Genomic DNA, 57,671 nt, shown 5'->3' on the forward strand with positions numbered 1-57,671 from the left:
GCAAGTAAAAAGCAATGGGGTACGATGGCACATCACTGCCGCCGCGCCAAAATCTGCGACCGAAAGGGCGATCTCACGTGCTTTATGGCTCTGAATCAAGGTTTGCTCGAAGTAGGGTGTCGCCAACTCTTTGTCGTGAATGCCAATGTGTTGGAATGACAGGTAATCCTCGATGGTAAAGTCGGTTTGCTGCGCCGGATGTGCCTTATTCATTAAGCAGATCATCTCGTCGCGTTTGATTGTATGCCAAATCAACTCACGGTTCATGGTTGGAGGCTGGCTAATGTCGTGGGGCAACAGAATAAAATCAACCTGGCCGCGTAGCAAAGCCTCAAAGCCATGCTGCTCCTTAGCGTATATATGAAGATGCGCTTTGGGGGTTTGTTGGAGGATCTGGCTGAACGTGTCAGCAAACACTTCAAAGGTACTTTCACGCATGGAGAGTGAGAAGGTCCCAGTGTATGAGTTTGCGTCAAATGTGCCTTGGTGAATCACCCCGTTCATACTGGAAAGAATGCCGTGAATGGCAGGACCGATGCTCAGTGCATAAGAGGTGGGGATCAGTTGGGTTCCATCGCGATAAAAGAGTTCATCGTTTAGCACACTGCGTAACTGAGACAAAATCTTGCTTACACAAGAGGGGGTGACGCAAAGTTGCTCCGCCGCGCTTGTCACGCTGTGAGTGGTTAACAAAACGTGCAAAACGGTTAAATGCTTAAGGCTAATTCGAGAAAGAGAAATGTAATCCATAAAATGTGTTTCAACTCAGCGTTTCATGGATTACACCACATTTTCATGGGGAAACAAGCGTTGTTGGTGGGAGATGTTGCCAACAAAAAGAAAAACCGTGACTTATTCGCACTAAGTCACGGTTAATTCAGCAATGATCCGGTTTATGGGGCTGGTACAAAGTCAATTGTGCCATTTTCTCCTGCTGCTAACGTGATGGTGCCGACTTGCCCTGTGGGTAATGGAATTGCGGTACCATCATATTGAATGGGGTTGTCATCCCCAGCGTTACAACTGAATGCAACGGTATAAGTCCCTGCATTTAGGAAACCAAATGCGTAGTTATTGTTTTCATCCAAACCTGCCGATGCAATGGGTTTTACCGCGTTTTCTGGGACAGGATTCTGACTGTCGAATTCCGGGTCATCTTCATCCACCAAATCGATGAGATTGGCGCTATCGTGTCCCTCACCTTCATAGAGATAGATAAATGCTTGGCTGTCAGCCGTGCAACTTTCGTCCCCTGTCAGAAGGTTATCATCGACATTCACTGAGATACTCACTGCGGAAGCATTAGAAACAATAGAGACACCATGAGGCTTAAGAATGTAGCCATTGTTGCTGCCTAAATTGCCGCGCATCACTAAAGACTGGCGAAGGTCAAACTCAATAGTGTAGAGCTGTACGGCCTCAGAAGTGACATCGAAACTGCCTAACTTCAACTTGTTGCTCGGTTGTTTCAAAGGTTGTTGGCCATTTTCATCAATCACGTAATTGACCCCATTTTCATTCGTCACATGCAGTATCAGCTCTTTATAGCTGCCTACAGGGACCGGTTGCGTGCTGACCATCAATACGGAGTCGGTGCCTTGGTAATCAAGCAAGTCAATTTTTTGGTAATCCGCGCCAGTAGAAGGTACGACGTCAAGGAAAACAGAGTTGCCTTCGTTATCCACTAACTCAACCTGAGTGAAGCCCACGGAGACGGACTGAGCACTGTCAACGGGTGCATCAGACACATAAAAAGAGACATTGGCGGTTTTGCCTCCGTCACTACCACCGCAGCCAGCTAAGAGTAGCGCTGCCGCGACAGAAGAAATTGCAGATTTAGTTAGTCCATTCATTACACATATCTCATTACAACTGATGATACTATCAATTATAGTCGTTATTTTTGAACGCGAATGTTCACTGCGTTAGGCGTGTGCAAGCATTTTGTCAATTTGTATCTTCGAAAATTATTAATTCATTTAATCAATACGATAAAGATATTTGTCTGTCTTCTTCCGCGGTTCACCGTTATAAAGCCGAGCGCAAAAATGCGTTTTGAATTGTGCGGAATGAGCTGAATGGAAAAGTTGATAGATGCGCTAATTACCCATGGTTATTACATTTGGGATGATTTTTTAGACTCGCAGTCCGTCGCGGATTTACGAGAAGCGATACCAGAAAACTGGAAGCAGGCGAGAATTGGCCGCAACGACGACTTGCTGAAAGCGACGAAGATTCGCAGCGACAAAATTCAATGGTTGCAAAGTCATCAGGGTGAGGCGGTTAATCATTATCTGGCACTCATGGATCACATACGGTTGCAGGTGAATCGCCATCTGTATTTAGGTTTATTTGAGTATGAAGCTCACTTTGCCAAATATGAGCCCGGAGATTTCTATCAAAAGCACTTAGACAGCTTTCAAGGGCAAGAAAACCGAAAACTTACGACCGTGTTTTACATGAATGAGGATTGGCAGCCGGGAGATGGCGGTGAATTACATCTGTACGATCTTCAGGACAATTTGTTAGAAATCATCGCGCCGAAGAGTGGGAGACTGGTTGTTTTTCTCTCGGAGTTGTTCCCCCACGAAGTGCTCACCAGCCATATAAATCGTTACAGTATTGCAGGGTGGTTTCGCATCAATGGCGTGCGGGACAATCTATTGGATATCTCCAAATAGGACATCGGTTACGCTCTGCACTGTGATGTGACCCAGTGTGCAACCCTGCCTATTTAAAATGAAAACCGCCTTTTGGCGGTTTTTTGTCAAACGATTTTGCTGAAGAGAGCCGAGAAAACTACTCACTGTCTTGAATGGACATTTGATAGCAGCCATCTAAGTGACGCTTTAACGTACCAAAAACGGTTGGACACAGTTTGCCTTCATCCACCATTGCCGTCATCAAGGCTTCAATTTCATGTTGGGGCATTCTTGGACGATAGGGGCGATCTTGTGACAGTGCTTGAAAGACGTCGGCGACGGCAATAATTCTCGACGGCAGATCCAGATCGGTAGCCGTTTTGTGGTATGGATAACCAGAGCCGTCCAACCTTTCGTGGTGGTTGGATGCCCACTCAGCAATTTTTGAGTTGGGGAAGACTTTATGCAGAGCAAGCTCGGTATCGATGGTATGCCGTTTGATTCTTGTGTACTCCTGATCATTGAGTTTTCCTTGCTTATGAAGAATGTCATCAGGGGTTTTTAACTTGCCAATGTCGTGCACTAAGCCGGCAATAAAAATCATCTCTTGGTCATGTTCGCAAAGCGACATTTTTCCAGCGAGGAAGCGTGAGATTTCGGCGACTTTCTGTGAATGCTGATAAGTAAACGGGCTTTTGGCATCGACAATGCGAGCGAGAAAAAGCCCCAAGCTCATTAAGTCACCGATAGTGAGCTGTTTTTGCAGCCAATCGATATGTGAGAAGCCGAGTCCAATGGTTTCGATGTTTTCCGATTCCATTGCAAACCAGAAGCCGTCAGTCATGATAAGTTTTACCATCACGTCGCACATTCCAGGATGGAAGAGGCTACCCGCATTGGCCATGATGGTGTCGGCGATGGCTTGTTCATACAGCGTCACCATATCGCTATGACATTCATCGGTGAATTGAGCCCTTAGAAAATCTAGGCGATCAGAAAGATACAAAAGTGCCGCGATGTCTTTGTTAAACGGGGAGACTTCTAAGGTTTCAAGCTCATCCCAACGAGTGTGGTGATACAAAATTGACTCAGCAAACTGGGCCAGAATATTACACTGTTGCAAAGATTGATAACCACGAATGCAGTGGGCTTGCGCGTCTTGTGGCATCAGCGTCTCTAGCAGCATTAAATGCTCTTTCGTTTCTGAGACGCCACAATCGTGCACCATTCCAGCAAAATAGCTGAACTCCGCTTTTTTTAAATCCCAACCCAGAGCAAGCGCACATTGGTAAGCGATGTAGGCGACACGGTGATTATGGTGAGTGTCATCGACTCCGACATAATCCAACGCACGTGCCACCCAAATCAGAGCCTGTTTGAGGTCTACTTCAAAATGAAGCGAGTCTGACTCACATGTATTGTTCATTGATGTTCCGACATTACGTTATCCCCTTCCTACTTGAAGCGGCGGCAGTGTTGGCTACGTTCATGGGGATTCATTCACTTGCCGACTACCTTAAACTCCAAGTGGTTTGGGTATATTGTTATTAAGTGTTGTTGACTTATTTGTAATAGTTTTCATTTATGATACTTGCTTTATATGTAAATTATCATCTTTGAAACAAGCTATTGTTGAGTAATTTGAAGTTGGTGACACTTTTGTTACGTGGTCGGATCTCGTTGCGCGAAAAATGTCCGTTTTAAACGCAAAAAGGGCAGTTTTCGCGTGTCAGCCCATCAGTGCCGGCCAACCTTGCTAAATGCTGTTTTCCCTGCGTAATACCCATTTGATAGCCTTGATGAAGTTTGCTTTGATTCATCGTTAACCGTTTCACCTTAAAACCTTCTTCTGGCGCAATCACTCGGATAGTGGCATCGGCTGGTGGGAAGCGAATAAACGCCAATGCCGCATTGTAATTTTGGGCTCGTTGACGCAGCGCTTTAGCGATAGCGGGTTGACGTGACAACAAGGTGTTGGTGAGCCAAGTGTGGCGACTTTCTGGCATCTCGTAGCTCAATGGGTGCGACAACACCACCGTTATGTCACGAGCGCCTTGGCGATACGCTTCTTTCACAGGAATGGAATCCGAGACCCCGCCATCGGTAAAACAACTGCCTGCAAAGCAAGGTGGTTGGCGATAAGCAATAGGCAAGGCGCAGCTCGCTTCCAATAATTGATTCACATTCTGCTTAGTTAGCTGTTGATAGTGTGGCAACCCTGTTGCTATGTCAGTGGTGGTGGCCAGCAAACGCGTGTTTGTAAAGAGACGTTCTGCCTCAATGGGGTAGCGACGCATGGATTCGTCAACCAACCATTTTACGTCCACCAAATCGCCCCCTTTGATAAAGCGTTTTGGGTTATAAAAACGCTGAGATGTGGCCAATTTAGTGATGACATTAAAACTACGCCCTTGAGCGTTCGCCAAATAGCCAACCAAATTGGATGCGCCTGCCGACACCCCAATAGCCAGATCAAAAGGTTGATAATTTTTCTGCAAAAATGCGTCCAATACGCCGCTGGCAAATACGCCGCGCATTGCGCCCCCTTCCACGACCAGTGCTTTCATCTCTCTTTACCGTTTAGATTCACTCTAGTCTGCAAGGCTAAAACAACCGGGCGGGATGTCGTAGTCGGTTGTGTTTATCGTTGAAATAGGAGGCGTCTATTAATGGCTGAGTGAATGGTGGGGCTTGGGCTTAGAGGCTTCGATTTGAGCGCTACGGACACTCTTGGTCATCGAGCATTTTCTCATAGCAACCATTGGCAATGAGCTTTTTCATACCGTCTTCATAGGCATCGAGCAGCGCTTTGCCACGCGGTGTTTTTTGAAACAACAGGAACATAGGCTCACTGAGAAGCGGCTTGGGATCCGTCATGATCACGCGTTCGTCATACCCCGTCACTTGGTTGATGAGTAAGCGTCCGACGCGTTTTTCCGCGGGCACGGCGTCAATTCTTCCCCGATGAAGTTTGTGGAAATTCTCTTTTTGATTGGAACTGATGAGAGGAAATACTTTGTGCTGTCGCAACAGCAACGTCGAGGAAAAACCTTCTACACCGCCAATACGGTAGTTAGCCAAATCAGAAATAGCACCCCAGCGAATGGGCATCGACTCACGGTAAAAAATCACCGTTTCTGCAAAGACGATTGGCGTAGGAGATTGGTAAAAAATCTGTCGGCGTGCTTGATTGCTATACCAAGGGAAAGTGGCGTCTGCTTTTTCATGCTCGACAAGTTTAGTGCTACGAACCCAAGGATGGTATGAGTAGCGCACTTCGTAACCTTGACTGGTGTAGATCTGGCTGATGATTTTCTCCAGTGTACCTTGATGCTCACTGGTATAAGGTGCCCATTCGCCAATCGCAAAATGGACGACGTCCGGCTGGTTAGGCGGCGCTGCGGCGACAACACCGTTAGCGGTCATAACGAACAGACAAAGTGACAAGATCGGTTTATGTATCAATGTGCTCTACTCGGTTTTATGTCGAACGAGGTGACCGTCGTTAAGCGTCGCTTTGACGAACGGGTTATTAGAGTGTAGCAAAGCGAACTGACTTGTCGTGACATTCGCCCTAGGTTGAAAGGCTAGGTTCTCACTTTGCTAAGTGGGTTGAACTCGCAGAAATGACATTGCTTGGTGCAAAACGCCGTGGTTGATCACAACAAATTAACAATTGATTTTTTCCCAACGAGCGACAAGTTAAAATAGCGCCATAAATCATTGAAGTTAATCGGTATGATCTGGAATTTTATTCTCAACCCGCAAGCTGGCGGAGGAAAAGCACTTCGCTTTTGGCAGCAACTCAAGCCTTTACTTTCTCAACACAATATCAAGCATCATTTCCATCAAACTCAATACCAAGGGCATGCCAAAGTTCTCAGCAAAGAGTTGGCAGAGCAAGGCGAACGCGCGTTTGTAGCGATCGGGGGAGATGGAAGCGTTAACGAACTGCTTCAAGGGATCTTTGAATCTGATTGCGATTTACAAGAATTTGTTCTTACCGTCGCGCCGCAAGGGACGGGCAATGATTGGGCGCGCTATCACCACATTCCCAAAAGTCCAAATGCGTGGCTTGAATTTCTTCAAGCAGCCAATGTGGTCGAACATGATGTGGGTGTGGTGGAGTATGGTGACGATTTTTTACAGCAGCATGTGTTCATCAATATGGCGGGTTGTGGGCTTGATTGCCACATATTGCAGCAAATGGGATGCGCGGGTGGTAAGTCACTGCGTTACTACTCTACGCTGCTGAGTTCTCTTTATGGTTATCAAGGTCGCACGTTGCACTTCAAACGTTTGGATGACTCTTCTTCGCAAGATGTTGCCAGAACGGTCCTACTCAGCATGTTTTGCATCGGCCGTTATGGTGGTGCCGGGATGGATTTTTCCCCGAAAGCGCACCATCAATCGGGTGTATTACACTCCGTTTGTGTGGAAGATATGCCGTTTTTGAAGCGTCTTTTCAGTTTGCCGTATTTACTCAATGGAAAAATCGAACAGCACAGCCGAGTGCAAGCGGAAACAATGCGCGCACTGTTAGTGGCAGGTGAAGATACTGCCTTGTTCCAATGCGATGGTGAATTGATTGGAGAGTTGCCAGCTCGGCTGACGCTTCGCCCTTGCGCTATACGAGTACTAACAAGGCGTTAGAACTGGGTGTATTATTAAGTTTACACTTTTGGATAAAATGCATTACATTTTGCTTGATCTAAAAATGAAGATGCTACAAAATCGCCATCAACCTAGTTAATTTGGTGGTGATGATTCTCTTTTCTACCATTTGTCTCTAGGCCTATACTCTATTCCGTAAATATAAGAATACACTATGAGCCGTTCAAAGATTTTTGGTAGTACTTTGATTATTGCAGGCACCACTATTGGTGCTGGAATGCTTGCATTGCCCCTTGCTTCAGCAGGGATTGGTTTTTCCACCTCCGTCATGATTATGATCGGCTTTTGGGTTTTGATGTCGTATACCGCGTTGTTGATGGTGGAGCTCCATCAAGAGGCAGATAGAAGTGCGACGCTGCACACGCTGGCAAAACAAATTCTAGGCACGAAAGGAAAATGGGTTGCCAGTTTCGCTATGCTGTTTCTGTTTTACGCGCTTTGCGCGGCTTACATTGCTGGTGGTGGTGCGCAGTTTGGTGAACGCGTTGCTGCTTGGTTTTCCATCGAAATGGATGCCTCTGTGGCAACGGTCATTTTTACCGTGATTGTGGCTGCGGTGGTGACCAGTGGCACGGCGACCGTCGATAAAGTAAACCGCGTTTTATTTGGTTTGAAAATGGTTGCCATGGTCGCGGTGCTTTTCTTTCTTGCTCCTAACGTGACGGAATCTTACTTGCTCAGTATGCCGATTCAACAAGGGTTGATTGTCGCTGCTCTGCCAGTCATTTTTACGTCGTTTGGTTTCCACAGCAGCATTCCTGCTATTGTGAATTACCTTGATGGGGACACCAAAGCGCTGCGCAAAGCGATTGTCATTGGCTCGTCCATCCCTCTGGTTATTTATGTGTTCTGGCAACTGGTCACGCTTGGCGTGGTGAATCAAGAGGTACTGCTTAATAACTCAGGGTTGACGGCGTTGATTGCCCAGTTGGCCGCGAAAGTTCAGCAATCTTACTTAAGCCAATTGGTAGGCGTGTTCGCGGACTTGGCACTGTTAACCTCATTTTTAGGGGTGAGCCTAGGTTTGTTTGAGTTTCTTGGCGATGTCATCAAGAAGAGTGGTCAGAAACAAAATCGCGTCATTCCTGCTGTGGTGACATTTACACCGCCGCTGATGTTTGCGCTTTTCTACCCACAGGGCTTCATTATGGCGCTTGGTTACGCCGCAATTGCATTGGCTGTTTTGGCGATTTTCTTGCCGGTGGTGATGGTAAACAAAGTACGTAAATCACCAGAGAAGCAGGGGAGTTACCAAGTGGCTGGTGGACAATTAGCGCTAACGCTCACAGGTGTGACCGGGGTTGTGATTGTTGCTGCTCAGATCCTGATAACCGTTGGGGTTCTGCCTGCGTTAGGGTAATAATGGTGATGATGTTGGGCTGGTTAACACAACCAGCCCTTTTTGTATCAACTGTTCAGAGGTGCAACATGATAGCGATGACTCAGCTCGATCACCTAGTCTTAACCGTTAAAGACATTCCGACCTCTGTGGCGTTTTACACCCACTGTTTGGGGATGGAGAAGCAGGAATTCGCTGGTGGACGCATCGCACTCAACTTTGGGCAACAGAAGATCAACCTTCATCAGTGGCAGCACGAATTTGAACCTAAGGCGGGTCATGTGCAACCTGGCAGTGCCGATCTCTGTTTTATCACCAATACGCCTATCCAAGAGGTCGCTACGTGGTTTACACAATGTGGTATTGAGATTGAAGAGGGGCCGGTTCAAAGAACGGGCGCTACCGGGCCGATTCTCTCGGTTTACATTCGCGATCCGGACATGAACTTGATTGAAGTGGCCAACCGCTTCTAGCTTTATAACAGTGATAAGACCAGTCAGAAAAATGTCGTCCGTTTTGATTACTTCATCAAAATAAATGGCTTATTTTTAGTCAAAAAAATGGATGTTAATGTAGATCAAACAATCTGCATTTTGCAGCTCTTCCGTCAGGCGAGTGCTCTTTTTTGTTCCTACAATTAGGAGTGTTGGGAGACAAAATAGACGGAGCAATAGGCAAGCGTGAAGGCTGGCCCTCTTTTGCTGCGTGTAAAGGAGCTGGGAATGGAACTGCTAAGTGAAGTCAACAATTGTGCTTATTTTCATCACGCTAATTCATTGAATGAGCAACTGGAAAGCATTCGTGATCGCATGCGTATCCATGAGCCTAGTATCGATAGGATTTCGTTTGCACTGTTTGATGAAGATGACAACCAATTGAAAACCTATGCTGACAGCAGTGGTTTGTATCCTGAACTGGCTCACTTTAGTGCCTATTTGGATGAACTGCCTATGTTACAGCGTTGTGTCGAAGAGCAGAGCCACCGTATTGTTGCGGATTTAAACAGCTTGGCATGCAGCAAGCATGTGGTATCGCTTCTTCAAGCAGGCTATCGTTCATCGGCTGCCATTCCATGCTTTGAAAAAGACAAGTTTGTGGGTTTTCTCTTCCTGAACTCGCGAGAAGTGGACGCGTTTGATGAAGGGCTGATCGACAAACTTCAGCCTTACATTGATATGGTGAAATTCACCATTGTCTCTGAATATCAGATTGTGCACGCCATTGCGGATTGTGCAGAACGAACTCAAGCGTTGTTTCCTGTTTACCATAAAGATTCTTGTGCGCACAAAGAGCGCATGAGCCATTACACCCGTATTATTGCCCATGACATGGCGGCGGAGTGGTCGCTAGACGACGAAACCATAGAGCACCTCTCTCTTTTCGCCCGCTTCCACGATTTGGGTAAAGTGAGACTCGACATCGAACTGGTGTGCAAAACCGATACGCTGGATGCGCAAGAACGCAATACGATGCGTAATCACGTGGAAAATGGCATTGAAATCATGGACCGTATTCTTGAATCTCTGGGCAATCCTCATCACCCAAGTATCACGCTGTTGCAGCAAATCATGGCCTATCACCATGAGTTTTTAGATGGCTCAGGTTATCCATTTGGTTTGAAAGGGGAGGAAATCCCTCCTGCTGCAAGAATTGTCTCGGTGGCGAATGTGTTTGATGCACTCACCACACACAGACCTTATCGCCAAGCTTGGTCGGTGACGCATGCCTTGCTAGAGCTTGAAAAAATGGTGATTGCAGGAAAACTGGATCGCTGCTGTGTGAATGCGCTGCGTGAACACCAAGAAGAGCTGCGTGATGTTGTGGCGCGTTTTCCAGAGCACGACCCCAAAGATGGTTTCTACTAAAGACCTTACTTTTAATAGGTAAAGACAATTAAATCTATAGATTCAATCGTTTTTACCTCTAATCTTCGTTCGCATAGACTACACCCATTGAGAGAAGAAAGGCTTCTCTAGCAAAAATAAATAAGGGTGATGCTATGTCTAATACAAATTATATCGGTCTCGATCAGCAGCTAGCTCAAGCGTTGGCAGAACAACTCAATCAACTTCTTGCAAACTATCAAGTGCTTTACATGAACACTCGTGGTTACCACTGGAACATCAAAGGTCAGCAGTTTTTCGAATTGCACGTAAAATTTGAAGAAATCTATACCGATCTGCAGGTGAAGGTGGATGAATTGGCAGAGCGTATTTTAACGCTTGGTTTTACACCAAAACACAGCTTTAGCACCTACTTACTAAACAGTGAGATTGCTGAACATCAAGATGTGTTCAGTGGCGAGGAGTCTGTTTCTGGTTTGGTGGATGGCTTTAGTAAGTTGTTGGTTAAGCAACGTGCCATTCTTAAGCAGGCAGGCGAAGCAGAAGATGAAGGTACCGCTGCGCTGATGGGAGATTACATCCGCGAGCAAGAAAAACTGTTGTGGATGCTTAACGCTTACCTCCAATAACGTGCCATTAGCAAACAGTCAATGACAAGTCGTGCTACGCGATTAGTTATTGACTGTATAAATGAACAGTATTTTGTTGACCAATGGAGTAAATTGACTATACTGAGTATACATACAGTTTCTTTGCGGAGGTGCAGTTATGTTTTGGGATACTCTAGAACGTGTTAACCGACTCAGGCAGGAAGCCATGGCGAATCCTGAGTTTATTCAGTCAGCCAAAGAACACGAAAAAGCGCTTAGTGAGCAGGAAGTTGTCTATTGTCCACGGACAAAGCGCAGAGTGAAAAAGCCAAAATCTTTGGCCGACATTTATCAGCAATCAGAATTTGGGACAAGACCCGATGTCCACCAACATTAAAAATCAATAAAGCCGCTATCGAAAGATAGCGGCTTCTTTGTATGGGGTCGATTGGGGGCACAAATCACATCGTATCGAGTTAAAAATCGGCTTTTTTAACAAAGTAAGGATTTTTGTATTTCTTCTCTGGACCAAATTCCTTGAACACCAATCGATTCCACAATTGCTTGTCGAAATTTTCTTTGGGAATCGCAGGATAAAGCGTTTCTAACTCTTCCCAAGCGTAGTTCATAAACTCTTTTTTCTTAATTTGGTTGTATTGACGCGCAATTTTGTTGTGTTTAGTGATCCATTCTTTCTTAAATAAAGCGAGCGCTTTCTCGGCTTCTTCCTGTGGCATACGAGAGAGGAAGACTCGCTTATAGGAGACTTTTCGGTCCACCATGGTACGCATGGCGGTTTGAATATATTTCCCATGATGTGTGATGGAACTTTCGCTCTCATCGACCAATGGAATACACCAACCTTTCGGAAAAAAGTCGTGCTTTTGGTACTGTTTATTACGTACCGTGAGGGCTTGATGCAAAACAAGATCAGACGTGCCGCGAAAGGTTTGTTGCCATTTGGCAATACGAATCTGCAGTGATCCTGGTAAACGATATATATTCGTAAATTTGTCTTCGTTCATGGACATATTACACAGTAGTTAAAGGTGATAGATATGACGAATAACAACCAGTCTTTCTGTTGGAGTAGTTATTTAAAGATGAAAGACACTGACAGTCTCACTCAAGTATAGGTATTTAACGGCTTCACAAGCAGTCAAAATCGTGAGACGACAAAATTGTACAATAAATATCTCATGAAATGCGAGTGGTTTATCGCTTCTAACCTAGGGGTAAATTGTAAATTTATTAAGAAATCACGTGGAATTAACGTAAGGATAAGCCGTGCCTTAGATTCTGGCACGGCTTATGTGTGCATCAAGTGTAAAAAGCGGGGTTAGCTGGCTTGTTCCAGTTCTTGCTCCTCCTGCTGTTCAATTTCCTTGATATGCTGGCCTGCTTGTTGCAACTGGTACATCTGTGCGTAGCGCCCTTGCTGGGCAAGCAGTTGTTTGTGACTGCCCATTTCAACCAAATCTCCGTGGTGTAAAACCACAATTTTGTCGGCCTCCATAATGGTGGAAAGGCGGTGTGCAATCACCACTAGCGTCATATCATGGCGTAGGGCATTCAAACTGCGCTGTATCAGCGCCTCAGTCCCTGAATCGATGTTTGCCGTCGCTTCGTCGAGGATTAAAATTTTCGGCTTAGCGATAAGCACTCGGGCCATGGCCAACAACTGTTTTTGTCCAGCAGAGAGGTTGGTTTCTCCTTGGCCCAGTTGGGTGTCCAGCAATTGAGGGTAGCGTTTGATCTGCTCAGCCAAACCTACTTGTTCTAAAGATTGCCAAATGATGTCGTCTGAGACTTCTCTTCCCAAGGCAATATTTTCTCTGACCGAGGTTGGCAGAATATGTGGATCTTGTTGAACCATCGCCACGTCTTTTCGCAGCACCGATTTTGCCAATGAAGCAATAGGGCGTCCATCCAGTTTCAGTTTGCCTTGGCTTACTGGGTAAAAGCCCATCAATAGCGAAGCGAGGGTACTTTTTCCGCTACCCGTGTGGCCGACCAAAGCGACGAACTGCTGGTGTTCCACGTCAATGTCGATCTTTTTCAATACCTGCTGCTTACCATCGTAGCTAAAGCTCAGTTGCTCTATGGCGATGGAACCACTTTTAAGTGGCTGCTGATCATGACCATAGCTTTGCTCCGGTGCATCCATCATTTCAAAAATACGCTCGCTGGCCACTAAAGCTTGTTGCAGTAGCGCTAGCTGTTGCGTCATTTCAATTAATGGTTCGGTAATACGGCCAAGGTAGCTGATAAACGCGTACAGTACACCAACACCAATGAGCTCGGTACCACTGAAACCAAAAATGGCAACGAGGGTGAGTAAAGCGATGCCCGCCAATAAATCCATCAAGGGTCGAAGTAAAATACCATTCAGCTTGATGACTTTACGACCCGCTTTGAAATGCTGCTCAGTCAGTTGATTAAACTGCTGGTTGAAGCGTTTTTCTTGGCGCATCAGTTGGATCACGCTCATCCCTTGGATCGATTCGCTCATATTGCCATTGATGTCAGTGAGCAAATCACGCATAACGCGATAGGCGTGAGTGCTCAACTTTTGGAACAAGGCCATAAAAGCCACCACCACAGGCAAGAGAATCAGTACAACTAAGGTCAGTTGCCAGCTTAAGATCAACATCACTCCCAGCATGACTAAAATCATCACAAGATTCTTAACCACCGACGCAATAAGAAGCTCGTAGAACTGCTGCAGAGATTCCGTGTCGTTGGTGAGTCTTGAGACCAGCTTGCCAGTAGGGGTGTAATCGAAAGCCGACAAAGGTTGCTTGATCACACGATTAAATGCCTGCTTGCGAATGGTTTTAATGATGCCTGTCGCGACAATGTTAAATTGCAAACCTTGGAGATATTGAAACAAAGCTGAGCAAAGCAGCAGGCCAATATAGCCACTAGCAAGTAAGATAAGTGTCTGTTGAGTGTAATCGTCTTTGGTAATGTGCTCGTCAATAAAGTGTTGGATGAGCCAAGGGCCACCCGCATTGCTGACAGCCGCAATCAACAAAAAGACTAAACCCGTTATCATGGGTTTTGGTTGCGCCAATGGATAAGCAAATAAACGTTTCAACGTGGTCTTTTTCATTAGTTTGCCTCCTCCATTGCTTGTTCGAGTTGTTGATATTGATACATTTCTGCATACCAACCTTGTGCGCCAATTAAACTGGCATGATTTCCGCGCTCGGCAATGTGCCCGTGATTAAACACCACAATTTCATTGGCTTGCTCTAACGCTGTCAGTCGGTGGGCAATCACAATCAATGATTGGTGGCGATAGTACTGCTCAAGGTTACGCAAAATTTCGTGCTCGGTTCGTCCGTCCACTGCTGAAAGGGCATCGTCGAGAATAAGAATTTCTGCGTTGAGCAACATCGCTCGGGCAATGGCAATTCGCTGTTTTTGCCCGCCGGATAACGTAATCCCTTTCTCTCCGACTTCGGTGTCGTAGCCGTCTGGGAATTTCAAAATGTCATCGTGAATACAGGCCAATTTGGCCGCTTGATACACCTCTTGTTGGCTTGCGTCCGGCCTTCCTAACGCGATGTTGTCATAGATAGAGCACGAAAACAGAAAGGGTGTTTGACTCACAACGGCAAATTTCTCGCGCCACTGCTCAAGGTTTGCTTGTTTGAGCGAGATATCACCGTAGCGAATATCGCCCTGTTTCAGCTCTTGTTGACGAAGCAGCAAGGCAATCAAGGTTGATTTACCGCTGCCAACGGGCCCCGCGATACCAAGCATTGCGCCTGGCTGCAAGGTAATGTGGCACTGAGAAAGTGCGGCAGGTAAGTCCGCATTCCAGTGATAGTGGTCAATCTCGATCGCAAGTGGCTGAGCATTTTGTGTTAATGGCAAATCCCCACTTTTAATTTCTGGCTCTTGTTGGAAAATTTCCTCGAGACGATTCCACGCAGCGGATCCACGTTCAAGAATGTTGAATAGGAAAGCAAACGCCAGCATTGGCCAAATCATCAAGCCTAAATACATCGTAAAGGCAGTGAGATCGCCCAATGTGATCGCTTTCTGATGAACGAGATAGGCTCCAACGCTGATGCTTAAGAAAAAGGAAAGCCCGATAGAGAGTTGAATGGCTGGGTCAAATCGTGCGTCCACCCGCGCGACCGCAATGTTCTTGTCACCCGTTTCATCGACCATTTTCTCAAAGCGTGCTTGTTCTTGCTCTTCCAAGCCAAAGGCGCGCAACATTCTCACACCATTGAGAGACTCTTGAGTCAGATCGGAAAGCTCAGAGAACGCCTCTTGAGCGATGCGAAAACGCTGATGCAAAATACGCACAATGTAAAAGATGGTGATCGCCAAAAACGGCATTGGCAGCAACGCCATCACCGTCAACTTCCAACTGATTTGTGTCACCATGATGATCAACACCGCAATGCCAGTGATCAGCGAATCCGCTGCGGTTAACACGCCTTCACCCGCGGTCACGACGACATTTTTTACGTCGTTGGTGCCACGAGCCATGAGATCGCCAGTTTTGTAGCGTTCAAAAAATCGGGGTGGCTGTTTCGATAAATGTTGGTAGAGACGATTTCGCAAAATGCTGCCAAGCTCAATACTGGCGCCAAATAGCCACACTCGCCACAACACTCGGCAGCCATAAATGGCGAACATAATCAGAGTTAAACCGGCAAACCACTGCAGCATTTCAGTGGTGGACATGGTATTGGCAACGATACCGTCAACGATGTGACCCACTGCTTTGGGCGTTACCAGTTGCATCGCAGAGATGAGCATAAAAAGCAGAATAGAACCACAATAGTGCTTCCACCTGAGTTTGAAAAACCACCTTAAATTCCAGAATATTTTCACTTAAGCCTCCTGCACTGATTGTGACGTCTCTTGAACTAAACGAAGGAGAAACACGTTGCGAAGAGAGCGCTTCACGTTATGTCGAGGCGTGAGCCTCATGTTACCTCAAACGTTGTAAAGAGAGTTTGTTGCTCGTTGTATGAGAGTGATACTGCTTTCTCATCGCGGAGTTTTGTTATGTTGAATAGTAAAGACCCGACGAGATGCGATTTGAGATCGTGTGTGGTATTGACACCTAGGTGACAAATACGAGTTACCGGACGACATAAGCATGCAAGTGAGCGCTCAACGTCTGGTATGAGAGAGAAAAAGCCTATCGGGAATGTTCAATTATTCGTCGTCTGAATAGAATTACAAGATGATTTTTTGAACTCTTGAAAAAACGGCACAAAGTAGTGCCGCGAGCGTTATCCAGCGATGAAGTTCATCATTTTTAACCATTGGAGGAGAAGATGTTGGTGGATCGTCATATTTTGATTAATCGACAAAAAACAGCAACCGAAGTTGCTGTTTTTTAACGAGAGTATCCGACAGTTACGCTTGTGTCGGTTCTTCGATATTTTGCTGCTGTACTTTGTAGACTTTGCCTGCTTGTAGGCGCGCTAGATAATCTTTCATATCGCGTTTAACTTCAGGAACAAGAATGTATAGGCCAACAATGTTCACCAATGCCATGGCGAAGATCATCGCATCAGAGAAGTCGATGACTGGGCCTAGGTTCATGGCAGAGCCAATCACGACAAACATGCAGAATTTAATTTTGAAAATCAGCTCTGCAGTCTTGCTTTCACCGAATAGGTAAGTCCAGGCTTTCAAGCCGTAGTATGACCATGAAATCATCGTTGAAAACGCGAACAGCACCACTGCGATCGCTAGGATGTATGGGAACCAGCTAATGGCACTGCCGAAAGCGGCAGACGTCAGTTCAACACCCGCGAGACCAGAGCCGTTATCCAAGTAACCAGTAATGATGATCACTAAGGCGGTCATAGTACAAATCACGACGGTATCGATGAAGGGTTCAAGGAGCGAAACAAAACCTTCAGACATCGGCTCTTTGGTTTTTACTGCCGCGTGTGCGATGGCCGCTGAGCCTACACCTGCTTCATTCGAGAATGCCGCACGTTTAAAGCCCTGAATCAATACACCAATCACACCGCCAGTGATGCCTTCGCCAGTAAAGGCGCCATTGAAAATCGCCGCGAATGCGTCGTCAATGCGGTCAAAGTTCATCGCGATAATGATCAATGCGGTACCAACGTAGATACCCGCCATAAATGGCACCACTTTCTCGGTCACTTTTGCGATCGATTTAATACCACCGATGATCACGACGCCGACGATGGCGGCGAGGATCAAACCAAATAGCCAACCTTTGTCAGCAAGGAATGAAGATGCTCCGCCCGTCACTTCTACCACTTGCTTAAACGCTTGGTTGGCTTGGAACATGTTACCGCCCCCCAAAGCACCACCAATGGCGAATACGGAGAAGAGTACTGCAAGAGTTCGACCAAACGCTGCGTTACCGCGATCGGCGAGACCTTTGCTGAGGTAGTACATAGGACCACCCGACACTGAGCCGTCTGGGTTGGTATTGCGGTATTTCACGCCCAGTGCACATTCAACAAACTTACTCGACATGCCAAGTAGGCCTGCCAGGATCATCCAGAATGTGGCGCCTGCACCCCCGATAGAGACCGCGACGGCAACACCGGCAATGTTACCAAGGCCAACCGTACCGGAAAGGGCGGTGGTTAAGGCTTGAAAGTGAGAAACTTCACCTTGGTCTTTGGCTTTAGGATCAGAGTATTTGCCCGAAACCAGATCAATCGCGTGTTTAAAACCGCGTACGTTAATGAAGCCGAGATAAAAAGTGAAAAACGTCGCAGCAACGACGAGCCACAATACAATCCAAGGAACCTGTACGTCAGAAAAAGGGAATGGAATGGTCGAGAAGATCATTCCAACAAAGGGGTTGACGATAGGTGCCACGACCTCGTTGATTTTTTCATCCAAGCCGGCTGCTGAAGCGTTGAACGCCACAGTACTGCCTAACATGGCCAGCATTACATTTTTTACCATTGTGTATCCTGTCTGTTCTTTAATAGAAACGAATAATTATTATCTGATGTTGTGTTGTTACCTTTTTGTAACATTGTGCATTATTCTGAGTGGTAACAATTTTGCAACACATATTGATAGTTTTATGATCTACCCGTCACTACGTGATGTTCGTCGAAAAAATGCTTGATCCAAAGTGATTAGTTTGTATTTAGACAGGCAATCAAAGTCAAAGATGCGATTGCCCAACGCCTTGTTATTGTGGGTCGGCGTGCTGGCAATTCTGTGTGTCGACTTTTTCTTTGGTGTTTTTGTTACCAACGATAAGATCTAAAAATCGGATGTATTCAACGATTTACATCATCCCTCCTCGCATTCTTCGCTCGCGCTCGGTAATATGCCTCTGAGTTTGCAATGTCTCATTGGTGCGACGAATGCTTTGGCGTTGTTACTTATTTGGGTGATCAATGTCGATTATTTGAAATATTAATTTGACAACTTCTTGACAGTGCTGGTGTCAAATTTATGTACATTGCGACCGTTTTTTCTCATCCAAACAATCATTCGTATCAATATCGACTTGTGTTTTTTAACAAGGTCTATGTGTTTCAAGGTTGTAGATAGGTTCTCGTAATGACTTCAAATAAAGCACTAAAGTTTGCCGATGATGGATACGCTACTTTATTGAAAATAGCCGACTTCCTTCTCATCAACTTTTCACTCTTCATTTTCATTGCTTTGCTCGGGGAAGAGGAAACCGCCATTGATGTCACTGCAGGATTTATCTTTTCGATTATCTTTCTGCTTGGCGGTGAATATCTGGGCCTCTATTCGCAATCTCGCATACGCAGAGTGCGTGCATCACTGGCCAGACTGTGCGCTGTAATATTCCTGTCTGCTTTTATGATGGTGTTTGTGCGATTTGGTTTTTTGGGACTAAAAGGCATTTCCATCACAAACCTTAATCCAACACTGTTGAACTACTGGTATGTACTGGTGTTGGCTTTCTTGAGCCTTTTCCGAGTTTCTATCATTTCCGTTGTGCGAGCGGTTATTAAGCTGGCTAATCGTAAAAAACGCATTGCGATCATTGGCCTTACGCCAGCGGGATTGGCGATTTCCCAATCATTAGTGCGAGACTACAACGAAAATGATATTGAGCTGGCGTTTTATGATGACAGAGAGGAAGAGCGCTTTGGGTATTTAACGCAGGCACCGTACAAGGGCAAAGTTGACGTTGCGTTAGAGCTTGCTCGAGAACGCAAACTGGATGAAGTGTACATAGCGTTGCCCATGGTAGCCAAAGATCGCATCCGCAACTATCTCAATGCATTATCTGACAGCACCGTGGATACGTATCTGGTGCCAGATCTTTATACCTATAACTTGTCGGTTTCTAAGGTGAAATCGGTAGGTGGAGTGCAAACCTTCAGCGTCTTTGCCTCGCCTTTTGATGGGGTGGGGGCGTTTTTCAAACGCGTCGAAGACCTTGTCATTGGCTCGCTGATCACCCTTTTGATCTTGCCTGTACTGGTTGCGGTTGCCGTTGGTGTGAAGCTTAGCTCTCCTGGCCCGGTACTGTTTAAGCAAGACCGCTATGGCCTTGGTGGCAAGAAAATCAAAGTGTGGAAGTTTCGTTCAATGCGCGTGATGGAAAACGATGCGGTCGTGACGCAAGCCACCAAGAATGACCCGCGCGTGACCAAATTTGGCGCTTTTATCCGCCGAACCTCACTAGACGAACTGCCGCAGTTTATCAACGTACTGCAAGGCTCGATGTCGATTGTTGGGCCTCGACCACACGCGGTTGCTCACAATGAAGAATATCGAGTGTTGGTCGATAACTACATGATCAGACACAAAATTAAGCCTGGCATTACGGGGTGGGCGCAAATCAATGGATACCGTGGCGAAACCGAAACGGTCGATAAAATGGAAAAGCGAATCCAATACGATATTCAGTACATGCAAAACTGGAGTCTATGGTTGGATATCAAAATTATTTTCATGACGGTATTCAAAGGCTTTGTTAGTGAGACAGCTTACTAGTGCCATCTTCGGGTTGCTCGTTTGTTTGCCAGTTAATGCAGAGCTAACCCCGAAGTCGCATATCGGCATTGCGGGCATCGATTTTCAGTCACAGCTCGCTGCGAGCTACGGCTCAAATGACAATGTGACGTATCAAACAGATGATCAGCAGGCGCAGCAATCTGACTATGTTCAATTAGCGCCTTACCTTCAGGCGATTGGTGTTCGAGGGGAAGATCGTTATCTGTTGGCTTACAGCGGAGAATACCGCCAATACGCCGATTCGCCAGCTGATGATTATGCACGGCATTTTCTGCAGTTCGAAGGAGCATGGCGTTTTGGCCAAAAACACGGGCTAACATGGAACATCGCGCAAACCTACGATCAAGAAGAGCGGGGTGATGAACTCACGCAAGGGTTTAGCGAAAGTCAGTTTGAACAATACGGATTTTCTCAGCATGGTCTGAGAAATAGCATGTTTGATACCCGTTTGCGCTACAGCTATGGCGCATTACAAGGTCGCGGCAAGTTGGAAGTGATGTTGCAAAGCAAGCAGCTCAGCTTTCGTGATACCGACGATATTGCCAAAGCCAATGCGAATTTTCTCCGTTACGTTGAAGAGCAGCAGTGGCGTGAAGACAGCTTAGTGGTGGATTTGTTTGACCAAGTGAGCAGTCATAGCCGCTTTCGTTATAGCTTCATCACCAATCAACGACATTATGAAGAAAACGAGAGAAAAAACAGCAATGAGTACTACTTGCTGTTTGGCGTAAAAACCGAATTGACCGGCAAAACGACCTTGGAAGCGGAGACAGCATTGCTGCAAAAAAGCTTCCCGAACAACGGTGAAGCTGAGACGTTTCGAGGGGTTAACTGGGATGTGGAAGCCAATTGGCGACCAGTGAAACATTCAACGTTTACTTTGTATACATGGCAACGCGTCAAAGATCCGAGTGAAGAAGGGGGCTACATCCTCAATAGTCACTACGGCGTTGCTTGGCAGCATCAATGGTGGGTGAAACGTCTGTCATCGCGAATCGAGTATGGCTATGAAGCGGAAGATTATCGTATGGCCAACAATGACCGCCGAGATGAAACGCAGATCGTCAAAGTATCTTTGGGTTACGACTTTAGACCATCGGTTCGTCTCGAGATGAATTATCAGTGGAATGGAATGGACTCGAACGAAGAGGTTGACCGTTTCAACATTGGTAGCAACGGGTCAAGTGAGTGGGTTGAGCGCCAATTAGGATACGACCAGTCATTCATCGAATTGCAATTGAAGTTGCAGATATAAAAAGGTTTGGAAAAATGCAAAGAGTACTTCTTTTAATATTCAGTCTGTTATGGCTTGGGCAAGGGATGGCGGAAACGTTAGACGCCCCCTCGTCTCCTCAAGTGACTCAGAAAGAATCGCGCGACGCATCGTTGGATGATTACCACTTAGGCACTGGCGATAAAATCGAGATCATCGTTTATGGTGAAGACGATTTATCGATGAAACTGAAAATTGGTAAAGCTGGCCTAGTGAACTTCCCTTACATTGGTGAAGTGAAGCTAACTGGTAGAACGCCGAGCGAGATTGAAACTGAGATCGAAAACCGTCTACGCGGAGATTACCTTCTTAACCCAATGGTAACGGTCAATCTTGAGTCATTTCGCTTGTTCTATATCTCTGGCGAGGTTGAGCAGCCAAATGGCTATGAATACCAGCCTCGTTTAACCGTTGAACAGGCCATCGCCATGGCGGGTGGCTTTACCGATCGCGCCGACAAAGGCGATATCAATATCCGTTCAGGCTCGACTTTGGAGCTGATTGAAGATGTTGAACTCACGCACCCTGTGAACCCGGGTGACACTGTAATTGTAGAACAGAGCTTTTTCTAATATGGCAGCAGGAATGGTCGCGCGCGGCAAGAAAGTTGAAAACAGTATCGATTTTACGCCGTTTCTTAAAGCGTTGAAAAAGAATGGATTAAAAATAGTGCTTTTTACTGCGCTGGTTACCGGAGCCTGCGTGCCTTTGATCATGTCGATGGGGTCAAAGTACATCTCGACCGCGGCGGTGTTGCTTAAAGCACAAGCTGACAACGCCACGCCGATTGAGCAGGTCGATGGCTACGATTCAACTCGTGCTCAGTATTACGAAACGCAACTGAACCTGATGCAGTCTCGCGTGGTGCTTGAGCGTGTGGTAAAGCAGCTTAAGCTGGACGAAAACAGTCAATACAATCGCGACAAGATAATCTCAGAGTCGCCCTTGACCTGGCAGTTGCCAGAGCAACAGCGTATGGACAACGCGATCAAAACATTGCGTAAAGGGCTCACATTCACGCCGGTGCGTTTGACGCAATTGGTTTATGTCTCTTACGAATCGTCAGACGCCGCAGAAGCAGCGCGCATTGCCAACGCTGTTGCGCAGGGTTTCATTGACTACAGCGTTGAGCAAAAAATGGCAAAAACGCAAACTGCTCAACAGTGGAATGAAAGCCAAATGGCGGAGCTGCGTGAACAAGTCGCAGCCAAAAAGAAAGAGATGGAGCACTTCCTCGACAAAGAGGGCTTGTTAACTTTTCGTGGCATTGATGGCTTTGAAACGGAAGAGTTGGGCATCACCACCAACAAACTGGCTGATGCGAAAGAGCGTCGTTTGGCGGCTCAAGCTCAGTATGAAATTGTGCTCAACAATATCGATGCGCCGTTGGAAGACATTGCCGCGATTCCTGAGATCTCAAGTCACCCACAGTTGCAAGATCTGCGAATTGCCCTGATTCAAGCCAAGCGTAAGCTCTTCGACTTGCAAAACAAATACGGTCCAAAGCATAACAAGGTGCTGGAAGCCAAGGCGCAAATTCAAGCGATCGAAGGCCAAACTAAGAACCTGCTTAATGAGCTAAAAGACGGCTTGTACAAGCAGTATCAAGCAGCGCTTACCAAAGAGAATCGCTACAAAGCTCTGCTCAACGAGCAGAAAAAGCAGTTCCGCACCTTGGTGGCCAAACGTGACCAATACGAGAGCATGAAGCTGGATTTGCAAAAGACGGAAGATCTTTATAAGAGCCTGTTTTTACGCAGCAAAGAGCAATCGCTCACTGCGCAGTATCGCGAACCCGATGCACTGATTTATGACCCTGCGGTTGCGGCGGAGCGTCCACAAAAGCCAAACAAAAAACTGTTGTTGGTGATGGTGTTTGTACTCTCACTGATGATCGCCTTGTTGTTTGTGATTGTGCGTACCGCCATGAACCAAACGGTCAGCACATTGGCTCAGTTGCCTAGCAAACTTGGCCTTGCACCATTAGCGGACTTACCCGAGTTTGCTGAGGGCGTTGAACGCGCGGCTTTGGTTAAACTGATTGCCAGCAATCAGCAAGCGATGGAAACCATTCACGGCATCAACAGCGCGGTGTTACTGAAAGCACCGACCGCTCGAACCTTGGGCGTGGTTGCCAGTTGTGAGGGCGAAGGGGCAAGCTTGGTAGCTCAGTTGATGGCACAAAGCCTTGCAGCAAACCATCGAACCTTGCTGGTGGACCTCGATTATCGCACCCAAACGGGGCTATCGTTGCCTTTTGAGTCTCAATCAGAGCAGGAATCCGTTGTGGCAACAGGTTTTGCGCAATGGTTGGGCGCCGAACAACAAGCAACAACGCTGACTTTGTCTGATTATGTACAGCCAATGGAGCAGGGCGGCGATTGGTTACCACGAGGAGCGCTAACGCAATCGCCGTTGCTATTGCTGGGTCAAGAAGGAGCCAAGCACGCTTTTGAGCAGCTCGCACTCCATTACGACCGTGTGGTGGTGAACTTACCCAGCCTGCATGAAAACAAAGATGCACAGTTGATCGCTAAATGGCTAGACCAAGTGTTGGTGGTGATTCAAGCCGATACGCGTCAGGCGACGGCCATTCGTCATGATCTTGCCAAGCTTGAGCAAGAGGGAGTTTGTTTGTTAGGTGGGGTGCTTAATCGCGTGAATGCCGATGAACTGATCAGCGAAGAGTCGCTCGCCTTTGTTATGCATGGGGCATTGTCGGCACTCGATAACCTAGGTCGATAGCATGAGTTTATTGAAAAGCATCACCACGGTCGCAGGCTCATCCATTATTTCGCAAGTCATTGGTGCGTTTTCCATTTGGTTGATTTCGCACCGCTACGGCATGGCGGAAGTAGGGCAATACGCACTGACCTATAGTATTGTGCTAATTGGCGCGCAGATTGCGACCTTTGCTTCGCAATTGCTGCTGCCAAAGCAGTCATCCGAGCAATTAGGGCAAAATGTGGTGTTTTGCTTTGTGCAAACCAGCGTGTTGGCATTGCCCTATACGGTGGTTGTGGTCGCGCTTTTCGAGCAATCTTTGCTTTGGGTCTATGGTTTAACCTTGGCCCATGCGTGGATTTTGATTTCTGAAAACCTGCTGATGCGAGATGAGAAGATCACGCTGCTCGCGACACAAAGACTGATGGTTTCGGTATTGGTCGCCTTGTGTGTTTACTTTTCTCGTGAGCCAGCAGAGATCTACTGGGCGTGGACAGCGGCGTTATTGGTGCTGATCGCGCTGTGGCTTCTCTATTCCATTCCATTTAAACGCATCCAACTTCGCCATTTCTCTTGGGCGTCTAATTGGCGCTTTTTACGTGAGCATCGTCAGCATATTGCTGGCATTGGCAGCGCGGAAGTCATGGCGATGGTCAACGGTAATCTGCCCATCGTATTGATTACTTATTGGTTTTCGCCGTTGATCGCGGGCTACTTTGCGGTCGTGAGCCGCTTCTGTTTGTCTCCGGTGGTGATTGTTGGCAACGCTGTGCGCAACTCGATTTTTTCAAAGTGGTCGGTGGATTTTCGCCACCAACGCTTTAATTACCCAGAGTTCCTCAAGGTAAGACAGTTGTTGCTTATGATGGGGATGGCGGCAACCGCTGGGGTTTACCTGTTTTATCCGTTGGTGATGCAGTTTGCCACCGCGCAGCAATGGGTCAGCCAAGAGTGGTTGGACTCCGTTCCTACCTCACAATACATGTTGCCGTATCTGTTCACTGCTCTGGCGATTTGTCCGCTGACCGTGGTGGAGCTGGTGTTTGGCTCTCCGAGGTATTTTTTCCGAATTCAGTGTGAGCAGTTTGCCGTGGTGATGGTGGCGTTCGTCATCATGCCGTATTGGTCGGCCAGCTATGAAGCGTCGATTATCGCGTTTGCCGCTTTATCAGCCTTGCGTTACGGCTTTATTTATCTCACGGTGAACAAACGAGCGCGCAGTATGAGCGATAGCGAGGTGCTGCGTGACACTCAATAATGGCTTTTACTTACAAGGACTCGCTTGGATAACCCTAGTGGTGTGCGGTTTGGTACAGTATTTCACGGGCATCGGTTCGGTGCTGTGGCTACCATTTATTTTGGCCTGTGTGATGGTCATTTTATTGATGATGCAAACACGTTTCAGCCAGTTTTCGCTTGATACACAAGAGCAGCTTATCTTGTTTGGCCTTGTGGCCCTGTTTATCTTGGCCCTGTTATCGACCGTGTTACAAAACGGCGTGACCGTCACCATTGTGGGCTTTAAAAACGAGTTGGCGATGGCGCTGATAACACTGTGCTTATTGCTTGGCTTTTGCCGCGAATCCCAAATCTATCGTGTGACTCAAACGCTGTACTGGATTTTCTATCTGCAATTTCCGGTGATTGCTTATCAAGTTTTGGTCATGGTGCCAAAACGCGTTGCCGCGATGGGGGAGTACGAAAAGTGGGACTCTGTGGTGGGCACGTTTGGCGGTGATCCACTAGGAGGCGGGAACACCGCCGCTCTGGGGCTGTTTTGCCTACTTATCATGTTGCTCAAATTGTCTGAATACAAACATGGTGTGGCGACAAAGCGCAGCACGCTGCTGCACATCATTGCCGCGTTTGCGGTTTGCGTATTGGGCGAAATTAAGTTTGTCATTCTTATTTCGCCTCTGCTTTTGGCTTTTACGTGGTTTGCTCCCAGCTATTTGAAAGGCATGCGCCGATACGGACTAAAAATGGTGTTGATCATCCTCTTCGGGATGTTGGCTCTGATCACCATCGCGGTATTGGTGTTGGCAGGCTCTTATGCGTCGGCATTTGGTGGTGACCCAAGCAAAGGAGCGTTGATGGTGTTCATCGACTCTCTCTCCTACGCGTTTGATCCTCATTACATCATGCCTTCTGGTGAGTTGGGGCGAATGACCACCTTGTTCTTTTGGCAAGAAAATAGCGATTTGTATGGTTGGCCAAGCCAATGGTTTGGCTATGGCCTTAATGCCACCAACCACGGCAGCTCAGTTGCGCCGGGTTTTCTGAATCAGGTGTTCAATGTTCTGCTGGATTCCACCTCGCTAAGCATGATGCTTTGGGAGCTCGGGCTAGCTGGTTTACTGCTGTTTGTTGCGGTCGTGGGCACCATCGTGTGGGTTGCCTTGCCAACACCGCAACTCGATATCGAGTCAATCAACGATGAAGACCGACGATTACTGGCATCACAACCGGCGTTTATCGCCTTCATTATCGCCGTGCTGCTCAGCCTGCCGTATAGCCAAATCTTAATGTTAGTTCCTATGTTGCAGTTTCTATTTTACTTCGCGTTAGGCGCGGTGGTGGTGATTCGCCAATCGGTAAGGCAGCAAGTAACCCATTGTGATTTTGCGATGCGTGATGAAGCGTAATACGCAGCTAGATAACACAGAATGATCAATAAAAAGAGTGAGATATGACCATTAAGCCATTAATCAGTGTCATCATTAAAACCTACAATGAACAGCAAGGCATCGCGAATACGATCGACAGTATTCGCCAAAACCTTGCTGCTTTTCCTCACGAGATTCTGGTGGCGGACAGCCTTTCTACCGATGAAACACCCTCTATCGCGCTAGCCAAGGGGGCAACCGTAGTCAGCCTAGTGAATGAAAGTGAGCGTTGTTGTGGAGTGGGCCATCAATTGGGTTATCTCCATGCCAAAGGTGAATTTCTACTCTTGATGGATGGCGATATGGAACTGGCTCCTGGCTTTATTGAAGCGGGTGTCGACTTTTTGCGTTCTCATCCTACTTATGCCGGTGTGGCTGGCATGGTTGAGATGGATGATGCCGTTAGCTACGAATTCAAATCACGCAAACAGCGCCTACACAAAATCTACCCTCTGGGGGATTGCACGCATCTCGGCGGAGGTGGCCTTTACCGCAAAAGTGCCATTGATGAGATCGGTTATCTCACTAACCGTAACTTACACGCGTATGAAGAAGCCGAGTTGGGCATGCGTTTGAAGCACGCTGGCTATAAGCTGCATCGCTTAGCGCAGCCTTATTTTCACCACACTTCTTATGATCTCTCCACTTGGCAATTGCTCAAATATCGCTGGCGCAGCCAGTATTTGTTTGCGCCGGGCGAGCTGTTGAGAAGCGCTTGGGGGAAACCGCATTTCCGCGATGCTCTGCATACGGTTAAAAACGAAGCGATATTCACTCTCTATCTCGGTGTACTGCTGGCAGCACTATGCACGTTGAAGCCTGTGGTGATTGCGCTGGCGCTCATGCCTCTTAGTGCTTTTTTTCTGCTTAAAGCGCTCAAAAATCGTTCTTTGCGCGATGCGGCGCAAAGCGTGATCAACCTAACTGTCTTTTCGGCAGGGTTGGTTCGAGGGCTGTTTTCCGCTCATAACGATCCACATCAAGCACCACAAAATACCTTAACGAAAGGAGAGCAAGCATGAAAGTATTGTTGGTTAACAAGTTCTTCTTTTTGAAAGGCGGTGCTGAGACGGTGTTTTTTCAAGAGCGTGAGCTGCTTCAGTCGGCGGGTTTCGAGATCATCGATTTCGCCATGAAGCATGAGAAAAACCTCACTTCCTCATACAGCGACTTTTTTGTCGACAACGTCGACTACCACCAAGGGCATGGGATCAGCAGTAGCTTGAAGACCGCTTGGGCGTTTATTCACAACAGTGATGCGTGTGCCAAGCTAAAAGCACTGATTGAGCAAGAACAGCCACAAGTCGTACATTTTCATAATATTTACCATCAGTTGACACCCTCACTGATTAAAGTGGCAAAATCTGCGGGTTGCAAAACGGTACTTACGGCACACGATACGAAAATTGCTTGCCCGAGTTACACCATGTATCGCCAAGGTAAAACTTGCGAAGCCTGCCTAGATGGCAGTGTTTGGAACGCGACACGTTACCGTTGCCAACAAGGATCTCTATTTAAAAGTGTGTTGCTTTCACTCGAAGCAACCTATCAATCTTTAGCGGGAAATTATCGCGCGCTTGACGTGATTATTTCTCCGAGCGAATTTCTTGCGAGCATCTTGCGCCGCAAGTTACCAGAAAACCACATTGAAGTGATTGTCAATGGCATCGACGAAAACGTCGATTGCAGCGACGTCAGTGATGACGGTTATTTTCTCTATCTAGGACGATTAAGTCAGGAAAAAGGCGTAGCGACGCTGGCGGCTGCTTATCAGCAGTCACAACGCTTGTTGCCGCTCAAAGTAGTGGGGGATGGCCCACTGCATGACACGTTAAAACAGCAATACAGCATGATCGAATTTCTGGGCTTTCAATCTGGCGATGCATTACATCAACTGATTAAAAAAGCCAGTGCGATCGTGGTGCCGTCAGAGTGCTATGAGAACTGTTCAATGTCCGTTCTTGAGGCGATGGCGTATGGAAAACCCGTGATTGGAGCCAATATTGGAGGGATTCCAGAGCAGGTAAGAGAGGGAACGGAAGGGCATCTATTTGTTGCAGGGAACTCTACTTCTTTGGCTGAGGTAATGGACACTTTTGCCCAACATCCAGAGAAGGCGGCTCAATTAGGCCACAATGCGCGTCAACGATTAGAACAGCGTTACTCGTTGACCCGTCATCAACAAAGCTTAATGAGTCTTTACCGAAATCTAATCAATAAGTGAGAAGCATGACATTAAAAATTACCGTATTGGGTACGCGTGGTATTCCCAATGTTTTAGGTGGTGTCGAAACACATTGTCAGCATTTATATCCTCAAGTTGTCGAACAATCCGATTCTCAAGTCTGCGTATTGGCACGCTCTCCTTATGTCGACTATCGACATTCCCAGTATCAAGGGGTGGAGACGAAATCGGTGTGGGCGCCAAAGAAAAAATCGTTGGAAGCCGTCATCCACTCGACCTTAGCGGCACTTTCGACCTGGCTGGATCGCTCGCAAGTGGTGCATGTTCACGCCATTGGTCCGGGTTTAGTGGTGCCACTGCTGCGTTTACTGGGTAAGAAAGTCGTTTTTACCCACCATGGACCTGACTATGATCGCCAAAAATGGGGTGGTTTTGCTAAGAAAATTCTGATGCTTGGCGAAAAGCTCGCGGTGCGTTGGTCAAACGAAGTGATCGTGATCTCGGATGTGATTAACGATTTAATCCAACAGAAATACCATCGTTACGATGCACACCTGATTTACAACGGTGTGGAAGCGTCAGGCCAACTTGATGAGCAGCAAGTACAAGACGTGATGACCAAGCATGGCTTGCTGGTGAAGGAATATTTTGTGGCGGTAGGGCGCTTTGTTGAAGAAAAAGGGTTCCATGATCTGATTGATGCCTATGCACAGTCTGGTTCCACTCTGCCTTTAGTATTGGTGGGCGATACCGATCATGAAACGAAGTACAGCGCCGAACTAAAAGAAAAAGCACGCAACACACCAAACATCTATATGACCGGTTTTTTAAATGGTGATGAGCTGAAAGCCGTCTTTTCTCAGGCGCGCGCATTTGTAATGCCGTCTTATCATGAAGGGTTGCCGATTGCCTTGCTTGAAGCCATGTCTTATTCATTGCCAGCCGTTGTGAGTGATATTCCAGCCAATGCAGAGGTTGCGTTGCCGGAAGAAAACTATTTTCCAGTGGGTGATGTGGTGGCGCTGAGCAAAAAATTAAAACAAGCAGAGCAAGCTGAAACCGTGGATTACCATGATTATTTGGCTAAATACGACTGGCATAAAATCGCGGATCAAACCATTGCGGTTTATCAGAAGGCGTTGGAGAAATAAACGTGGATGCGAAAAAAGCCAACAAGGCAGTGGCACAATTTTACCATGCGCTGGACAAGCAAACGGCAGAGAGCTTAACTGAGCAACAGAAGCGCGACATTGAACAAGCGGTGCAATCCATCGGCCTAGTGGCTCGGCATTCGCTCGATGTTCGTAAGAGCTTGCCCTGGTTTGGCAAGCGCTACTATTTTGTTCTCCTTTGCGGTCGTGACCGCCGTGGACAAGTTCGAGCGGAAGAGTCGGCATTGGCTAACTTTTTTACGGTGACGTTTGTTGTCATCGCGTTGTTGACCTTGTTTGGCTTATCCGCCTTGGCGTTATACCTGCTTAAGTCAGCGTTAGGGATTGATATCTTCAAAGACTACTCGCTAGGAATATGGGACTGGTTTAAAGGTCTGATTCACTAGTGTTGTCAGCGAGTTCATACTCAATACGAAAAGGTACGGAATGAAACTTCGATTTTACCAGCAACTCTTATTGGCTTCGCTTATTAGCATGCCCGTTACCGCTTGCTATGCCAAAAAAGGCCAAGCGGAAAACGGTGCAAACAAACCGGAGAATTCCGTTGTTGAGGGCGCGGATCCCGTTGAAGAGGGGATCGTGACGGTTTATCCAACGGAATTATCAGGGCCAATCAGTAATCCCGGAATGGGGGTCGAAACGTTTCATAACAATTGGGGCGCGACTCTAAGCACGGCACAATATCCAGAAGCGGGTATTGATTACTATCGTTTTTATTGGAATGAGTTAGAGCCTGTTGAAGGGCAATATGCTTTTGATAAGCTCGATCGAATTTTGGCGGAAAATCGTCAGGAATCACCAGCGAAGATGATTGCGATACGTTTTATGACCGCCGATGAGCCTTATACTGGCAGCAAAATCCCAAGCTGGTTGATCAATAAAGGGATCGCGGGCGACTGGAGTGAAGATGGTTCCACTTTCGTTCCGAGCCTTGAAGACAGCGTGTACATGAGTTACATGGCGAAGCTGTTGAACGCGTTTGGTAAGCGTTACGATGGCAATCCTAACCTCAGCCATGTTGATATCGGTATGGTTGGTTCTTGGGGCGAGTGGCATAACAGTAATTTTTCCAACCTAGCACCACTGCATCAGCGTTACAGTGATGCAACACTCAATCATATTGTGGATTTGCACTTTCAAGCGTTTCCCAAAACCCCTAAAGTCATGCTTATCAGCGGTGAGAACAGCCTAAATTATGCGGTGAGTAAAGGGGCTGGGTGGCGCGCCGATTGTTGGGGAGATTGGCATCATTTCTCGACGACATGGAGTCATATGAAAGATGACTATCCATACCGTCTGCAGCAAGCCGAACAAAAAGACAGCCAGTTTAAAGAGGCATGGCAACACGGGCCCATAAGCTTAGAAACCTGCGGAACCATGCAGGAATGGCGAAGCGCGCAGGACTACACGTTAGAGGAAATCCAAGCAAGCTTAGATTGGGCCATTGCACAGCATGCTTCTTCGCTTAATCTTAAATCGAAACCGATCCCAGAGGAGTATCGCCCGCTGCTGGACAACGCGTTGAGCAAGTTAGGTTACCGATTGAGAATCAAAAGTTTGTCTCACCAGCAACAACTCAGTGCGGGCAGCACTTGGGTTATTGAAACCTTGTTCAGTAATGATGGCGTCGCACCGCCCTATATTCACCGTAACTTAGCGTATCGTCTACGTAACAGTGAAGGAGAAACCGTGTTTTCAGCGATATCTAAGTATGACGTGAATGAATGGTTACCCGGAGAGCACGCGACAAGAACCAGCTTAACGTTGCCAGACGCTCTTACGCGAGGAGATTATGCTGTTGAAGTGGCATTGATTGATAGCCATGGTGAGCTACCGCTGAACTTGGCTAATGATGGCAAACAAGCCTCTGGTTGGTATCGACTTTCTCAGTTGAGCATTCAATAACGCCTTTCAGCAAAAAACACCTCAAACGGCACCGAGCCTTTTGGTTTTTTTTATTTGCTTTGCGTTTAACAGTGCGCAGTTTGCAATTGATAGGTGACATCACCTCCCGCACTGGCGGGGTAAAACACTTCAACGTAGCACAGATGGGTAGGACCAACAGGCTTGTTCGCAAACCCAATTAAAAAATAGGGTTCGGCCGGGTTATCCACACCATACCATTTATTGATGGTGAGTTTAGGGTCGAGCCCGGCAAGATCTTGTGCCGGAATGACGTATTTGATCAGGCCAAAATAGCCAATGAGATCGGGATGACCATCACCGTCCAGATCGATATTCGGAGCCAACTGCGCATTGACGGACTCTTGGTTTTGCAAAATGGCTTTGGTGTAGACTTGCGTATTGGCCGTTTCTAGTGCCGTTCTCGCGCCTTGGAGCACCGCAATACGAGCGTCCGTCTGAATATCCAGAAATCGCGCTGCTGCGGTAACGGCAATAATACCAATGATAACCAGCGTGACCACCAGTTCGATGAGAGTAAAGCCTTTCGCTTTGGCCATAAGTCGTCCTAAAAAAGTATCGAAATATGAGTGTAAGACCAGATTAATCAACATCACGTTTCATATCTGAGAAAAACCACACTTGAATCAACAACATTTTTAGAACGTGAATCAAAGCTTTTCTTTTGCGGTTTTAATTGATGCTTAAGTGATTAAAAAGTGAATTTGGGCACAAAAATAACCATTTAGTATTATGTGAAATTTAGACTATGCTTATATGAGTCCTGTTTCATTTGGTTGGCGAGTATGTTAGTTCGGTTCCGAGCAAGTTTGTTTGTCACACTACTGTTAGTCATGGTGGGGGCTGTTGTTTGGTTGAGCAGTCAAAAGCCTCTTTATGACTCTGATTCGGTGATCACCATCGCGGTGTCTCAAACGCCACTTTCCGCCCCGTTTATTATTGCCAAAGAGCTTGGTTATCTCGACTCTGAAACCCTACGCGTTGATATATTGCCTTGTTATGGTGGGGTGAAATGTGCTCAGCTGATGTTTAATGGTGAGGTTCAATATGCGACAGCGTCGGAATCGGTAGTCATGTTTTCCAGCTTTGAGCGAAATGATTTTGCTGTGTTGGCGAGCTTTGTGGAGTCAGACAATGATTTAAAGTTACTCACTCTCAAAGAAAATGATATCGAACAAATTAGTCAACTCGATGGTAAGAAGGTCGGCGTTATCAAAGCCAGTTCCAGTGAGTATTATCTTGATGCGTTGATCAAATCGAGCGTTACGCCAGATATTTTCATAGAAAAGCATTACCTTCCCCCCAACGAAATGAGTATTGCGTTACTGGATCATCAAGTGGACGCGATCTCTATTTGGGAGCCCTACGGCTACCAGCTACAAAATGAAAAGTCTCATCAGATTCACGATTTGAGTATTCGTGGTATCTACCATCTTTCTTTTAACCTTATGGCATTAAAGTCTACGTTGGAATCCGCACCTCAAGAGAACAAGCAAGTGCTGGTAGCCTTAGACCGAGCGCTAGAGTGGATGCATGAACATCCCATAGAGACGCAGAAGATCGTCGCACGTTATTTGGATATTCCGATTGGGCAGTTGTCTTGGACTTGGGATGACTACGCATTTCGCTTGGTGTTGAGTAATAGCTTGCTTTCAAACTTGCAGATCCAAGCTCGTTGGGCGCTAGAAAATGGATTGGTGGCGGGTGAGATGCCCGATTACCGAAAACTCATCGATCGAACACAGTTATGGCGTGCGATACAGCACTAAAAGGTGGCAAGGATGGGTTCATTAACGCAAAAACTGACGCTGCTCTTTTTCTCCACCTTGCTGGTGGTTGGGGTTGTCGCGCACTCTTTGCTTAACGTCTATGAAGAACAGAATAGCATCAGGCAAGAGATGGCGGTGATCAATCTTACTCAGTCAAACCTCGAACAATTGAGAAATCAGCTCTCTTTGTTTCTTCAGTACCAAGATGAGGAAAGCTACGATCAATTGTTTGTGGCACAACAGAAGTTATCAGAACACATTCAACAAACATCTGGCTTTCACCGCACCATGAGCAACTTGGAACGAATGTGCAAAACCTTTCAAGACTTGCTGATTCACGAGCGCTCACTCGGCAACGCCAATTATGCGGCAAAAGAGCTTTTGCACTCACGATATAACATGATTGTGCTGTCAATGGACGAAGAGCTCTCATTTCTACAAAGAAATGTGTTGGAAAAACGGCTTGGGCAGTTAACCAATGTCATCGTTAAAAGCGGCATCTCACTGGTGTGTTTTACTCTGCTGGTCAGTGTTGTGACTTTCCTGATCCTGAAACGTTTTAAAAAAGGTTGTTCAGTATTGCAATCGGGATTCAACCAACTAAGTCACGGTGATTTAGAAAGCCGCATCAGTAGCAAAGGGATAGATGAAGAGTTTGTGGTGGTTGCAGATCGCTTTAATTCGATGAAAACCTCACTCAGGCAGATCACCGTGACCAGAGAACAACTCGAGTTGGAAGTGCTGCGTCAAACGGCTGAGTTAAGAGCACAAAAAGAACAGTTGGTTTATCTTTCCGAGCGTGACCCCTTAACGGGTTTGAAGAACCGACGGGCATTTATGACCGCTTTAGAAGACGCAGCCATCAAAGCCAACCGAAGTGGGCTGAAAATGGCACTGTTGTTTATTGATCTCAATAAGTTTAAGGAAATTAACGACACTTACGGACATGATGCTGGCGATGAAATACTGTGTCGCGTAGCAGAGCGAATGGTTGATTGTTTTAGGCATTCGGACATCTTGGGCCGGCTAGGGGGAGATGAGTTTGTCGTCTGTCTCGATTTGTTGACGAGCTATGACGGTGTGATAAGTAAAGCGGAGCAGTTTGCTGAACAAATGAGTGCGCCAATTCTCTTTCATGGCCACCACTTGCAAGTAACGCCGAGTATTGGTATCAGTTGTTATCCTGATCAGAGCAGTTCAATATTGGAGCTGGTAAAGCTGGCAGACGAAGACATGTATCAGGCCAAAAACGCTAATGGTGACTTTGTTGTTAGCCGTTTTCTGGCACAAGCGCCTGATATGGCGTTACTTAAGGAGTTTAAATAAACAGTGGAAGTTGAAAGTGAGCGCCTCAGTATCCGTTGGCCTGAGATAAGTGATGCCTGGCCTTTGTACCAAGGTTATTTTTCCGATGTTGCGGCGTCTAAGTTCTTGGGCAGAGCCGCGCACCCGAATCCCGAAGTCACCTTAAGAAGCATCGAACTTTGGCGATCATTTAGGTATGACGCTCAGGCCGATACACGAGTGTTGAGCGTGGTGTTGAAAGCCAGCCTGCAACCCATTGGTATCATGGTGCTTAAGCGGGAAGGAACGGCAATAGAGATCCACTTTGGCCTCAACCGTACATACAGCGGTCAGGGGTACGCGACAGAAATGTGTCGAGCCATGGCGAAGGCATTACAAGCAAGCGGATACCACAAGGTTTGGAGCTATGCTCATATTGAGCACACGGCGAGTCTGCGTGTGTTAGAAAAGGCCGGCTTTCAACCCGCGAGGAGACTAAGGTCGTGGATGGTGTTCCCCAACCTTAGTAACGACAAGCAAGATTGCCTTGAAATGATTTATCAGGCTGACGCGCCCGCCCAATAATTTATTCTTCAATCTCACTTTGTACGCGGTTATCTCCCGTGCTAAAAGCGATAACCTGGCTAATTTCCGTGAGGCTGCGACCACTTTGCTGTTGCCAATGAGTAAAGGCCAGTGTTGCGGCTTCTAACGAACGCTTGGTTTCTTTTCCGCCTTCAATGATTTTATAGCTGCGCAAGTACGCCTCTACATCCCCAGACAAAATAAAGGTATCGACGCCAAGCTGACGCAGGCTGTAAGGGCCGGTGTTACCACCGAGTCGACTGCCGTGCTTTTTCAAAAACGCCCAGAGTCCGGTGATCTCTTCTTTCGGCCAGTTCGCCACCATTTGGCCAAATGAGCCGTATTGCAACCCCACTTCGTGCATCATTTGCGCATTCGCTTGAATGGATTTGACCTTGGCATGATGGCGAATAATGCGCGTATCCGCCGCTTTCAGATCCCACTGTTCATCAGAAAGCATCAACAAAGGCGCTACTTTAAAACCAAAGAAGACTTCTTCGAAATTTGGCCACTTGTTCCGCACGACTTTCCAAGATATGCCACTTTGGAAAATCTTCATACTGAAGGCAGATAACCAACGATCATCCGGAATAGCGGCAATTTGCGCTTGGGTGAGCGGTTTGGACAAAAGGGCTTCAAGCTTTGCTTCGCCCCCTTTGCGCTCGGCGGCTCGTTGATAGATGTCGTCAAATTTTTCTAGATTCACAATCTCAATCTCCCTTTCTATGCGCTTTTACCGAGGACTAACAAAGCCAAACGATATGTTGACTAACGAATGACATTTTAAAAGCAAGAGTCAGTAAAGTCTGCGACAAAACATGAGGTTATAAAACTATGAAAAAAACATGGATTGCGCTAGGTCTATGCGCATTTTTATCTGGCTGCCAATTAACCAGCGTCGAAGGGGAGTACAAAGACGTGGAAGTGAAACTGAAGAACAAGAGTTCCAGCCACGAGGAAAGCCAATCATTTTGTCCTCCGGGACAGGCAAAGAAAGGGCGATGCTAATTGGTTGGTGCACGATGAAAAACAATCAGCCAGCATGAGGCTGGCTGATTAGGAGGTTCGCTAATGACGGTTTACTGAGTCACCAGACGCAACCCGCTCGGGAGAGCATCACCAAACACGCGTTTAGACTCGCTTTCAGAAAGCTCTTTGATCTCTTCGACCAAGCTTACCCACGCTTCCGGTACTCGGCTTTGCTTCAGTTTGGTGAGCACTTGTTGGCGGAAATCTTCAGAGATATCAAAGAGACGATCACCCGTTTTACGACAAATCATCACCGCAGCAAAGGCGATCATCGGTTCTTTCTGCCAGTTCTGATCCAATAGTTTCGGTAACCATTGTTCCGCTTGCTCGCGTGGAATGACACGATGTTGGCTTGCGTAGAGCGGTGTACGAGAGGCCAATCGCCCAATCGCCCACCAGTGCGCTTGCTCAAATTGGTTTTGATTCAGAGCTTTGCTCAAAAACCAACTGGTTAGCAAAACTTTGTCTTCCACTTCCAGATGCTCTAGAGACGCGGCCAGTCGAACCATGGCTTCGTAGCCCATATCTTGCGCGGCTTTTGCCGTTTGTGGATTTTTCATCGCGCCTGGGTGTAAATACTTGGCAATGTCGGCAAGTAGCGTTTCTTGTTGCTCTTGGTTTAAGCCTCCAGCTATACGACGCCAGAATACCCACCAATCGGTCCAACCTTGATGATTTTGGAACTGGATACCTTGTTGGTAGAGCCCCCAAACTTGCTCAATACGCCAAGAATCGGTTGCATCGCCAAAGCCCGGGCGAAGAGAAAAACCTGCTAAACGTAGCCAGTTTTTTTCGTGTTGTTCAGAACGGCGGCGACGTTTTCGTCCTTGTGCAAAGGCATCAAACAAGTGGCGTAGGGTTGTGAAGTCCCATTCATCGCGCTTGCCAAGTTTGCGTTCAAGTTCTTTGGCTAACAGTTTGATCTCATTGCCATCGCCACTTTTTTTGTTGCCACTATAGAGGCGGGTAATCAGTTCTTTACACTCATTCAATCGTGGGTGAAGTGTGGCATTTTCTTGTTCTTCCGCTTTTTTGTTGCGAACTTCAAACTCCAGAGCCCAACGTTTATCTTCTTCTTCGACACTGACGCACTCCATTTTCAGGGTGCCGACTTCGGTCAATTGGCATGCAAGTTGAACTTCCACACGCTCTTTTTGATTGGCTTCTAATTCTGCGCCTTCCCCTTGCAATGTAACGATATACGGGGGAAGTGGGGTGAAGATATCAGGGTCGATATCCGCCATGACGCCGTTTTGAATCGCTACGTGGTGGGACAAAGCATCGTGCGTTGACGTGAGTAGGTTAAAGCGTACGGGTTCGCCAAGGGTGAGCGAGAAACGTCGTCCAGTGAGACGAATTTCTTGTCCTTCTTCGGTGCCTTTTGCAAGCAAACAGAGCGCTTTACCCATTTTGTTTTTTTCTTGCAGATGCAAAAAGTAAGACCGAGCAGAACCGCCACCGATTTTGAGTTGTGCCCCTCGACGGGCTTTGGCAAACGCGACAGCGCCTAATGCCACAGACCAATCTGGATGCGGGTTATCAAGGACGGTGACCGGTGCGCCGCGCCAGCGACCGAGCAACTCGGTCATCCGCGCAGTGACGAGGTCACTGTTAAACACGCCGCCGTTCAACAACAGACCTACCGGAATGGCGGGTTGATCACTTTCTGATTGTCCTAACGCAGCGTGAGAGACTTGTTGGTGCTGAGATAAAAACTCGGCCACGTGTTTGCTCACCGCGGGATCGGCGACATAAGGCAAACCAAATTCGACCACGGCGCTGCGGCGTTTACCCGGCGTTTGAGTAAAATCCGAAAGTGGGAAGAAGCCGTCGAGGGCGATTTGATGAACTTCTTGTTTATTCAACGAGATGCTTTTGGTGCCACCAAGCAGTTTGGAACCACTGCCCAACATGGTGATCTTCACTTCTTCCGGCGCTGTACTTGAGAGGAGTTGCTCTTTGGCTTTGCGTGTTTGCTGAATCAGTTTGGTGAGGCTGGCCGCATTGAGTTTTTTGCTTTGATTAAAGCGCTGCTCCGCTAAATGCGCGAGGGCCAAATCTAGGTTATCACCACCGAGCATGAGGTGTTCACCAACCCCGATGCGATCCAAGGCGAGGGCGTCTTGGTTAAATTTTGCTTCAATCAAGCTTAAGTCAGTGGTACCGCCGCCGACATCACACACCAAAATCAGCGGGATTTCTTTTAATAACTCTGCGGCACTGTGCTGGTGGCGAGCATACCAGTCGTAACAAACCGCTTGAGGCTCTTCGAGCAGAAGCACTTGGCTTAAGCCTGCCAGTTGAGCGGCTTCGAGGGTCAGCTTACGTGCAGTTTCATCAAACGAAGCCGGTACGGTGACCACCACCTCTTGATCTTCGAGCAGATTGCCCGGGTGGCGATGATTCCATGCTTGGCGAATGTGATTAAGGTAACTGGCACTGGCAATAACAGGGGAAACCTTCTCAACATCGCCAACCCCAGCCCACGGCAGTATGTCTGAATGGCGATCAACCGCTTGGTGAGACAGCCAGCTCTTAGCGCTTGAAACCTGACGCCCTTCTACCTTTGCGCCCAGTTCACGCGCCCATTCACCAATGATCACATTAGCAATGTCGCCAGCCACAGTTTGGTTTTCCCACGGTAAGGTGAGATCCGCCGGGGCGATTTGCCCGTTGGCAGGGTGGTAGCGGAAAGAGGGCAGTAGTGGCTTACGAACCACTTCACCGGGGCCAATAAGCTGGTCAATATCGAAAAGGGAGACGTTGGATTGTTGTAAGTTCTCGGTCAGTTCACAAAACGCAACCACCGTGTTGGTGGTGCCTAAGTCAATGCCGACAAGATAGCGAGGAGATGCCATGACAAACCCTTGATTGATTTAAAAACGGCACCCTTCGGATGCCGTTTGCTTTGTTCGATTATTCTGCCAGAGAGGCATCGTCACGCACGTCGAATTCCACGTGCCATTTTTGACCGTTATCCGCCGCAATCGCTTCTAAATACAGCGTGCCAAGTTCAGTCACGCGTGAGGCCAATGTCACCGGCACCACTTCGCCTTCACGGCGACCCTCTGAAACCGGTAACGTCACTTGAATCTCTGGTAATTCTTCAAGTTCATCTGGGCCCCAATGGTCCAAATGTGTTCCTGTAAGATCGTCACGACGAACCGTTGAGCCAAAGAATTGGAAATTCACTGGCTGGCCGATGATCAAACCAAACTGCTGACTTGGTACATCGACGCTGGTGCCTTCTTCCATGCCAAACGGCGCCACACACAGTGCTTCCATTGGCGGTGCCATACCTGGAATGGCAGGCATTGCGCTCTCGATACCGACGTAATAGCTTGAAGCAATACCACCGCGAATACGCACACCTTGGCCACGACGCACTGCGCCATAGTAAGCCGCGCCGCTCGCCACCGCGAGATCCAAATCGACGCCGGTGAGTCGTTTTGCCATCTCTGCATCAGCGTCAAGCAACCATTCGTTGATGGTTTCTTCTAAGCGTTCTGCTAAGAGAGCTGACTTCAGCACACCACCATTGAACAAAATCGCGGTAGGTTTGATGAAATCGACAGAAGCTTGTTGAGCGCCAGGCATACCCGGCATTCCGCCAACAAACGGGTTGTAATCTTGTGCAGGTACCGCTTCACCGTTGGCATTGGCTTGCTTCGACAAGAAAGCCGCAATGTGGCGAGTGATGCCTGCGTCTTGTGCATAAGGCAAGCCCATCTGGGTCAGTGCACCGCGGTTACGTTGTACTGGGTGTTCGGTGATAGCGACTTTAGGGAAAAAGCCATCGACGAGCATTTGCTGCACTTCTTGCTGCGTGAGTTCGGTTTTCAGCGTAGCGCCGAGCAATTTAGAACCGCGGCTTGGCACGACAATCGGTACCGATTGCAGTTCTGCATCATTGAGCAGCGCTTCTTTCGCGTCGCGGCAAGCGTGCGTCATGGCTTGTACTTGCCAAGGTTGCAGCTCTTTGCCTTCCTGAGCCAGCTTCATCTTCAAACTGTAGGCGAGGGCAAGATCCATGTTGTCACCGCCCAGCAGAATGTGTTCACCGACAGCGATGCGTTTGAGGGTCAGATTACCTTCTTCTTCGGTCACTTCCACCAAAGAAAGGTCAGTAGTACCACCGCCGATGTCCACCACCAGCACGATATCACCCACAGTGACTTCATCGCGCCATTTGTCATTGCTGTTGTCGATCCAGTTGTAAAGCGCGGCTTGAGGCTCTTCCAACAAGGTAAGATGGACAAAACCGACATTGCGCGCCGCTTCTGCCGTCAGATCGCGCGCCGCAGGATCAAACGATGCCGGCACTGTGATGGTCACGTCTTGCTCTGATAGCGGATGGTTTGGCTGTGCGTGATCCCACGCCTGCTTAAGATGCTCTAAATAAAGCTCGGTTGCGCGCAGTGGTGAGACTTTTTCAATCTCTTCTGGGCTGCCAGCTGGTAGAAACGCATCGCGGCGATTCACGCCACCATGGCAAAGCCAAGATTTCGCACTGGCTACCAAACGCAAAGGCGTTTTACCACCCAAATTACGTGCGATTGCGCCGACAAGGGCAGTTGGCTCAGTCGTCCATGGCAACACGCGTGACGCAGGGTTCATTTCATGCTCATGCGGCTGGTAAAGAAACGAACCAAGTTGGTTACGAGACTCAACGGTGCCAGGCGCCGTCAATTGTGGAATGGCCATCACTTGTACGCGAGCTTGCTCATCCTGGGTATCCATGAATGACATAACACAGTGCGTGGTACCTAAGTCGATACCAACGCTGAATTTTGCCACTTGCTCGGTTGCGGGTGTCATCATCGTTTCCATTACAGCTCAACCTCAGCGGGTGCGATGATCGAAGCGTCGTAGTTTTCCGCTAGTTTCGGTAGCGTCATTGCAGAAGCTTTCCAACCTTTGTGGATTAAGGTGCCGTTAAATGGCGCATTACCAGTTACGTTTCCGACTAAACGAATCGCTTGAGGGTTAAAGCCTTCTTCGACCACAATGCGGCTCTCTTCGTCTTCGTTACGGATCGCTTCAAGCGTTACGTACTCTTTTAGGACTTTTTGGCCACCGCTATGAATAACACGCGCTGCTGCGCCCACTTCTTCATCAGAGAATGAGGTGAGATCTTCTTGTAGGAAGTCAATCAAGCGAGCTTCTTGTTGCATGATAGAAAGCAGTTGCATCGCAGAATCGGTGGATGCGGTGGCAAGCTTAGATTCCACTTCAACCACTTTTTCAATCACTTTCTCAACTTCAACAACTTTCTCTACTTCGACGATTTTTTCGACCGGTTTTTCGACTTCAACGATTTTTTCTACAGGCTTCTCAACCACTTTCTCGATCACTTTGGATTTACGAGAAACCGCCACGAGTAGTAATAAAACGCTCGATGCCGCTAGACCTGCGTGAAGCATATCGAACGTTTGAGGAATAAGGTTTAAATCAATGTTCATGCTAATTTTTCTCTATTCGATTGATTTAAAGGTGCATAGATTGGCTCGCGATAGACGACATAGACGGGCGAATTTGCGATTTGCACCTAGTTTAGACGTAAAAATGGTGACGAATATTAGCATATTCAAGTTGGTAGGCTGTAATAAAAGCGCTTTTAGGGCAGAATTCTGAGTTTGTTTGCTGAAAAAAACGACATAACAGTTTGTCATTCTGTTAAATGGCTTGATGTTTGTGTGGTTATCGTGTTTATTGGCATTGGATTCGGTTTGTTGGATTTAAATGGATTTGTAAGTGGGTCAACCAGTTTCTCTTTTGTCTTATCGATGGTTTAGAAGGCACTCGGCGTCGATTTTTGCCTTTGTCGCAACGTTATTTGCAACCTGTGTATTTTTGCTCATTGCAAGTCATATCCAGCAGCGCTATACCCATACCATGTTTAATAATTTGGCTGAGCGACAAGCCGAAGCCCTCAAAGAGTTCGTTAAAAACGATTTGGATTATATCGGCTCTGGAGCCAATTTCTTCTATTCTGTCGCGCCTGAGGATTGGGACCGCTTTGAAGTGTTTGCCCGCCACACCGTTTCATCTTCACAAAGTTTGATTGGTTTGCAGTGGATGCAAAAGGTGGCGCCTGAGCAACTGGAACAGCACATTGCCAATGTGCGTGAAACTTTCCCCGATTTTTCGGTTTTTACCGTCCCTAAAGATCAACCCAAAACTTACGGCTACGTGTTTTCCGATGGCAGGGCCATTTACATTGCGAGCGATATTTACCCTCGAACGCCGAAAAACATTGAGTTGCTGGGTTTCTATTCTTCTCGCCTGCGTTTTGATTTGATTTTGGACGACATCTTTAGCACAGGCCGAGCCAACATTTCCGATAAAGTGCGTCTATTACAAGACGGCTACGACCAATCATTAGATAAGACCGGCTTGTTGGTTTATCACCCCGTTTTTGACCAGCGTAGAGAGTCACTGCTTGGTGTGGTGGTTGGTGTGATTCGCAGTACCGTTTATTTCGAAGAGCTGGTGATGAAAACGGCGACTGAACTCAACATGGTGGTCAAAGTGACGGACTTAGGGTTTGATGCGGAGGACGATCCCATTTTGTATCAGAGCCCCAATTGGTCAAGCATTGAGGGCGAGATCGTCGTGAAGCCGGTCACCTTACCAAACCGTTCATGGCGCATCGAATTTAAACTCGAGAAAGGGCTGTCGAAATGGGACCGACTGGTTTTAATCGGCATTGCGGTGATTGGCGTGGTGATCGCCACCTTGGTTGCGCATATTGTCAACTTGCAGACGCGTGAGAAACAACGCTTGAGTTATATGCTCAATGAAAAAACCAAAGAGTTGCAATTTATGGTGGATCACGATCCACTGACGCACACACTTAACCGCCGTGCTTTTCGTCATGATTTGACTCAGATGCTAGAAAAGCAGGCGGCGTTTAGTCTGATTGGCTTTGATATTGACCACTTTAAGCAAATCAATGACCGCTATGGCCATTTAGGTGGCGACCAAGTGTTGATTGATGTTGCCGATGTGATTGGCACTGTGTTGCAAGAGGGGGATCGTTTCTATCGTTTTGGTGGCGATGAGTTTGGTATTCTCTCTTCTGTTACAGAGCGTTCTGAATTGGAGTGTTACTTAGAAGCCATCCGTGATCGTATAGAGAAAACGGCCTGTTATTACCAAGATACCGAGATTCATTGCACCCTGAGTATTGGGGCTGCCGTCCACTGCGACGAAGAATTGGAGGATTTGGTGCAAAAAATGGATGTGCAGCTCTATCGAAGTAAAGATAAGGGACGAAACTGCGTGACAATTGCAGCCTAATTAGCCAAACGAAACCGCGTAAGTCGAGTTTCTGTTTTGATTAAGGTACACTTCCGCGCTTTAACTGGTTGGGAAACGAAAGGCGATTTATGAACCATAACCGAATTGTTTGCTTTGATTTAGAAATGTGTTGCTGGAACGAAGATGGCGTTGGGCGCACGGGCGAAATCATTGAAATCGGTTTAGCAGAGATTGATTTGCTCAAAGGTGAAATCGTCAAGCGTGCTCAATACTATGTGAAGCCTGAGCATGATGAAGTGTCGCTATTTTGCGCTGAGTTGACAGGTATTACGCCACGTAAGATCGAAAAGCAGGGCAGGCCGTTGGCCGAAGTGATTAAATCGATGATCAAAAATTTCGGTGGCAGCAATAAAATCTACGCTTCTTGGGGGCGTGATGACCGAATCCTTATGCAAGAATGCCAAGAAAAAGGCATAGATGCGCCATTTAATGAGTTCATTAATATTGCGACGTTGTACCGAATTCAACATCGCTTGAAGGACAAGCGTATTGGCCATCGTGCCGCGCAAGAAGCCAAAGGCATTGAGTGGGAAGGGCGCCAGCATTCTGGTTACGTAGATGCTTATAACCTCGCTAAACTGGCATTAACCATGTTCTAACGGGTGGATGGCCAAATACATCGTATCTGTAATAAAAAAACGCGCCTCGGCGCGTTTTTTGTTTTTCGTTGAGTTTGTTGTGACGCTATTAAAAAACTACTTATCGAGCACTTGCAGTTTGGCGCGTATAAAGTCGCTGTGGTCGACATAAAGCAGTTCGGCGGTTTTACGAATGACGGCGTCTTCCAATGGATCAATCTCGCCATCTGCGTGGGCGACTTCCCACATGCCTTTAATCAAATCAAAGCGGACTTCTTGAGACAACTTTCTAAGCTGAGAGGTGAAATCATACAAAGAGGCTGATTCAGCGACACCACTTTGTGCTTGCGTAAGTAACGCTTCTACTTGGGTATCGTCGAGATTGAGTAGGCGTTTGAGTAACTGCCTTTTAACGGCTTGCTCACGCTCATCGATTTGGTAATCGGCACCGGCGACTTCACAAAGTAGGCTCGCAATGGCCAAATTTGGGTTGGTCGCTTTGTGCTTACTGAGGTCAGAACCCTCAATAAGCTCCTTAAATAATGAAGTTAATACATTAAACATAGTGTTCACCAGCAAACGAGGTTAACTACAACATGAAGTCATTTGCGTCATTTTACAAGGTGTGAGGCAGATTAATATCCGTCACTGTCGTCGTTCTCTTCGAGAATTTCGATCACTTCAGAGCTTGAGAGCTCATGGCCCATCAGGAAGAGAGCCAACATGGCGTCGGCTTTGGTTTTTGTGTCACTGGCTTCATCGAGAATGTGTTCAAAGCGCTGTCTTATCATGGCAATTTCATGTTCGACAAAGCCACGACCTTCTTCATCGCCTTGGTTTTCTTCTGGAGCATTATCGAATTCAAGAAACAGCAAATTGTCGTCAAGGCGCGTATTTACCAGCCTTTCTGGCAGCCATTCTTCTCCCATCACAACATCAGGATCGTGACCATCTGGCAAGCTAAGGAGAAAAGTTTTCAGTTCTGAGGCTTTCACATTAAATTCAAATAAATGACAATATCTATTATTGTAACGGCTAATTGATAATGAACATAAGAGCTTTTCTTCTGTTTGATGAATTAATCAGCGTAATTAACTGGAATTTAAACAAAAATGAAAAATAAATGGCTGGCTTTAAGCCTACTTGTTGGCTTAGGTGGGACACAAAGCGCTTTGGCTGCACAAGAGGAAAACTGGGGCATCGCCGCAATGTACCGCACAGCGTCGATTCCTTTTGATACGCAAGGAGGCGATCAAACCGTTAGTACCTTTGTACCGATGATGTTTTTTGACAATGAATATGTCTTTATTCGCGGCATCGAAGGGGGCGCGTATTTGTGGCAGTCAGAAGAGCAACAATTGCAATTTAATGCGCTGACGCGTCTACGTTTTATCGATATTCCCAAGATTGCACAAAACTCTATCGAAGGTGACAAAGCGGACTTCGGTGGACAATTGAAATATCAAATTGACGACCAGTGGCGTTTTGAAGTGGAACTGATGTCTGACGACAGTTTCCGTTTTCACTCCAACTACCGCTTGGCCGCCAAATATGACTTTGGCGACTGGGAGCTAGAGCCTTCAGTCACGCTGCGCTACAAAGACGCTGATTTCAACAGCACTTACTATGCGTTCTCTGATATCACCAAGCAGAACATTGGCGCGGGTGTGGACGCCAATATCGCGTTGAAAGGCCGTTACCACGTTATCTCCAATCTTTATTTGCTCGGCCAAACCAGCATCACACGTTTAGATAACAATGCTTACAACAGCGATGCGGTGGAAGATCGTTATGAGGGGGAGTTTTACGTTGGCTTTGGTTTCTTTAACGATAAAACCAAAGAACGAAAGTCTAACCTGAAAAACAAGCCATATCTGCGTGTGGCGCACGGTTGGGGAACGCCGTCGAACATTGGTGAGATATTCAAATTTGAACACGAAAAAGATCCTTACAATAACCAGCTAACGTCACTGTTCTATGGCCATCCGTTGACAGATGAGTTGTTCGGACTGCCGCTAGATCTTTACTTGCATTCGGGCATTGCGCACCACTGGAGTTCAGAAGTGCAAAGCTCAAGCACAGAGACCGTGGTCTCTATCAAAGCGTATTACACCTTTAACTGGCCGACACAATGGCGCTTTGGTGTGGCAGAAGGGATGTCTTATATCGACAACATCACTTATATCGAACAAAGTGAAATGGATCGCAAGGGTTATACTCCAAGCCATCTACTCAATTACCTCGACTTTTCGTTTGATGTGAATGTGGGTGACTTGGTGGGTAAGAACGATTGGAAGAACGTTTGGTTTGGCTATTCCTTGCATCATCGTTCTGCGATCTTTGAAAAAGCCTCTCAATTTGGCCGAATCAAAGGCGGCAGCAACTACAATACGATTTATCTGCAGTTCGATTTCTAACTGATCATTTAATCTGTGTTGCAAACATTAGAAAGCAGGGGCGTGAATGCCCCTGCTTTTGTATTAACGATTGTCCTGTGGTATCGCTCTAACCAAACGCACGTAATACTGTGTCCAGTCCGATAGGCTTCCTAATGTATATAAAGTGTACATGTATGAAACATGTAAGCGATTGTCACTTGTTGTGCCTAGATTCGGCACGTTTTTGAACGAGACGCTGTACCCTGCTTGAGTGGCAAAAAGTTGGTTCAGTGGGTAGTAGTTGTCGCTATAGTGATTGCTCAGTCTCTCCAGCCCCAACTCTTTATCTCCCCAGTGAAACGCATTTGAAAACTTGTTGCGACTTGTTGTGGCTGCAACCCACTCTGGCGCATTTGCTTTGAGCCAAGGAACCAGTTCTTTATAAACGTAATCTGAGGTTTCTTGTGACCATTCACCATTTAGAAGCTTATGGCTGCTTTCCAACCACTCAACGACCTTTTCGTCTACCTCCGGGTTGGACTGACGTTTTTTCTCCAGTGCAACCAGGTTGTCTTGGTGTCGTTGGTAGAGAATATCGAACTTCTCTTTGTACGGAGCAACCGCTTGATATAACTGCTCCAGTGCTTCGGTCGTTTGTGACAGCTTAAAGAACTCAGGATAAGTCCCATAGCGGCAGCTCTGATCGGTAATGGTAATCAGCTCTTGGGTATGAGGCAGTCGCCATGTGAGTGCAGCGTCACTCTCGGCTTGATTGAAGGTTTCAATGAGTTCGACAAGATTCCCTCGTTTTTCCAAAATAGCGTCACCTGCGCACTGTTCACCTTGCTGACCCATTGGACACATCATCCATTGAAGGTTGGTTCTGTTGTCGTTGATCACCCAATAGTTTGTGCCGTGGTAATCGATCGTGGCTTTTTCAAAACGCCCCTCTTCAGGAAGGCATTGCGCATAGAGCGGAGTTGAGAGTACCGCTGCTAATGAGATGAGAAAAGTCGTTTTCATATGTGCTTCCTTATTCCTGATTCACTTTTAAACCATCGCTCACCAGCATCACCTGGTGAGGCACCTCTTTGCCTTCCAATTGCGTTCGTGCGTTCCAACTGGTTGGGAAAAGTAGGTTTGCTAGGGTTTTAACATCAGGGTTTTCTTGCTTCATCCACAGCATGTTGCCGTCAATATTTGGGAAGAAATCATCATCAAAGTTCAACTGAGGCTTGCCTTTCAAAGTCATAATATTGAGCGTTTCTTCGTAGGTCGGCAGCCTCCAATCGGTGATGCCGCAAAGTTTGGCTTCGTTGGCGCGTTGAACAAGTTGGTTTACCGTACAGTGACGTGCTTTGTCTTGGCGATAAACCTCACCGTTGGTCGCGACACAAAATCCGTTGTATTGGTCGTCTGTCACCGCCAGGTTGTCACCATGCAGATATCGGTTATCGATGCTGTACCAGTGACGAATGCGATCACCTTCCACCATCTCGCTATTTGGCACGGCCCACGTTCGGCCAGTTTTGGTTTCAACTGCGCAGCTGTGAGGGGTTGCAACATACGGAAGATCTTGTCGACTCAAACGTTCACCTTGCGCATCCACTTTTAGGAAAGAAAGCGATTGGTAACCATCGATGTTGGAGTTTCGTGCATAACCACTCATTGGGTCACAGCTAAAATCCGAATCAAAGAGATGAGGATTGGTTAGGCCAGCATCGCTAACTCGAACATTGAACTGAGCGCTCGGCGTACCATCGTGCGCGATCTGGAAATAGTAGCGAGTAAACGGCGTTAAACCATTTAATGTCACTCTGTGCGTTGCGCTCTTAGTCTGATTGGTCGCTTCACTCAGTTGACTAAACGGCTTGGTGTCCCAGTAGACGGTATAGCCACTGGTTCCTTGCGGCAGCCATTCTAATGTGAGCCAATCGTCCCCACGTCCACGAAGTGCAATGCCACGAATTTGGTCTTCAGCAAATTCGGTGCTGCAAATCGACTCCAATCCATTCACTGGCTCGGCGGGTAGCCAACTGTTGCCAGCGTTGATTGCCGTGTTTAAGTCGGCAGCGATCTGGTTGTCCGCAGCAAATTGGCTAAGGTGAGTGAAAGCTTGCGCACTCCACGTCAACAGCGTGTTGATGGTGGCCTCGTTATCTTCCATATGATGGGCGACATCGGCGATGTTTTTCAGCAGTTGGATGACTTGAAACGGCTCTGGCAGAATGTTGCTTTTACTGTACATACGGTATTGAGCGTTGTAGTCGAGATCGAGCAACTGAGCAGCGGTGCGGAAAAAGTCCGAGGCATTGTCGATGGCCGGTAGTGCCTGATTTTCTGCTGATGCCATTTGCATCGCCACAATGCTACTCATCAACTGCACCATTTCCGGCGTATGCTTGGCAAACAGTTCATCGATCGCGGTCTGTTTGACGGGTTTGGCGTATTGGCCGCCACCGTGATGCATCAAGCCACTGCGTTCAGCCAACAGGGCGTGTGCGTTGTTTTCAAATGAGACTTTTAAACGCGGAAACTCTTCGGCAGTGACGATGCCATCTTGGTTCTTGTCGATATCAGCTCTCGCCAGTTCACAGAAGGCGCCCAAGTAGGAACGCATCTCGACACCGCTGTCTGGATCAAACGCAATCACGGTCAGCAAATCTTGCATATTGTCGGTCGGATGGGCGCTTGGCTTGGTCAGATCGGCGTTTTTATCGTAGTAAACATACACGCCGTTCGCCGTGGGCTGACAAGTTTCAAAGCCTTGCGCGGTATCGCGAAGCGTTACGCGGAACTCAAATTGACGATTTGCCCCTTCAATAGCCGTCGACGATTTTTCTTCACCCACAGGGGTAATTGGTACCAGCAATGGGCGTTTGGGTTTGAGTGGGTTGTCGTAATGGCTGTTTGCTAAAGGATCGTTAGGATAAGAACCCATTTGTAGCGAAATCTGCGGGTTCTTCATTCCTGAAACCGTTTCGCCACGGAGTACCAAGGTGCGGGTTGGGTAAGAGTTATCTAATACTTCGCGCAGTACATTGCTTTGCTTGACCGCGTGCATCTCGATCCATTTGTCTTTAATACGCTTCTGCCAACCGTCGGGTAGTGCCACTTGATGGGTTTGTGCCATCGCTTGGTAAGTATCGCTCACTCTATCCAACCAAGGCGTCTCTTCCTCGGTTGTGGCAGCGGCCATGTTTTCATTCTTAAGCAGGGCATCAATAAAGGCAGCGGTCGAGAGATTGAGCGAGGTGAGTTCGATTTGTTCTTCACGATCAAAAGGATCGGCGATCGCATGCAGCAACGCGGCGATGGCCATGATTCTCTCTCGCCCATGTTCGTTCATCAGTTCAAGTGCACTTTGTTCGCCACTTGGATCGAGTGCAACAAACAACGAGTTGGTTTGTGAGAAAGTCAGTGGCAGCCATTCATCATGGGTAATGAATTTATCGTTGTTTTTATCTGCGGCGAGTAGCGGCAACTTGGTACCAATGGCATTGCGATAAAGCAACACTTCGCGAGTTTCTGATGACGCTTGATCTTCCGTTTGTGCTTTTTCAGCAGTGCGCGCGTTGGCCTCTTGTTCACGTGGGGAGATCACGCTGACTGCCTCAATCGTCATCGGGAGGCCCTCGCTGAGAGTGGCAGGATCCACCTCTAAAAGATAGCGAGGTTGACGCTCTCCCGCGTGTATTTTGATCGCTGAACGCGCCACGACCTCTTCACCCACCAGCAGCCTCACTTCCGTTTTGACGGTTTGATCGACCGTGACTTTCACTGGCTGAGACTCCGTGACAAAGCCGGTTAACGTTACTTTAGTTGGGGTTGAAGGGGTTGCTGGACTGGTCGCAGAGCCGCCACCGTCGCCACCACCACACGCGGTCAATAGACCCGCAATGGTTGAGGCAACCAAACTCTTGGCAAATAAGCGCATTTTCGCTCCTTATTGAAAAATTTGCTCGATAGATGAGAAGGGAAATGACGCCGTGATTTGAATAAATACTCTACATATCAGATCAATGATCTAATTAATAATAAAAATACGATCAAAAACACTGGCAAAATGTCATTTTGTAAAATATTCATCGCTTTATTTGTTGCGCATAATAATATAAGTGTTATCATTTGCAAATGATATTGATTCTCATGTCTATTTACATATTGTTTCAAAAAGGAGTAATGATGCTGAAACAATTCATAAACGATGAAAGCGGCGCGACAGCGATTGAGTATGGAATCCTAGCGGCAGGCTTAGCGGCGGGCGTATTGGCCATTTTCGGTTCTGATGGGGTGTTTATTTCTGCACTCAAAGAGAAGTTTCTCGGCATTGTAAACAGCCTTAATCCGGCTGGTGAATAAACCGTGAAGCCAGACATTGTCGTCCTCATCGCTTTGCTGCTACTGCTTGCGATGGTGGTGTTAAGTGACGTGCTAAAGCGAAAGATTTACAACGCTAATCTCGCCGTATTGGTCATCGTATCAACGTATTATCGCCATCAACTACCCGATGCAATGTGGTTGGATGCGACATTGTATGCACTGCTGGCGTTGTTGATTGGCATGCTGCTCTGGCAACGCAGGTTGCTTGGGGCAGGGGATGTGAAGCTAGCCGTGATATGTGTCTGGATGGTTTTCCCAAACTGGGGTGAGCTGATTTTACTGAGTGCGCTTGGCGCTGGGGTATTGGCGATATGGCAGTTAGCGCGTCAGCGTTTGGCCATGTCAAACACCCATCAAGGGACGATTCCGCTTGGTGTCTCCATTTCCGCGTCGACCGTTTACCTTCTTTTCTAATTTGGATTTTTCATCATGAGTCGTTGGTACATGGCTGTTTTTGCAGCTTTGTCTATTGCGTTATTTCTCGCAGGGTTTGTTTGGTTAGATACCTCACAGGCTCAACCACCATCACAACCCCTCTCAACGGTGGAGCACAAAGCAAAAGTGCTGACCACCAACCGTGCATTGGCGAAGGGCTCGTTTATTGAGCGTGAGAGCTTGGTATGGAAAGAGGTGTCGTTGGCTGAACGCGAGAGCTTAGGAGAGGTTTTTCTCCAACCTGTATTTGAACTGGATCAGATCGCCGGCAGTGTGGCGGTGCAGTTTATTCCGGCGGACAGCGTACTGTCACCAGAGATGTTGTTAAGGCCAGAGCAGTCGGATTTTCTCTCGGCTTTAGTTAAACCGGGCATGAGAGCAATTTCGATTGAGTTGGATCCGATGGCTGCGGGGCTTGGCTTACTTCGTCCGGGAAATAAAGTCGATGTCTTGCTAACAAGCCAGTCGGAAATTGACCAAGACGCCAATGGCACGCCGATATACAACAACATGGCCGTCGAAACGGTATTACAAAACATTCATTTGCTTGCGATTGGCAATCAATATTCTCCCCATCAAAAGCCGGAGAAAAGTGCCAAAAGTTACGATCCCACTTCAGTCACGTTCGAAGTGTCTCTGCAAGATGCGGAAAAGCTCGTGCTGGCGAGCAAGTTAGGTGAGTTGTCGCTCGTCTTGCGAGGTAACAACGATCAAACGGAAGTCGCGAACAAACCGCTGAAGTGGGCAAAAGATATCTCTGGGGCGTATGACCTCGAACAGCAACCAACCCAATCGGTCACAGTGATCCGCGGCAACGTGAAGGAAGGACAATAATAATGAAAGTGGCAAAACAGTGGTGGTCTGTTGTGGTGTGTTGCTTGCTGGTGCCTTTGGCGCACGCAGCCAAGCAGATCGATTTGGAGGTGGGGCAAAGCCGCCTGATTCCGTTATCGAAAGAGATGCGCAGTGTTTACATCGTTGATTCGACGGTCGCGGATGTCAAAACCCCTTCTGCGCGTAGCGCATTGGTGTTTGGTGCCAAAGTGGGCAAAACCGATTTGGTGATCGTTGGTAAAGAGGGTGAAGCGATCGCTCATTACCGACTGAATGTGAAAAACAGTGGTTTGAGCCAACTCGAACGCCATTTAGAAACCCTCTATCCGTCACATCGTATTACATTGCAATCGGTGGGCGATTCGATTGCCGTCGCAGGGACGGTGGCCAGCCCAGAAATGGCGGCGGATATTTTGAGTTTGGTGAACAATTTCGCCGTAGGGCAGGTTGCCGACAAAGAGCGTTTAAAAGAGATCAATGCCGATGCCAGCCGTAAGTCGGCAAACCCACCGGAAGGCCCAGGTGGTCAGTCGGTGCTTCCTTTGGTGATCAACCAGTTGAAAATCACCGCTGCGCCGCAGGTCAACATTTCTATTCGTATGGTGGAAATGGCAAAAAGCACCAGCGAAGAGTTGGGGATCCGCTGGCAATCAGTCAATCCGAACTGGATGCTGGGCGTTTCTCCCGGAAACCAATTTGCCACGGGAATTGATCTCACCGACCCAGATAACCTCATCAAAGAATCGGCGTTTATGGGCATTATCGATGCCTTGGCCTCGAAGAGCTTAGTCAATGTGCTGGCAGAACCGAATCTTACGGCAAAATCCGGCGAAAAAGCGGAGTTCTTGGTGGGGGGAGAATTTCCTTTCCCGAGCATTGATGGCGAATCTGTCGGCGTTGAATTTAAGAGTTTCGGTGTCGGTCTTTCGGTTACGCCAACGGTGTTATCTGAAAACCGCATTTCACTCACGGTCACTCCGGTAGTGAGCGCACTCAGCCGTCAAAATTCTATCAAAATCAATGGTGTTGATGTTCCTGGGTTAGATAAGCGAACCGCAACTACCACTATTGAACTGGCCGATGGACAGAGTTTTGCCTTGGCAGGGCTACTGAGAACGTCAGAAGAAAACTCGGTGGATGCCATTCCCTTTTTAGGCGAGTTGCCAGGCGTTGGTGCCCTGTTTCGAACCAATAAGAATCAGCAGATAGAGCGCGAATTGGTGATCATCGCCACGGCCAGTCTGGTGCAGCCAACGGGTGATATAGAGTCGATCCCGACACCACTTGACCATTTCCGTGCACCAACACGCTTAGAACGTTTGCTGTTTGGTGAACTTGAAGGTCACACAGACACGCCGAAACTCATCGGTGACTACGGCTATCGCTACTAACAGGATCATAAACAAAATGATGAACAAACGATCGCATCTTTGGATGCTTGCGACGGCGGTGCTGTTGGCGGCAGGTTGCACGTCAACCTCCGAGTTTACCGAGCAACGCGAAGTGACGCTGAGCTCAAACAAGGCCATTTTACCAACTCTTGAACAATTGCTTCTCCCAACACAGCACAGATTAGAGCAAGGGGAAGTTTCGGTGCTGATTCGCACACAACAACTCTCTCACAACAGCTTGTCGCAGTGGCAACAACAGCTAAGTGACACCCTTTCTTTGCCTGTCGACATTCGTTGGCAGCAAGTGGACCAAGCACAAGTGGAGCTGAAAATCGGCGTTTCGCTGCAGCCAAATACTTGTCGGTTTGAACCTCAACTGGAGTTAACTGAGGCGCAGTGCCGCCACCAACGCCGTCTACAAATAGCGATGGCTAATCAACATCATTATCGAAAAGGGGCGCCATTGCTGATTACCGAGAGTAGCTTAGAAGTTGGTGCGGTTGAACGCTTGCGCCAAGGCAGCGTGAGAATCGCCGATGACCCTGCAAAAATTACCGACGGTTCGGGAGGTGAAGGTGGAAACTAAACGCCAATCTATGATGGTTTTTGCCAAAAAGGGCTCGCAACTGACGGTGATTGAATCGGCGGTTGATCGCATTCCTCAGCTTGACTGTCAAATTCACGCGCGAAGCATGAGCGCGGCGATCTCCCATTTGGCTGAGCGTCACTGCGGGGATATCTTGCTGCTGCAAGTTGAGCGAGAGGATTTGGAACAACTGCCTGCCTTGGCGAAGGTCACGCCTCCGGGGTGTCAGGTCATTCTGTTTGGCGATGAAATATCGCTCTCAGAATACCGTCATCTGATGCAGATGGGCATTGCGGATTACTTGGCTCTGCCACTTGACCCGACCGCGTTGCACAAAAGTTTATTGCATCTTTTGGGGATCCACGCGCAAAAGGGATTCCAGCAAGGACAGGTTTACCTTGTCAGTGGCACCAGTGGCGGGGTGGGTACCTCGACCGTTGCGGCCAATTTAGCGGTGGAGCTGGCTAAGCATCGCTCGGTAGCACTGGTGGACTTCAACCTGAATTTCACCCAACACCCTATTTTACTTGGGGTTGACTATCAACCATCGCTTGATCGTCTGGTTCATGATGTTGAGCGAGTTGACGCCGTTTTGATTAAGCAATTTGGCCAAAATATCGGACATCAATTGAGTCTGTTTTATGCAGAGGGGCAGGAGGAGTTATCGGTGCAGCAGCGAATCAATGTCGTCACGAAACTGAAGCAACAGTTCGCCTATGTGATTTTGGATGTGCCTCATTACTTGATTGAAAAAGTAGAGCATTTGTTGGTTTCCGCCGACAACCTTTTGCTAGTGCATGACTTCTCATTGCAGGCGGGTCGCCGAGCCGATGGCATTTTGTCAAAGCTGGATGGGTATTTGCACCATGTTCACCTCGTTGGTAATCAGAGCCGATCGAAATCGCACAAACCGTGGAGTGAGAAACAGTTGTTTGAGGCGTGGTCGATCACTCAATTCAGCGAATTGCCATTCGACAGTAAAGCGGTGCAGGCGGCAGAGCACCATGGCGAGCCATTGGTGACCCGAGGAGGCAAGCTTGCGAAGGCAATTGGCAAACTCAAAACACGCTTGGCGGGGATGGCGTAATGTTCGGCAATAAAACCCAAATGGTTAATGTTTCACGAGGCAACCCTCTCGTGATGCCGGAGGCGGCGCAAACGGCGTTTGAAAAGCTGATAGAACCTTCCGAAGCGGTCAAATTAACGCGCAAGCAATTACAGCAAGAGATCAAAAAAGCGGTCGCACAATTGTCGGCACAGCAGTTGCTGCCATACAACCAGAGTGAACTGGCGATTCTGGTGGAGCAGTTGTGTGATGACATGCTCGGGGTTGGCCCAATTCAATGCTTGGTGGAAGACCCCAGCGTGAGTGACATTTTGGTTAACGGACCTGAGCAAATTTACATTGAGCGACAAGGCAAGTTGTTGAAAACAGACATCCGTTTTCGCGATAAAAAACACCTGCTCAATGTTGCGCAGCGAATCGTTAACGCCGTTGGTCGTCGCCTCGATGAATCCACTCCGTTGGTGGATGCACGTTTGGAAGATGGCAGCCGAGTCAACATTATTGCACCGCCGTTAGCGCTAAACGGCGTGTGCATTTCTATTCGTAAGTTTCCAGAACGGCAATACGATCTGCCGGGGCTTGTCGCGTTTGGCAGTTTGAGTGAAGAGATGGCGCAATGCCTCGCACTCGCCGCACGTTGCCGTTTGAACATTCTTGTTTCCGGCGGAACTGGCGCAGGTAAAACCACCTTGCTCAACGCCATGAGCACGCCAATCAGCGACGATGAACGCATCATCACCATTGAGGATGCCGCAGAGTTGTCGCTGACCCAGCCACATTGGATTCAGCTCGAAACACGAACCGCCAGTTCAGAAGGAACCGGGGCTGTAACGGTGCGCGATTTGGTCAAGAACGCGCTGCGGATGCGCCCAGATCGCATCATTCTCGGCGAGGTACGTGGTGCCGAAGCGTTTGACATGTTGCAAGCGATGAACACGGGTCATGATGGTTCACTGTGTACATTGCACGCTAACTCGCCAGCGGATGCGATGCTGCGTCTTGAGAATATGTTGATGATGGGGGCAGAACAGATCCCGTCAGCGGTTTTGCGCCAGCAAATCAGCTCAGCGTTGGATCTAGTGGTGCAGCTTGAGCGCTCTCATGATGGCAAACGTCGTGTGACTGCCATTTCCGCGGTTGGAGGGATCGAGCAAGGTCAGATTGTCGTGCACCCGCTGTTTGAGTGTTGCTTAGATGACCAGGGGCAGGGGGTGTATCAGCAAGGAACATTGCCGAGAAATTTACTCGAACGTGCCCGCCATTTCGCACTCGACCGCCAATGGCAAGCCTTGTTTTCAAACGAAGAGCGCTAGGAGAGAGCCATGCTAGGGCTAATGTTTTTGTTCGTCTGGCTCGCGTTGGGTGCGTGGTTGATACGCGCTCGACGTGAGAATACGAAACGAGAAAAGCAGCGTCACCGCTACCTTAAACCCTTAGTATCGGTGGAAAAAAAGCGTCCGCAATGGCTCGCTTTTTACACGCGCTTGGAAACCTTATTGGGTACGTCCCGCTTGCAAAAGTACCGTTTGTACTTGGTCATGCTCACTGTAGGGCTGTTTATCACCTTACTGTCACAAGGAATGGCGCCACTGACCACACTGATTTTGGTGGTGGTCATTTCCGTGATGATGACGGTGTTGGCGTTTCGCCATTTTGAGCAACTGGCTATTAACGAGTTCAGCATGCAAATGCCAGACATCATCGACAGTATGGAGCGTGCCGTTAAAGTCGGCGCGCCTTTGCATGACATCTTTTTCGCGCTTTCCGAGCAGTATCAAGGCAGTGCCAAGCGTCTGTTTCTGGCGATGCATGATCGGCTCAAACTGGGTCATAGTGTCGAAAGAGTGATGCAGTTCGCCGCTCAACAGATGCCCAGCCAAGAGTTTCGCTTCCTAACGACTTTACTGAGCCTACAAAGTGAAACCGGCGGTAAATTGTCGCACATGCTTAAACAGCTTGGCCAAACTCTGCGTGAGCGCAGCTTAATGGAAAGTCGCGTGCGAACCA

Annotated in this window: 51 protein-coding genes (2 of these 51 running past the window's edge); 33 read left to right on the forward strand and 18 right to left on the reverse strand. The window is 47.6% G+C overall.

The features are described from left to right. Nucleotides 1-750 carry the 5' portion of a LysR family transcriptional regulator gene (locus VV1_RS10755; RefSeq protein ID WP_011080154.1) on the reverse strand. The gene continues 168 nt to the left of window position 1, outside the view, so 750 of the gene's 918 nt are visible here — the first part of the coding sequence; the start codon lies at nt 748-750; the stop codon falls past the left edge of the window. Nucleotides 751-893: 143 nt separating this feature from the next. Further along, nucleotides 894-1,853 carry a DUF4382 domain-containing protein gene (locus VV1_RS10760; protein WP_011080155.1) on the reverse strand — a complete coding sequence of 320 codons (960 nt, stop codon included), beginning with the start codon at nt 1,851-1,853 and terminating at the stop codon, nt 894-896. A gap of 225 nt (nt 1,854-2,078) precedes the next feature. On the opposite strand from VV1_RS10760, the gene VV1_RS10765 reads away from it, so the two are divergent. Further along, a complete protein-coding gene (locus VV1_RS10765; RefSeq protein WP_011080156.1) occupies nt 2,079-2,681 on the forward strand; it encodes a 2OG-Fe(II) oxygenase in 603 nt (200 codons plus the stop codon). A gap of 118 nt (nt 2,682-2,799) precedes the next feature. Here the strand turns inward: VV1_RS10765 and VV1_RS10770 are convergent, their stop codons facing one another. From VV1_RS10770 to VV1_RS10780, 3 genes are all read right to left on the reverse strand, one after another. After that, nucleotides 2,800-4,068 carry an HD-GYP domain-containing protein gene (locus VV1_RS10770; RefSeq protein ID WP_011080157.1) on the reverse strand — a complete coding sequence of 423 codons (1,269 nt, stop codon included), beginning with the start codon at nt 4,066-4,068 and terminating at the stop codon, nt 2,800-2,802. A gap of 274 nt (nt 4,069-4,342) precedes the next feature. Next, complete coding sequence (locus VV1_RS10775) at nt 4,343-5,209, reverse strand: patatin-like phospholipase family protein (protein WP_011080158.1); 867 nt, start codon at nt 5,207-5,209, stop codon at nt 4,343-4,345. A 151-nt stretch (nt 5,210-5,360) separates the two neighbouring features. Then, nucleotides 5,361-6,068 carry a substrate-binding periplasmic protein gene (locus tag VV1_RS10780; RefSeq protein WP_043920970.1) on the reverse strand — a complete coding sequence of 236 codons (708 nt, stop codon included), beginning with the start codon at nt 6,066-6,068 and terminating at the stop codon, nt 5,361-5,363. A 312-nt stretch (nt 6,069-6,380) separates the two neighbouring features. Here VV1_RS10780 and VV1_RS10785 point away from each other — a divergent pair, with 312 nt between their 5' ends. The 6 genes from VV1_RS10785 to VV1_RS10810 all read left to right on the forward strand — a co-directional run bounded on the left by VV1_RS10785 (nt 6,381) and on the right by VV1_RS10810 (nt 11,486). Next, nucleotides 6,381-7,295 carry a diacylglycerol/lipid kinase family protein gene (locus tag VV1_RS10785; protein WP_011080160.1) on the forward strand — a complete coding sequence of 305 codons (915 nt, stop codon included), beginning with the start codon at nt 6,381-6,383 and terminating at the stop codon, nt 7,293-7,295. Nucleotides 7,296-7,470: 175 nt separating this feature from the next. Further along, nucleotides 7,471-8,676 (forward strand): aromatic amino acid transport family protein, encoded by a 1,206-nt coding sequence (locus tag VV1_RS10790; protein ID WP_011080161.1) that lies wholly within the window; start codon nt 7,471-7,473, stop codon nt 8,674-8,676. 68 nt (nt 8,677-8,744) lie between these two features. Then, a complete protein-coding gene (locus tag VV1_RS10795) occupies nt 8,745-9,128 on the forward strand; it encodes a VOC family protein (RefSeq protein WP_011080162.1) in 384 nt (127 codons plus the stop codon). Nucleotides 9,129-9,377: 249 nt separating this feature from the next. Further along, complete coding sequence (locus VV1_RS10800) at nt 9,378-10,520, forward strand: HD-GYP domain-containing protein (protein WP_011080163.1); 1,143 nt, start codon at nt 9,378-9,380, stop codon at nt 10,518-10,520. 134 nt (nt 10,521-10,654) lie between these two features. Continuing rightward, nucleotides 10,655-11,128, forward strand: coding sequence for a Dps family protein (locus VV1_RS10805; protein WP_011080164.1), 474 nt, complete (start codon nt 10,655-10,657; stop codon nt 11,126-11,128). 139 nt (nt 11,129-11,267) lie between these two features. Continuing rightward, nucleotides 11,268-11,486, forward strand: a complete 219-nt coding sequence (locus VV1_RS10810) for a hypothetical protein (RefSeq protein WP_011080165.1) — start codon at nt 11,268-11,270, stop codon at nt 11,484-11,486. A gap of 79 nt (nt 11,487-11,565) precedes the next feature. Here VV1_RS10810 and VV1_RS10815 read toward each other — a convergent pair whose 3' ends face one another. The 4 genes from VV1_RS10815 to VV1_RS10830 all read right to left on the reverse strand — a co-directional run bounded on the left by VV1_RS10815 (nt 11,566) and on the right by VV1_RS10830 (nt 18,031). Beyond that, nucleotides 11,566-12,114, reverse strand: coding sequence for an MSHA operon transcriptional regulator (locus VV1_RS10815; protein WP_013571506.1), 549 nt, complete (start codon nt 12,112-12,114; stop codon nt 11,566-11,568). Nucleotides 12,115-12,428: 314 nt separating this feature from the next. Beyond that, a complete protein-coding gene (locus tag VV1_RS10820; RefSeq protein WP_011080167.1) occupies nt 12,429-14,204 on the reverse strand; it encodes an ABC transporter transmembrane domain-containing protein in 1,776 nt (591 codons plus the stop codon). Then, a complete protein-coding gene (locus VV1_RS10825) occupies nt 14,204-15,949 on the reverse strand; it encodes an ABC transporter transmembrane domain-containing protein (RefSeq protein WP_011080168.1) in 1,746 nt (581 codons plus the stop codon). The genes VV1_RS10820 and VV1_RS10825 overlap by 1 nt, the downstream gene beginning before the upstream one ends. Nucleotides 15,950-16,483: 534 nt before the next feature. Beyond that, nucleotides 16,484-18,031, reverse strand: a complete 1,548-nt coding sequence (locus tag VV1_RS10830) for an alanine/glycine:cation symporter family protein (RefSeq protein ID WP_011080169.1) — start codon at nt 18,029-18,031, stop codon at nt 16,484-16,486. A gap of 612 nt (nt 18,032-18,643) precedes the next feature. Between VV1_RS10830 and VV1_RS10835 the strand changes: the two genes are divergently transcribed. From VV1_RS10835 to VV1_RS10885, 11 genes are read left to right on the forward strand one after another with little or no spacing between them, the layout of a single operon-like run. Further along, the gene (locus VV1_RS10835; RefSeq protein WP_011080170.1) at nt 18,644-20,059 is read left to right on the forward strand and encodes an undecaprenyl-phosphate glucose phosphotransferase; all 1,416 of its coding nucleotides are present in this window, start codon (nt 18,644-18,646) and stop codon (nt 20,057-20,059) included. Beyond that, nucleotides 20,037-21,335 (forward strand): capsular polysaccharide biosynthesis protein, encoded by a 1,299-nt coding sequence (locus tag VV1_RS10840; protein ID WP_011080171.1) that lies wholly within the window; start codon nt 20,037-20,039, stop codon nt 21,333-21,335. Before VV1_RS10835 ends, VV1_RS10840 begins: the two co-directional genes overlap by 23 nt. A 14-nt stretch (nt 21,336-21,349) precedes the next feature. After that, nucleotides 21,350-21,925 carry a polysaccharide biosynthesis/export family protein gene (locus VV1_RS10845; RefSeq protein WP_043920971.1) on the forward strand — a complete coding sequence of 192 codons (576 nt, stop codon included), beginning with the start codon at nt 21,350-21,352 and terminating at the stop codon, nt 21,923-21,925. A gap of 1 nt (nt 21,926) precedes the next feature. Continuing rightward, nucleotides 21,927-24,098, forward strand: coding sequence for a GumC family protein (locus VV1_RS10850; protein WP_011080173.1), 2,172 nt, complete (start codon nt 21,927-21,929; stop codon nt 24,096-24,098). Between the two features lies 1 nt (nt 24,099). After that, complete coding sequence (locus VV1_RS10855) at nt 24,100-25,335, forward strand: lipopolysaccharide biosynthesis protein (protein WP_011080174.1); 1,236 nt, start codon at nt 24,100-24,102, stop codon at nt 25,333-25,335. Further along, nucleotides 25,322-26,722, forward strand: coding sequence for a hypothetical protein (locus VV1_RS10860; RefSeq protein ID WP_011080175.1), 1,401 nt, complete (start codon nt 25,322-25,324; stop codon nt 26,720-26,722). The genes VV1_RS10855 and VV1_RS10860 overlap by 14 nt, the downstream gene beginning before the upstream one ends. A 44-nt stretch (nt 26,723-26,766) precedes the next feature. Beyond that, nucleotides 26,767-27,765, forward strand: coding sequence for a glycosyltransferase family 2 protein (locus VV1_RS10865; protein ID WP_011080176.1), 999 nt, complete (start codon nt 26,767-26,769; stop codon nt 27,763-27,765). Next, on the forward strand, nt 27,762-28,967 hold the full coding sequence (locus tag VV1_RS10870) for a glycosyltransferase family 4 protein (RefSeq protein ID WP_011080177.1): 1,206 nt from the start codon (nt 27,762-27,764) through the stop codon (nt 28,965-28,967). Before VV1_RS10865 ends, VV1_RS10870 begins: the two co-directional genes overlap by 4 nt. Nucleotides 28,968-28,972: 5 nt before the next feature. After that, the gene (locus tag VV1_RS10875; RefSeq protein WP_011080178.1) at nt 28,973-30,079 is read left to right on the forward strand and encodes a glycosyltransferase family 4 protein; all 1,107 of its coding nucleotides are present in this window, start codon (nt 28,973-28,975) and stop codon (nt 30,077-30,079) included. 2 nt (nt 30,080-30,081) lie between these two features. After that, nucleotides 30,082-30,486, forward strand: a complete 405-nt coding sequence (locus tag VV1_RS10880; protein WP_011080179.1) for a hypothetical protein — start codon at nt 30,082-30,084, stop codon at nt 30,484-30,486. A gap of 40 nt (nt 30,487-30,526) precedes the next feature. Next, nucleotides 30,527-32,005, forward strand: coding sequence for a DUF4832 domain-containing protein (locus tag VV1_RS10885; RefSeq protein ID WP_011080180.1), 1,479 nt, complete (start codon nt 30,527-30,529; stop codon nt 32,003-32,005). A 65-nt stretch (nt 32,006-32,070) separates the two neighbouring features. Here the strand turns inward: VV1_RS10885 and VV1_RS10890 are convergent, their stop codons facing one another. Next, on the reverse strand, nt 32,071-32,562 hold the full coding sequence (locus VV1_RS10890) for a pilus assembly FimT family protein (RefSeq protein WP_011080181.1): 492 nt from the start codon (nt 32,560-32,562) through the stop codon (nt 32,071-32,073). A 294-nt stretch (nt 32,563-32,856) separates the two neighbouring features. On the opposite strand from VV1_RS10890, the gene VV1_RS10895 reads away from it, so the two are divergent. Genes VV1_RS10895 through VV1_RS10905 form a run of 3 tightly spaced genes read left to right on the forward strand, consistent with a single transcriptional unit; the run spans nt 32,857 to nt 35,661 of the window. Continuing rightward, nucleotides 32,857-33,792 (forward strand): ABC transporter substrate-binding protein, encoded by a 936-nt coding sequence (locus VV1_RS10895; RefSeq protein WP_011080182.1) that lies wholly within the window; start codon nt 32,857-32,859, stop codon nt 33,790-33,792. A 12-nt stretch (nt 33,793-33,804) separates the two neighbouring features. Beyond that, nucleotides 33,805-35,118, forward strand: a complete 1,314-nt coding sequence (locus VV1_RS10900) for a diguanylate cyclase domain-containing protein (RefSeq protein ID WP_011080183.1) — start codon at nt 33,805-33,807, stop codon at nt 35,116-35,118. Nucleotides 35,119-35,121: 3 nt separating this feature from the next. Beyond that, entirely contained in the window at nt 35,122-35,661 is a 540-nt protein-coding gene (locus VV1_RS10905) for a GNAT family N-acetyltransferase (protein ID WP_011080184.1), read from the forward strand. Nucleotide 35,662: 1 nt separating this feature from the next. On the opposite strand, the gene VV1_RS10910 is transcribed toward VV1_RS10905, so the two are convergent. Beyond that, a complete protein-coding gene (locus VV1_RS10910) occupies nt 35,663-36,367 on the reverse strand; it encodes a DNA-3-methyladenine glycosylase I (RefSeq protein ID WP_011080185.1) in 705 nt (234 codons plus the stop codon). A gap of 128 nt (nt 36,368-36,495) precedes the next feature. On the opposite strand from VV1_RS10910, the gene VV1_RS24915 reads away from it, so the two are divergent. Next, nucleotides 36,496-36,669: a hypothetical protein gene (locus tag VV1_RS24915; RefSeq protein WP_013571524.1), complete on the forward strand. Its 174-nt coding sequence runs from the start codon at nt 36,496-36,498 to the stop codon at nt 36,667-36,669. A gap of 71 nt (nt 36,670-36,740) precedes the next feature. On the opposite strand, the gene VV1_RS10920 is transcribed toward VV1_RS24915, so the two are convergent. Genes VV1_RS10920 through VV1_RS10930 form a run of 3 tightly spaced genes read right to left on the reverse strand, consistent with a single transcriptional unit; the run spans nt 36,741 to nt 42,152 of the window. Next, nucleotides 36,741-39,548 (reverse strand): Hsp70 family protein, encoded by a 2,808-nt coding sequence (locus tag VV1_RS10920; RefSeq protein ID WP_011080187.1) that lies wholly within the window; start codon nt 39,546-39,548, stop codon nt 36,741-36,743. A 58-nt stretch (nt 39,549-39,606) separates the two neighbouring features. Further along, nucleotides 39,607-41,520, reverse strand: a complete 1,914-nt coding sequence (locus tag VV1_RS10925; protein WP_011080188.1) for an Hsp70 family protein — start codon at nt 41,518-41,520, stop codon at nt 39,607-39,609. After that, nucleotides 41,520-42,152: a DUF2760 domain-containing protein gene (locus tag VV1_RS10930; RefSeq protein WP_011080189.1), complete on the reverse strand. Its 633-nt coding sequence runs from the start codon at nt 42,150-42,152 to the stop codon at nt 41,520-41,522. Before VV1_RS10930 ends, VV1_RS10925 begins: the two co-directional genes overlap by 1 nt. 292 nt (nt 42,153-42,444) lie before the next feature. Here VV1_RS10930 and VV1_RS10935 point away from each other — a divergent pair, with 292 nt between their 5' ends. Together VV1_RS10935 and VV1_RS10940 are read left to right on the forward strand one after the other, a co-directional pair. Continuing rightward, entirely contained in the window at nt 42,445-43,992 is a 1,548-nt protein-coding gene (locus tag VV1_RS10935; protein ID WP_011080190.1) for a sensor domain-containing diguanylate cyclase, read from the forward strand. An 89-nt stretch (nt 43,993-44,081) separates the two neighbouring features. Next, nucleotides 44,082-44,612 (forward strand): 3'-5' exonuclease, encoded by a 531-nt coding sequence (locus VV1_RS10940; protein ID WP_011080191.1) that lies wholly within the window; start codon nt 44,082-44,084, stop codon nt 44,610-44,612. A gap of 96 nt (nt 44,613-44,708) precedes the next feature. Here the strand turns inward: VV1_RS10940 and VV1_RS10945 are convergent, their stop codons facing one another. Next, entirely contained in the window at nt 44,709-45,155 is a 447-nt protein-coding gene (locus VV1_RS10945) for a tellurite resistance TerB family protein (protein ID WP_011080192.1), read from the reverse strand. A 71-nt stretch (nt 45,156-45,226) separates the two neighbouring features. Further along, nucleotides 45,227-45,586 carry a VC1380 family protein gene (locus VV1_RS10950; protein WP_011080193.1) on the reverse strand — a complete coding sequence of 120 codons (360 nt, stop codon included), beginning with the start codon at nt 45,584-45,586 and terminating at the stop codon, nt 45,227-45,229. A 117-nt stretch (nt 45,587-45,703) separates the two neighbouring features. On the opposite strand from VV1_RS10950, the gene VV1_RS10955 reads away from it, so the two are divergent. Continuing rightward, complete coding sequence (locus tag VV1_RS10955) at nt 45,704-47,008, forward strand: MipA/OmpV family protein (protein WP_011080194.1); 1,305 nt, start codon at nt 45,704-45,706, stop codon at nt 47,006-47,008. A gap of 63 nt (nt 47,009-47,071) precedes the next feature. Here VV1_RS10955 and VV1_RS10960 read toward each other — a convergent pair whose 3' ends face one another. After that, entirely contained in the window at nt 47,072-47,992 is a 921-nt protein-coding gene (locus tag VV1_RS10960; RefSeq protein ID WP_011080195.1) for an Lcl C-terminal domain-containing protein, read from the reverse strand. Nucleotides 47,993-48,002: 10 nt separating this feature from the next. Beyond that, nucleotides 48,003-50,906 (reverse strand): DUF1566 domain-containing protein, encoded by a 2,904-nt coding sequence (locus tag VV1_RS10965; RefSeq protein ID WP_011080196.1) that lies wholly within the window; start codon nt 50,904-50,906, stop codon nt 48,003-48,005. 245 nt (nt 50,907-51,151) lie between these two features. On the opposite strand from VV1_RS10965, the gene VV1_RS10970 reads away from it, so the two are divergent. The 8 genes in view from VV1_RS10970 to VV1_RS11005 are tightly spaced (at most 16 nt apart) and all read left to right on the forward strand, a layout consistent with a single transcriptional unit that may run on beyond the window. After that, the gene (locus VV1_RS10970) at nt 51,152-51,331 is read left to right on the forward strand and encodes a Flp family type IVb pilin (RefSeq protein ID WP_375139797.1); all 180 of its coding nucleotides are present in this window, start codon (nt 51,152-51,154) and stop codon (nt 51,329-51,331) included. Between the two features lie 3 nt (nt 51,332-51,334). After that, on the forward strand, nt 51,335-51,766 hold the full coding sequence (locus VV1_RS10975) for a prepilin peptidase (protein ID WP_011080198.1): 432 nt from the start codon (nt 51,335-51,337) through the stop codon (nt 51,764-51,766). Nucleotides 51,767-51,781: 15 nt separating this feature from the next. Next, the gene (gene cpaB / locus VV1_RS10980) at nt 51,782-52,621 is read left to right on the forward strand and encodes a Flp pilus assembly protein CpaB (RefSeq protein WP_011080199.1); all 840 of its coding nucleotides are present in this window, start codon (nt 51,782-51,784) and stop codon (nt 52,619-52,621) included. Between the two features lie 2 nt (nt 52,622-52,623). Continuing rightward, nucleotides 52,624-54,012 (forward strand): type II and III secretion system protein family protein, encoded by a 1,389-nt coding sequence (locus VV1_RS10985; RefSeq protein WP_011080200.1) that lies wholly within the window; start codon nt 52,624-52,626, stop codon nt 54,010-54,012. Between the two features lie 16 nt (nt 54,013-54,028). Next, a complete protein-coding gene (locus VV1_RS10990; RefSeq protein WP_043920972.1) occupies nt 54,029-54,598 on the forward strand; it encodes a hypothetical protein in 570 nt (189 codons plus the stop codon). Further along, nucleotides 54,588-55,685, forward strand: coding sequence for a CpaE/TadZ family protein (locus VV1_RS10995; protein WP_242603032.1), 1,098 nt, complete (start codon nt 54,588-54,590; stop codon nt 55,683-55,685). Before VV1_RS10990 ends, VV1_RS10995 begins: the two co-directional genes overlap by 11 nt. Then, nucleotides 55,685-56,977 (forward strand): TadA family conjugal transfer-associated ATPase, encoded by a 1,293-nt coding sequence (locus tag VV1_RS11000; RefSeq protein WP_011080203.1) that lies wholly within the window; start codon nt 55,685-55,687, stop codon nt 56,975-56,977. The genes VV1_RS10995 and VV1_RS11000 overlap by 1 nt, the downstream gene beginning before the upstream one ends. A gap of 9 nt (nt 56,978-56,986) precedes the next feature. After that, a protein-coding gene (locus VV1_RS11005) for a type II secretion system F family protein (protein WP_011080204.1) crosses the window boundary here: on the forward strand, nt 56,987-57,671 show its 5' portion. The gene runs 200 nt beyond the window's last position; the window shows 685 of its 885 coding nt (coding positions 1-685); it begins with the start codon at nt 56,987-56,989; its stop codon lies beyond the right edge, outside the window.

The sequence above is a fragment of the Vibrio vulnificus CMCP6 genome (assembly GCF_000039765.1).
GTDB classification, from domain to species: Bacteria; Pseudomonadota; Gammaproteobacteria; order Enterobacterales; family Vibrionaceae; genus Vibrio; species Vibrio vulnificus_B.

What these genes read in the sequence shown, in the direction of transcription:
- VV1_RS10850 (WP_011080173.1), top strand. Translation starts at nt 21,927, where the DNA reads ATGGCAGCAGGAATGGTCGCGCGCGGCAAGAAAGTTGAAAACAGTATC.
- VV1_RS10815 (WP_013571506.1), bottom strand. Translation starts at nt 12,114, where the DNA reads ATGAACGAAGACAAATTTACGAATATATATCGTTTACCAGGATCACTG.
- VV1_RS10795 (WP_011080162.1), top strand. Translation starts at nt 8,745, where the DNA reads ATGATAGCGATGACTCAGCTCGATCACCTAGTCTTAACCGTTAAAGAC.
- VV1_RS10780 (WP_043920970.1), bottom strand. Translation starts at nt 6,068, where the DNA reads ATGACCGCTAACGGTGTTGTCGCCGCAGCGCCGCCTAACCAGCCGGAC.
- VV1_RS10830 (WP_011080169.1), bottom strand. Translation starts at nt 18,031, where the DNA reads ATGGTAAAAAATGTAATGCTGGCCATGTTAGGCAGTACTGTGGCGTTC.
- VV1_RS10985 (WP_011080200.1), top strand. Translation starts at nt 52,624, where the DNA reads ATGAAAGTGGCAAAACAGTGGTGGTCTGTTGTGGTGTGTTGCTTGCTG.
- VV1_RS11000 (WP_011080203.1), top strand. Translation starts at nt 55,685, where the DNA reads ATGTTCGGCAATAAAACCCAAATGGTTAATGTTTCACGAGGCAACCCT.
- VV1_RS10870 (WP_011080177.1), top strand. Translation starts at nt 27,762, where the DNA reads ATGAAAGTATTGTTGGTTAACAAGTTCTTCTTTTTGAAAGGCGGTGCT.
- VV1_RS10885 (WP_011080180.1), top strand. Translation starts at nt 30,527, where the DNA reads ATGAAACTTCGATTTTACCAGCAACTCTTATTGGCTTCGCTTATTAGC.
- VV1_RS10970 (WP_375139797.1), top strand. Translation starts at nt 51,152, where the DNA reads ATGATGCTGAAACAATTCATAAACGATGAAAGCGGCGCGACAGCGATT.
- VV1_RS10900 (WP_011080183.1), top strand. Translation starts at nt 33,805, where the DNA reads ATGGGTTCATTAACGCAAAAACTGACGCTGCTCTTTTTCTCCACCTTG.
- VV1_RS10760 (WP_011080155.1), bottom strand. Translation starts at nt 1,853, where the DNA reads ATGAATGGACTAACTAAATCTGCAATTTCTTCTGTCGCGGCAGCGCTA.
- VV1_RS10930 (WP_011080189.1), bottom strand. Translation starts at nt 42,152, where the DNA reads ATGAACATTGATTTAAACCTTATTCCTCAAACGTTCGATATGCTTCAC.
- VV1_RS10845 (WP_043920971.1), top strand. Translation starts at nt 21,350, where the DNA reads ATGCAAAGAGTACTTCTTTTAATATTCAGTCTGTTATGGCTTGGGCAA.
- VV1_RS10895 (WP_011080182.1), top strand. Translation starts at nt 32,857, where the DNA reads ATGGTGGGGGCTGTTGTTTGGTTGAGCAGTCAAAAGCCTCTTTATGAC.
- VV1_RS10990 (WP_043920972.1), top strand. Translation starts at nt 54,029, where the DNA reads ATGATGAACAAACGATCGCATCTTTGGATGCTTGCGACGGCGGTGCTG.
- VV1_RS10875 (WP_011080178.1), top strand. Translation starts at nt 28,973, where the DNA reads ATGACATTAAAAATTACCGTATTGGGTACGCGTGGTATTCCCAATGTT.
- VV1_RS10925 (WP_011080188.1), bottom strand. Translation starts at nt 41,520, where the DNA reads ATGGAAACGATGATGACACCCGCAACCGAGCAAGTGGCAAAATTCAGC.
- VV1_RS10890 (WP_011080181.1), bottom strand. Translation starts at nt 32,562, where the DNA reads ATGGCCAAAGCGAAAGGCTTTACTCTCATCGAACTGGTGGTCACGCTG.
- VV1_RS24915 (WP_013571524.1), top strand. Translation starts at nt 36,496, where the DNA reads ATGAAAAAAACATGGATTGCGCTAGGTCTATGCGCATTTTTATCTGGC.
- cpaB (WP_011080199.1), top strand. Translation starts at nt 51,782, where the DNA reads ATGAGTCGTTGGTACATGGCTGTTTTTGCAGCTTTGTCTATTGCGTTA.
- VV1_RS10945 (WP_011080192.1), bottom strand. Translation starts at nt 45,155, where the DNA reads ATGTTTAATGTATTAACTTCATTATTTAAGGAGCTTATTGAGGGTTCT.
- VV1_RS10960 (WP_011080195.1), bottom strand. Translation starts at nt 47,992, where the DNA reads ATGAAAACGACTTTTCTCATCTCATTAGCAGCGGTACTCTCAACTCCG.
- VV1_RS10800 (WP_011080163.1), top strand. Translation starts at nt 9,378, where the DNA reads ATGGAACTGCTAAGTGAAGTCAACAATTGTGCTTATTTTCATCACGCT.
- VV1_RS10865 (WP_011080176.1), top strand. Translation starts at nt 26,767, where the DNA reads ATGACCATTAAGCCATTAATCAGTGTCATCATTAAAACCTACAATGAA.
- VV1_RS10810 (WP_011080165.1), top strand. Translation starts at nt 11,268, where the DNA reads ATGTTTTGGGATACTCTAGAACGTGTTAACCGACTCAGGCAGGAAGCC.
- VV1_RS10770 (WP_011080157.1), bottom strand. Translation starts at nt 4,068, where the DNA reads ATGAACAATACATGTGAGTCAGACTCGCTTCATTTTGAAGTAGACCTC.
- VV1_RS10775 (WP_011080158.1), bottom strand. Translation starts at nt 5,209, where the DNA reads ATGAAAGCACTGGTCGTGGAAGGGGGCGCAATGCGCGGCGTATTTGCC.
- VV1_RS10835 (WP_011080170.1), top strand. Translation starts at nt 18,644, where the DNA reads ATGACTTCAAATAAAGCACTAAAGTTTGCCGATGATGGATACGCTACT.
- VV1_RS10920 (WP_011080187.1), bottom strand. Translation starts at nt 39,548, where the DNA reads ATGGCATCTCCTCGCTATCTTGTCGGCATTGACTTAGGCACCACCAAC.
- VV1_RS10820 (WP_011080167.1), bottom strand. Translation starts at nt 14,204, where the DNA reads ATGAAAAAGACCACGTTGAAACGTTTATTTGCTTATCCATTGGCGCAA.
- VV1_RS10855 (WP_011080174.1), top strand. Translation starts at nt 24,100, where the DNA reads ATGAGTTTATTGAAAAGCATCACCACGGTCGCAGGCTCATCCATTATT.
- VV1_RS10955 (WP_011080194.1), top strand. Translation starts at nt 45,704, where the DNA reads ATGAAAAATAAATGGCTGGCTTTAAGCCTACTTGTTGGCTTAGGTGGG.
- VV1_RS10805 (WP_011080164.1), top strand. Translation starts at nt 10,655, where the DNA reads ATGTCTAATACAAATTATATCGGTCTCGATCAGCAGCTAGCTCAAGCG.
- VV1_RS10965 (WP_011080196.1), bottom strand. Translation starts at nt 50,906, where the DNA reads ATGCGCTTATTTGCCAAGAGTTTGGTTGCCTCAACCATTGCGGGTCTA.
- VV1_RS10940 (WP_011080191.1), top strand. Translation starts at nt 44,082, where the DNA reads ATGAACCATAACCGAATTGTTTGCTTTGATTTAGAAATGTGTTGCTGG.
- VV1_RS10765 (WP_011080156.1), top strand. Translation starts at nt 2,079, where the DNA reads ATGGAAAAGTTGATAGATGCGCTAATTACCCATGGTTATTACATTTGG.
- VV1_RS10790 (WP_011080161.1), top strand. Translation starts at nt 7,471, where the DNA reads ATGAGCCGTTCAAAGATTTTTGGTAGTACTTTGATTATTGCAGGCACC.
- VV1_RS10785 (WP_011080160.1), top strand. Translation starts at nt 6,381, where the DNA reads ATGATCTGGAATTTTATTCTCAACCCGCAAGCTGGCGGAGGAAAAGCA.